At 38.0% G+C, this 57,671-nt stretch carries 51 protein-coding genes (2 of these 51 cut by a window edge); 13 read left to right on the top strand and 38 right to left on the bottom strand.

The genetic code is table 11. The annotated features are described in order from the left end of the window. From ade to CSEC_RS02315, 6 genes are all read right to left on the bottom strand, one after another. On the bottom strand, nt 1–1,376 hold the 5' portion of the coding sequence (ade, locus tag CSEC_RS02340) for an adenine deaminase (RefSeq protein ID WP_041016817.1). 241 nt of this gene lie to the left of the window's left edge; the window shows 1,376 of its 1,617 coding nt (coding positions 1–1,376); the start codon lies at nt 1,374–1,376; its stop codon lies beyond the left edge, outside the window. Further along, nucleotides 1,373–2,119, bottom strand: a complete 747-nt coding sequence (locus CSEC_RS02335) for a cysteine peptidase family C39 domain-containing protein (RefSeq protein ID WP_041016816.1) — start codon at nt 2,117–2,119, stop codon at nt 1,373–1,375. The genes ade and CSEC_RS02335 overlap by 4 nt, the downstream gene beginning before the upstream one ends. Next, nucleotides 2,056–2,814, bottom strand: coding sequence for an N-formylglutamate amidohydrolase (locus CSEC_RS02330; RefSeq protein ID WP_053331702.1), 759 nt, complete (start codon nt 2,812–2,814; stop codon nt 2,056–2,058). The genes CSEC_RS02335 and CSEC_RS02330 overlap by 64 nt, the downstream gene beginning before the upstream one ends. Beyond that, complete coding sequence (locus tag CSEC_RS02325; protein WP_041016815.1) at nt 2,811–4,049, bottom strand: carboxylate-amine ligase; 1,239 nt, start codon at nt 4,047–4,049, stop codon at nt 2,811–2,813. The genes CSEC_RS02330 and CSEC_RS02325 overlap by 4 nt, the downstream gene beginning before the upstream one ends. Continuing rightward, nucleotides 4,042–5,523: a RimK family protein gene (locus CSEC_RS02320; RefSeq protein ID WP_041016814.1), complete on the bottom strand. Its 1,482-nt coding sequence runs from the start codon at nt 5,521–5,523 to the stop codon at nt 4,042–4,044. Before CSEC_RS02320 ends, CSEC_RS02325 begins: the two co-directional genes overlap by 8 nt. Before the next feature lie 523 nt (nt 5,524–6,046). After that, nucleotides 6,047–7,603 carry a U-box domain-containing protein gene (locus tag CSEC_RS02315; protein ID WP_041016813.1) on the bottom strand — a complete coding sequence of 519 codons (1,557 nt, stop codon included), beginning with the start codon at nt 7,601–7,603 and terminating at the stop codon, nt 6,047–6,049. Nucleotides 7,604–7,978: 375 nt separating this feature from the next. Between CSEC_RS02315 and CSEC_RS12525 the strand changes: the two genes are divergently transcribed. Both CSEC_RS12525 and CSEC_RS12520 read left to right on the top strand, forming a co-directional pair. Next, nucleotides 7,979–8,710 carry a class I SAM-dependent methyltransferase gene (locus tag CSEC_RS12525; RefSeq protein WP_053331701.1) on the top strand — a complete coding sequence of 244 codons (732 nt, stop codon included), beginning with the start codon at nt 7,979–7,981 and terminating at the stop codon, nt 8,708–8,710. Nucleotides 8,711–8,852: 142 nt separating this feature from the next. After that, nucleotides 8,853–9,341, top strand: coding sequence for a hypothetical protein (locus tag CSEC_RS12520; protein WP_053331700.1), 489 nt, complete (start codon nt 8,853–8,855; stop codon nt 9,339–9,341). 36 nt (nt 9,342–9,377) lie between these two features. Here the strand turns inward: CSEC_RS12520 and rlmN are convergent, their stop codons facing one another. The 3 genes from rlmN to CSEC_RS02290 form a co-directional block, all read right to left on the bottom strand. Further along, nucleotides 9,378–10,508, bottom strand: a complete 1,131-nt coding sequence (gene rlmN / locus CSEC_RS02300) for a dual-specificity RNA methyltransferase RlmN (protein WP_053331699.1) — start codon at nt 10,506–10,508, stop codon at nt 9,378–9,380. Between the two features lie 196 nt (nt 10,509–10,704). Further along, nucleotides 10,705–12,969 carry a Tex family protein gene (locus tag CSEC_RS02295; protein ID WP_237559197.1) on the bottom strand — a complete coding sequence of 755 codons (2,265 nt, stop codon included), beginning with the start codon at nt 12,967–12,969 and terminating at the stop codon, nt 10,705–10,707. Between the two features lie 172 nt (nt 12,970–13,141). Next, the gene (locus tag CSEC_RS02290; protein WP_041016811.1) at nt 13,142–13,597 is read right to left on the bottom strand and encodes a hypothetical protein; all 456 of its coding nucleotides are present in this window, start codon (nt 13,595–13,597) and stop codon (nt 13,142–13,144) included. Between the two features lie 84 nt (nt 13,598–13,681). Between CSEC_RS02290 and CSEC_RS02285 the strand changes: the two genes are divergently transcribed. Further along, nucleotides 13,682–14,056 carry a DUF4383 domain-containing protein gene (locus CSEC_RS02285; protein WP_154017601.1) on the top strand — a complete coding sequence of 125 codons (375 nt, stop codon included), beginning with the start codon at nt 13,682–13,684 and terminating at the stop codon, nt 14,054–14,056. On the opposite strand, the gene CSEC_RS02280 is transcribed toward CSEC_RS02285, so the two are convergent. The 4 genes from CSEC_RS02280 to CSEC_RS02265 all read right to left on the bottom strand — a co-directional run bounded on the left by CSEC_RS02280 (nt 14,049) and on the right by CSEC_RS02265 (nt 18,137). Next, nucleotides 14,049–14,726, bottom strand: a complete 678-nt coding sequence (locus tag CSEC_RS02280; protein ID WP_041016809.1) for a uracil-DNA glycosylase — start codon at nt 14,724–14,726, stop codon at nt 14,049–14,051. The genes CSEC_RS02285 and CSEC_RS02280 overlap by 8 nt on opposite strands. Nucleotides 14,727–14,740: 14 nt before the next feature. Beyond that, complete coding sequence (gene mscL / locus CSEC_RS02275; protein ID WP_041017215.1) at nt 14,741–15,175, bottom strand: large-conductance mechanosensitive channel protein MscL; 435 nt, start codon at nt 15,173–15,175, stop codon at nt 14,741–14,743. 433 nt (nt 15,176–15,608) lie between these two features. Next, entirely contained in the window at nt 15,609–16,838 is a 1,230-nt protein-coding gene (locus tag CSEC_RS02270) for a DNA-directed RNA polymerase subunit alpha C-terminal domain-containing protein (protein ID WP_041016808.1), read from the bottom strand. 120 nt (nt 16,839–16,958) lie between these two features. Continuing rightward, nucleotides 16,959–18,137 (bottom strand): hypothetical protein, encoded by a 1,179-nt coding sequence (locus CSEC_RS02265; protein ID WP_041016807.1) that lies wholly within the window; start codon nt 18,135–18,137, stop codon nt 16,959–16,961. A 116-nt stretch (nt 18,138–18,253) separates the two neighbouring features. Between CSEC_RS02265 and CSEC_RS02260 the strand changes: the two genes are divergently transcribed. Beyond that, nucleotides 18,254–19,279: a hypothetical protein gene (locus CSEC_RS02260; RefSeq protein ID WP_041016806.1), complete on the top strand. Its 1,026-nt coding sequence runs from the start codon at nt 18,254–18,256 to the stop codon at nt 19,277–19,279. A 757-nt stretch (nt 19,280–20,036) separates the two neighbouring features. Continuing rightward, the gene (locus CSEC_RS02255; protein ID WP_041016805.1) at nt 20,037–21,110 is read left to right on the top strand and encodes a calcium/sodium antiporter; all 1,074 of its coding nucleotides are present in this window, start codon (nt 20,037–20,039) and stop codon (nt 21,108–21,110) included. A 455-nt stretch (nt 21,111–21,565) separates the two neighbouring features. Here the strand turns inward: CSEC_RS02255 and CSEC_RS02250 are convergent, their stop codons facing one another. The 12 genes from CSEC_RS02250 to CSEC_RS02195 form a co-directional block, all read right to left on the bottom strand. Further along, entirely contained in the window at nt 21,566–22,291 is a 726-nt protein-coding gene (locus CSEC_RS02250; protein ID WP_079977949.1) for an adenylate kinase, read from the bottom strand. Between the two features lie 135 nt (nt 22,292–22,426). Next, nucleotides 22,427–24,373, bottom strand: coding sequence for a hypothetical protein (locus CSEC_RS02245; RefSeq protein ID WP_041016804.1), 1,947 nt, complete (start codon nt 24,371–24,373; stop codon nt 22,427–22,429). Between the two features lie 86 nt (nt 24,374–24,459). After that, entirely contained in the window at nt 24,460–25,743 is a 1,284-nt protein-coding gene (locus CSEC_RS02240; RefSeq protein ID WP_041016803.1) for a hypothetical protein, read from the bottom strand. Beyond that, nucleotides 25,744–26,640 carry a hypothetical protein gene (locus CSEC_RS02235; protein WP_041016802.1) on the bottom strand — a complete coding sequence of 299 codons (897 nt, stop codon included), beginning with the start codon at nt 26,638–26,640 and terminating at the stop codon, nt 25,744–25,746. Next, complete coding sequence (locus CSEC_RS02230) at nt 26,630–26,998, bottom strand: DUF488 domain-containing protein (RefSeq protein WP_041016801.1); 369 nt, start codon at nt 26,996–26,998, stop codon at nt 26,630–26,632. Before CSEC_RS02230 ends, CSEC_RS02235 begins: the two co-directional genes overlap by 11 nt. Next, nucleotides 26,999–27,577 carry a 2-C-methyl-D-erythritol 2,4-cyclodiphosphate synthase gene (locus CSEC_RS02225; RefSeq protein WP_041016800.1) on the bottom strand — a complete coding sequence of 193 codons (579 nt, stop codon included), beginning with the start codon at nt 27,575–27,577 and terminating at the stop codon, nt 26,999–27,001. It lies immediately after the preceding gene. 40 nt (nt 27,578–27,617) lie between these two features. Beyond that, nucleotides 27,618–28,019: a hypothetical protein gene (locus tag CSEC_RS02220; RefSeq protein WP_041016799.1), complete on the bottom strand. Its 402-nt coding sequence runs from the start codon at nt 28,017–28,019 to the stop codon at nt 27,618–27,620. Nucleotides 28,020–28,101: 82 nt separating this feature from the next. Then, nucleotides 28,102–30,018, bottom strand: coding sequence for a 1,4-alpha-glucan branching protein GlgB (glgB, locus tag CSEC_RS02215; protein WP_041016798.1), 1,917 nt, complete (start codon nt 30,016–30,018; stop codon nt 28,102–28,104). Nucleotides 30,019–30,024: 6 nt separating this feature from the next. After that, nucleotides 30,025–33,330, bottom strand: a complete 3,306-nt coding sequence (treS, locus tag CSEC_RS02210; RefSeq protein WP_041016797.1) for a maltose alpha-D-glucosyltransferase — start codon at nt 33,328–33,330, stop codon at nt 30,025–30,027. A gap of 32 nt (nt 33,331–33,362) precedes the next feature. Next, a complete protein-coding gene (locus tag CSEC_RS02205; protein WP_041016796.1) occupies nt 33,363–35,342 on the bottom strand; it encodes an alpha-1,4-glucan--maltose-1-phosphate maltosyltransferase in 1,980 nt (659 codons plus the stop codon). Nucleotides 35,343–35,450: 108 nt separating this feature from the next. Next, entirely contained in the window at nt 35,451–36,932 is a 1,482-nt protein-coding gene (locus CSEC_RS02200; RefSeq protein WP_079977948.1) for a glycerol-3-phosphate dehydrogenase/oxidase, read from the bottom strand. After that, a complete protein-coding gene (locus CSEC_RS02195; RefSeq protein WP_041016795.1) occupies nt 36,881–37,486 on the bottom strand; it encodes a thymidine kinase in 606 nt (201 codons plus the stop codon). Before CSEC_RS02195 ends, CSEC_RS02200 begins: the two co-directional genes overlap by 52 nt. A gap of 149 nt (nt 37,487–37,635) precedes the next feature. On the opposite strand from CSEC_RS02195, the gene CSEC_RS02190 reads away from it, so the two are divergent. After that, nucleotides 37,636–37,896, top strand: a complete 261-nt coding sequence (locus CSEC_RS02190; protein WP_041016794.1) for a nicotinamide mononucleotide transporter — start codon at nt 37,636–37,638, stop codon at nt 37,894–37,896. Nucleotides 37,897–38,300: 404 nt separating this feature from the next. Here the strand turns inward: CSEC_RS02190 and CSEC_RS02185 are convergent, their stop codons facing one another. Next, nucleotides 38,301–39,503 carry a TerC family protein gene (locus tag CSEC_RS02185; RefSeq protein ID WP_041016793.1) on the bottom strand — a complete coding sequence of 401 codons (1,203 nt, stop codon included), beginning with the start codon at nt 39,501–39,503 and terminating at the stop codon, nt 38,301–38,303. 205 nt (nt 39,504–39,708) lie between these two features. Here CSEC_RS02185 and CSEC_RS02180 point away from each other — a divergent pair, with 205 nt between their 5' ends. Beyond that, nucleotides 39,709–39,951 (top strand): DUF378 domain-containing protein, encoded by a 243-nt coding sequence (locus tag CSEC_RS02180; protein ID WP_336884490.1) that lies wholly within the window; start codon nt 39,709–39,711, stop codon nt 39,949–39,951. A gap of 40 nt (nt 39,952–39,991) precedes the next feature. Here the strand turns inward: CSEC_RS02180 and CSEC_RS02175 are convergent, their stop codons facing one another. Further along, nucleotides 39,992–41,230, bottom strand: a complete 1,239-nt coding sequence (locus tag CSEC_RS02175) for a BaiN/RdsA family NAD(P)/FAD-dependent oxidoreductase (protein WP_041016791.1) — start codon at nt 41,228–41,230, stop codon at nt 39,992–39,994. 156 nt (nt 41,231–41,386) lie between these two features. Here CSEC_RS02175 and CSEC_RS02170 point away from each other — a divergent pair, with 156 nt between their 5' ends. Both CSEC_RS02170 and CSEC_RS02165 read left to right on the top strand, forming a co-directional pair. Then, the gene (locus CSEC_RS02170; protein ID WP_041016790.1) at nt 41,387–41,812 is read left to right on the top strand and encodes a rhodanese-like domain-containing protein; all 426 of its coding nucleotides are present in this window, start codon (nt 41,387–41,389) and stop codon (nt 41,810–41,812) included. A 5-nt stretch (nt 41,813–41,817) separates the two neighbouring features. Continuing rightward, nucleotides 41,818–42,393 (top strand): outer membrane protein, encoded by a 576-nt coding sequence (locus tag CSEC_RS02165; protein WP_041016789.1) that lies wholly within the window; start codon nt 41,818–41,820, stop codon nt 42,391–42,393. 20 nt (nt 42,394–42,413) lie between these two features. On the opposite strand, the gene CSEC_RS02160 is transcribed toward CSEC_RS02165, so the two are convergent. From CSEC_RS02160 to CSEC_RS02150, 3 genes are all read right to left on the bottom strand, one after another. Continuing rightward, complete coding sequence (locus tag CSEC_RS02160; protein ID WP_041016788.1) at nt 42,414–43,457, bottom strand: NAD(P)-binding domain-containing protein; 1,044 nt, start codon at nt 43,455–43,457, stop codon at nt 42,414–42,416. A gap of 38 nt (nt 43,458–43,495) precedes the next feature. Beyond that, nucleotides 43,496–44,620 carry an F-box-like domain-containing protein gene (locus tag CSEC_RS02155; RefSeq protein ID WP_041016787.1) on the bottom strand — a complete coding sequence of 375 codons (1,125 nt, stop codon included), beginning with the start codon at nt 44,618–44,620 and terminating at the stop codon, nt 43,496–43,498. A gap of 155 nt (nt 44,621–44,775) precedes the next feature. Continuing rightward, nucleotides 44,776–45,273, bottom strand: a complete 498-nt coding sequence (locus CSEC_RS02150; RefSeq protein ID WP_053331697.1) for a DUF6790 family protein — start codon at nt 45,271–45,273, stop codon at nt 44,776–44,778. 166 nt (nt 45,274–45,439) lie between these two features. Here CSEC_RS02150 and CSEC_RS02145 point away from each other — a divergent pair, with 166 nt between their 5' ends. From CSEC_RS02145 to CSEC_RS02130, 4 genes are all read left to right on the top strand, one after another. Further along, nucleotides 45,440–47,215, top strand: coding sequence for an ABC-F family ATP-binding cassette domain-containing protein (locus CSEC_RS02145; protein WP_237559196.1), 1,776 nt, complete (start codon nt 45,440–45,442; stop codon nt 47,213–47,215). 77 nt (nt 47,216–47,292) lie between these two features. After that, nucleotides 47,293–47,457: a DUF1328 domain-containing protein gene (locus tag CSEC_RS12940; RefSeq protein ID WP_041016785.1), complete on the top strand. Its 165-nt coding sequence runs from the start codon at nt 47,293–47,295 to the stop codon at nt 47,455–47,457. A 56-nt stretch (nt 47,458–47,513) separates the two neighbouring features. Further along, nucleotides 47,514–48,329: a helix-turn-helix transcriptional regulator gene (locus CSEC_RS02135; RefSeq protein ID WP_041016784.1), complete on the top strand. Its 816-nt coding sequence runs from the start codon at nt 47,514–47,516 to the stop codon at nt 48,327–48,329. 84 nt (nt 48,330–48,413) lie between these two features. Next, on the top strand, nt 48,414–49,184 hold the full coding sequence (locus tag CSEC_RS02130; RefSeq protein WP_041016783.1) for a GNAT family N-acetyltransferase: 771 nt from the start codon (nt 48,414–48,416) through the stop codon (nt 49,182–49,184). Nucleotides 49,185–49,231: 47 nt separating this feature from the next. On the opposite strand, the gene CSEC_RS13315 is transcribed toward CSEC_RS02130, so the two are convergent. The 8 genes from CSEC_RS13315 to ku form a co-directional block, all read right to left on the bottom strand. Further along, nucleotides 49,232–49,378 (bottom strand): hypothetical protein, encoded by a 147-nt coding sequence (locus tag CSEC_RS13315; RefSeq protein ID WP_202593678.1) that lies wholly within the window; start codon nt 49,376–49,378, stop codon nt 49,232–49,234. A 138-nt stretch (nt 49,379–49,516) separates the two neighbouring features. Next, nucleotides 49,517–50,938, bottom strand: coding sequence for an MATE family efflux transporter (locus CSEC_RS02125; RefSeq protein WP_041016782.1), 1,422 nt, complete (start codon nt 50,936–50,938; stop codon nt 49,517–49,519). Nucleotides 50,939–51,267: 329 nt separating this feature from the next. Continuing rightward, nucleotides 51,268–51,669 carry a hypothetical protein gene (locus CSEC_RS02120; RefSeq protein WP_041016781.1) on the bottom strand — a complete coding sequence of 134 codons (402 nt, stop codon included), beginning with the start codon at nt 51,667–51,669 and terminating at the stop codon, nt 51,268–51,270. A gap of 88 nt (nt 51,670–51,757) precedes the next feature. Further along, on the bottom strand, nt 51,758–52,144 hold the full coding sequence (locus tag CSEC_RS02115) for a hypothetical protein (protein WP_041016780.1): 387 nt from the start codon (nt 52,142–52,144) through the stop codon (nt 51,758–51,760). Nucleotides 52,145–52,527: 383 nt separating this feature from the next. Then, a complete protein-coding gene (locus CSEC_RS02110; RefSeq protein WP_079977947.1) occupies nt 52,528–53,082 on the bottom strand; it encodes a hypothetical protein in 555 nt (184 codons plus the stop codon). Between the two features lie 3 nt (nt 53,083–53,085). Continuing rightward, nucleotides 53,086–54,444, bottom strand: a complete 1,359-nt coding sequence (locus CSEC_RS02105) for an MBL fold metallo-hydrolase RNA specificity domain-containing protein (RefSeq protein ID WP_041016779.1) — start codon at nt 54,442–54,444, stop codon at nt 53,086–53,088. A gap of 78 nt (nt 54,445–54,522) precedes the next feature. Further along, complete coding sequence (ligD, locus tag CSEC_RS02100; RefSeq protein WP_041016778.1) at nt 54,523–56,982, bottom strand: DNA ligase D; 2,460 nt, start codon at nt 56,980–56,982, stop codon at nt 54,523–54,525. 10 nt (nt 56,983–56,992) lie between these two features. Further along, nucleotides 56,993–57,671 carry the 3' portion of a non-homologous end joining protein Ku gene (ku, locus tag CSEC_RS02095; protein WP_041016777.1) on the bottom strand. Its footprint extends 125 nt past the window's final position, so the window shows 679 of its 804 coding nt (coding positions 126–804); the start codon falls outside the window, past its right edge; the stop codon is at nt 56,993–56,995.

The following is a 57,671-nucleotide window of genomic DNA, read 5'->3' as shown; positions in this document are numbered from 1 at the left end:
ACACCTCCTTTCGATCGGATAACAGCATTCACAGCCTCTTTAAGGTCGCTATCATTAACCCCGACCGCTATAATATTATGGGAGTCATGAGCGACAGAAGATGCAATCGCCCCTTCTTTAAAACCAAAGCCTTGGATAAACGCAATCGCAGGCTTTGCATTTTTATAGCGATTGACAACTGCAAGCTTAAGGAGATCTTTTTTCGTATCGGAAACAAAGCATCCTTCTTCAATTAAAGGCGTTTCAAGAAAAGAATCTGTTATAAGCTCCCCGTCAAAAGCCTTAATCACATTTATAGGCGTAGGTCCGGCTTTAATGGCAAAATCCTTTTCATCTTTGAGCTCCGCATCAAAGTTGTTGAGCTGGGAAATGGCAGGCCTTGGCATAAGCGTCACGCCTTTATCAAATACAACGATCCCCTTGATCACAGTTGTCTTGACATCAAAAGAGGTTAAGTTATCCACCACAATAAAATCCGCCGAATCGCCTGCTTGCAAAAGACCGACCTTAAGCCCATAATGCCGGATAGGGTTTAAGGAAGCGATTCTTAAAACATCCATTAAATTATATCCTTTCCTAAGGGCTCTTTTAACAATTTCATTGATATGACCTTTAAGAAGGTCATCCGGGTGCTTATCATCGGAGCAAAACATAATTTTTTCAGGGTGGGATCGAATGAGAGGATGGAGCGCTTCGAAATTTTTTGCAGCAGACCCTTCCCTAATAAGAATATTAACCCCAAGATTGGCTTTTTCCAACCCTTCTTCAAGTTGACTGCATTCATGATCGGTTGTAATCCCATTTGAAAAATACTCTTTAGCATTCTTTCCTCTTACAAGCGGAGCATGGCCATCTATTTGAAGATTTAGTTGTTTAGCTAAATTAATTTTGGCTAACACAGCTTCATCTTTTGCAAGAACCCCGGGATAGTTCATCATTTCGCTTAAATAGGAAAGATGATCTTCTTCAAATAGGGTTTTAAGATCGGTTACATCAAGTTTAGCGCCTGCGGTTTCAAAAGGGGTTGCCGGTACGCAAGAAGGGGCTCCAAAGCAAAAATTAAAGAGAACCTCCTTCCCGTTTTGAACCATATAGCGAACTCCCGGAATGCCGAGAACATTTGCTATTTCATGGGGATCTGAAACGGTAGCTACAGTTCCATGCTTTACTGCGAGCCTTGCAAATTCGCTTGGCACGAGCATGGAACTTTCAATATGCACATGAGCATCTACAAATCCGGGAAGTATAAAGGGACCTAGGAGTTCTTTATCTAAAGGAAGGATAGCTGCGATAATTCCGTTTTCAACTTTAATCTCTGCCGGAAAAATCTTAAGGTTTACAATGTCGACAACATTTCCTTGGATTTTGAAAGTCAAGCTTCTTCCTCTTTTGCCATCTCATCTAGCGTTTCTTTTCTTGTTATAATCATTAAATTGGCATCATAAGTCAATACCCCTAGCATGATAGAGGTCATTAGATGATTCTTCGAAAGGTCGTAGCGTTGATTTTCAGAATAAGGGTTTAAAGGCCAAGGGTCCATCACACTGACAAGATGGGTGTCGGGATCATAATTTTCTAAAACGACAAAATGTCCTTCGGGGTAGCCTCTCACATCATCTATCACTTGCCTATTTTGATCGACATACTCTCTTGCGGATTTATAAAGATAAGTGCTGCTCAATCCGGTCAAGATAGGCACTCCTCTCTTTAAGTACTTAAGTATCAAGGTGTGAGAGAGATCTTCCATAAAGATTTCACCCCCTCTTTTCAAGTATTCAATATAGGCAAAACAAGCAATCTCAAGTTTTTTGCTTTTTTTAATTTGAACCTGTTTTTGCAATTTTTCAATTAGGACCTCGTGAGGCAAAGGTTCCGGAAAAAACCAGGTAGGGTCAAAGACTTTAAGGTTATAGGTATACATTCTCGCGGCAAATCCGCGATCTAAAGCGTGCATCCCGAGGAACGCTTCAAGAGTACCCCCTGTTTCAAGGCTTGGGATTTCCCGAATCAGCTGAGGTAAAATTACCGCCTCCTCGTAAAAGTCGTAAATTGCTTTTAAGCAGGTAGGTCCGCAGGTGGTATCTGTTGGCTGCGTTTCAATACTAAGTTTTTTTCCCATGTCTTTAGGCTCTCCTTTAAAGCTTCAGCCACTAGGATAGAAAGATCAAAAAAGGCTTGTCTTTTAGAGAATAACGCCTGATTTACCTCAAGCTCTAGGCCCACATATTCGGATGGTTTATAAATTTTACGGAAATAGGAGGTCAAACCATCGGCCTTCCCGAGGTAGGGGTAGTTCAATTTAACATTATAACCGATATCCAAATTTTTTTTTAAATTCTCTTTCCAAGAGAGGGCTAACTCGCGCTCTCTTTTCCTACGGGAGTCGTAGAGGAGCCCAATCATAGCGTTTCTTTTTATTCCCTTAAAAATCGGGGTAAAAGTGTGGAGGGAAAGATGAACGACACTCCCCTCTTGTTTAATTTTACGGCTAATTAAAGATTGAACGGCATCCCTATAGGGAAAATAATATTGATCGATTAAAGATTTTTTTTCTTCTTTTGTTAAACCCTTCGTGTAGGAAGAAAAAAGGAACGGATGGTTTAAGGAGCGGTTCATCTCGATTACAAGCCGTGAGAGGCTTTGACTAAAAAAGCCCGTTTTGAACACCTTTTCAAAAGCCTCCCCTATTTCAAAAGCCCCCTTGTCATACCCTCTATGGCTTGTAAGGATCTTTTCGGGGATAGAAATTTCGAATCCATAAGGGAGTTCAAAGCCTGCATGCTCAACGCTTAACACTACCTTTTTAATTTTCACGGTATAAACGGCGTCCCTTTGTCTAAGGAATTTCCAAGTAAAGAGTATACCTTTCGTAAAGTATCTTTTGAGGGGGAATTTCCGGCTTTTTTCAAAAGTCTTGTAGCTAAAGTCCCTTCCTTTATTATGATTTCCAGTTGGTTTCGAGAGACAGGGTCGAGGTCGATAAAATTATCAAAGAGATGCTTCCATAGCTCTTTTGCTGGGATTGTGGCCCCTTGCCAATCAAAAACTTTTAAATAGTCTAAATCATCTATCCAGGCTTCTTCTCCTTTTTGGATGCCTTCTTCCAAAATTTTTTTAAGGCGAACCTCGTCGAATTTTTCAAGATCTCCCTTTTTTATCAAATTCCCGATCAAACTCGCGAGCGCTTTTACGATGGCTAAATCCATTAATGGAGCTTCTTGAATATCTATAAGCCGTATCTCAATACTTTGTCGGCTAAAACGAGTGATCGCCCCCCTTGCATTGACCCATTCGTTTTGAAGCACCCCTTGAGGATCATAAGGCTTAAGGTCTTTATAAATGGGTTGGAGAATTTTTTGATGATACTCTTCAATAGACCCGCAATATTCAGGGATGATATGGCCTGTCACAGAAAAAATCTTTTTGCAATTAGACTGATAAACCTTAAGCCTTGTGTCTTTAAAACCTGTGGCTGCCCCATCTGCAAAAGGCGAGCTTGCGGCAAGGGTTGGGATAAGAGGGAGTATCAGCCGGATGGCGCTATGGAGCTTGACAAATTCTTCTTCCTGAGAGAAGGGGAGGTTTAAATGAACGCTTTGCAAATTCCCCCAACCATGCCCTCTGCAGTCAAAAATTTTATGAAAAGCATTATAGATCGTGGCATCACCATGGGGCCAAAGTTTTGTTTCCTTATAGGAATCCATCCATGGGTGCATGGCGCTTGGCAACAGTCTTGCATGGTGTTTTTTTAGGTACTTTTGGAGAGATCTTATTTCTTTTTCAAATAACTCCGGAAGAGAAGAGAGATCTTTTTCAGGCTTGGTTGTTTTTAGCTCGACAACATGTAGAGCAAGCTCATTATTTAAAGTGATCTGACCTCTTTCAATCTCATCTGTAATTTCACCAGAAATATCTTGAAAAAGACGATCCGTGATAGGAAGAATCTCTAATGTTTCTTGGTCCACTATCATGTATTCAAGCTCAACTCCAAAAACCTCAAAAAGAGAATAGGTTTTTTTATTGGAATTGGGTGCCGCTAAATTAGACATAGGTGAAGTGCCGCCTTTTTTGCTGGATTCTATTATAAATCACTCTCATGACAGCAAGGTAAAGCTCATCGCCTAAAATCTCATCTTCTACACCTGCATCGATGTTGGGGTTGTCATTCACTTCAATAATATAAAAGTTGCCTTCGACTTCTTTCATATCGACCCCATAAAGACCTTTGCCTATTAGGTTCGAGGCTTTAACAGCAAGCTGCAACGCTTTTTTAGGGACTTCTTTAATTGGGACTGCTTCAAAATCCCCTTCCTCTAATTTCCCGGAACTTTTTTTCTTATAAATTTGCCAGTGGTCCTTTGCCATAAAATATTTGCAAGCGTAGATCGGCTGACCGTCTAAAACCCCGATGCGCCAATCATAATCTGAGGGCATAAACTGCTGCACTAAAATAAGCTCTGATTTTTCCACCATTTTTTTGGTGATCTGTTCAAATTCAGCAGCGTTGGAAGCTTTATAAACCCCTTGCGAGAAAGAGCCATCCGGCTCTTTTAAGACAACAGGATAAGTAATTCCTTCTGCGTACTCTTTAATCGCGCTGCTGTCGCAAAGTTTCGTTTCAGGCATAGGGAGCTGGTGCTTGCCAAGCAGTTCATAAAGATAGATTTTATTACAGCAGCGTAAGATAGAAAGAGGGTCGTCAATCACTTCAATGCCGTTTGCATAAGCTCTTCTTGAAAATCGATAAGTGTAGTGGTTGACGCTTGTCGTTTGTCTGATGAAAAGAGCGTCAAATTCAGCTACCCTCCCAAAATCGGATTTTTGAATTAACTCAACAGAAAAACCAAGAATTTCCGCAGCTTTACAAAATTTACGAATCGCTTTTTTATTCGACGGGGGGTGTTCTTCCTCAGGGTCCACAAGGATGGCTAAATCAAAAATTGTGCTTTTTCTTTTGATTGTGCCGCTCACTTTCTTCTGGCTTAAGTATCGCTTTACTTGCTCCAAGACAAAATTTTGGTGAAAATCGGGAATTTGATGCATTCCAAGAGGTGTCAGGCCGGAAAGCACCCATTTATCTTTTAATTTTAAAAACTTCACCTGTAAAAATGGAACCGGGAACTGTTTAAAGATATAGGTGGCTAAGCGGTCATAACACTTAGCCAAGTTTTTTCCAAAATAGATGCTTAAAACAAAGCTGCTTGACTGAATATGGCTCAAGCTATGTTGAATCAACTCCTCAAATTCGCTTGAAACAAGCCTTCTAACCATGGCATGGGAATTAAAGTCCGCTATGCAGTGTAAACTCGGCTGAGGCTTATGGCCTCTTGCAGAAGCGACAAGGGAAACATAATACCCTAATTTTTGATAAGAGAAGGACCTGCAAAAATTTAAAAGATGAACGTTTCCTAATTTTTCATATTGTCCTTCTTTCAAATATTTATCGGCTGTCACGATTTCGACATCTAAATCAGAAAGCTTCCAATCGCTTTCTTTGTCGACAACTACAATTGTTTTTACCATCTTAAGCAATCCAGGCTAAAATCTCTTACGAAAGAAGTCATATAAATTTGTAAATATCCATGCAAGTCTTCATAAAAGAAAACAGAAGACGAAAAGGAAGGTATTCAATTTGAAGAGTTAAAGATGCCATTCAAAATTAACAAATCAAAAATTAAGATATTTTAAGCTAAAATTAAAATTTCAACTCAAAAAAACAAAGTCTTTTCTCACCTTTCTCAATAAAAATTTGATGAATCATAAAGGATCAATAATTAATAAATTTACACCAAATACTTTATAAGTAATTGCTATAATAGTAAATGCGAATGAATATATTTGTCTTCCTTAAAGGAAAACCGGGCTGAAAGGGAAAATTCTCTAAAATAAAGGCAACATGCTTAGGAGGAGCTGCTCTTTTTAACATCGGAATAATCCTCTTGAAAAGCGATTTGAAGAGGCTCTCTATATTCTACCGGGCGTTTTGATACTGATGAGAGGATATAAAAAAAATCCTCTTCTCTTTTAGAGAAGAGGATCGTGGAATTTATAACCCGTACGGACTATCCCTTAAGTTATCCAGTTCATAGCCGCCTCTATCAAGTTCAGAATATAAATACAGATTCTCAGCTTTCATTTGGTCAGTAAATAAAATTGGGTCTTCCTTAATAAAAAAACCCTGTCCCATGTTTGCGAGCAAATTATTATCTTTTAGAAAGTTAAATTCGTTTAAGATCAATTTTTCGATAGGATCTTCCGGATTTAGCTCTTTTGGTACACACATTTTTTCCTGTCCATTTTTGCTAAATTTAACTAAATAATCACCCTGTTGTGTCCGGCCATAGGCAAAACCACTCGCTATATAAAGATTGCCATTTAAGAAACCGAGCTTTAGTTTTTTTCTGGAGTTTCCATTATTAAATTCATAATAAGCAGTAAGCGATGGAAAACTTGTCGGATTGATGCTCGCTCTAAAAAGCACCATTTTGTCATGGCCCATAGCTAGCTGACGCACCTTTTCTTCGGTAAAACGATGCTCTAACTGCTTAATAAGATTGAGCAAGCAATCTTTTTGAGGGGAATCAGGGCTTGATAAACTAATATTTGCAAGGAAGACCTCTTTATTTACAGTAGACTCAAGAGCGTGTTTTTCTTTAGGAGATAAAGGCATATACCCTTCGCAACCAAAATTCGTTAACAAATCCTCCATCGTCTCAAAAATTTGAGTCGGGTTATTGATAAGTTGGAATTTTCCTCCCTTATCGACACAAAAGCTTACTTTTAAAAGACTATAAGGAGTAGAAGAATTACCTCCTTCTGAAATCGGCAATCTTGCTTCAAGTACAAAGTGGTTCCTTCCTTTTTTACGAATAAAGAAAGTTTTAGGCTGCATGATGATAGCAAGAGCTCTACACCAAAGGGGTGATTCATTTACAAAGAATGGACTTTTAATTACCTGTCTATACGTTTTTTTGGCCTCTGTTGTTCTAGGTGCGCCCTCAGAAAACTTGGCATCTAACGCATAAAGCAACTTTTGAATAAGAGGATCTTTCGTATAACTAAGGGGTGCTCTTGTAAAGGGATTATTATTTTGGCCTGACTTAACCCATTTTTCGATAGATTCCCTATCCACTATCTGCCCTGAGTCAAGCAAAACAGGCTCTCTGATCAAAGAGTGATAAATTGGACAGCTTAAGAGCTCAAGTAGCGAATCTAAGCCTACTTCATCTTGGAAACAACTGCGAATAGCGCGGGTTAGGTTCCTTGAATCATAATTCGCCAAAAGAGCTCTAATTTGCTTATAAATTAAGTGAGTCGGCTTAGGGGTCATTTTTTCGAAGGCTTTGGCTTCCTTAACAAACTCTTCTACCCAAAATTGTAATCTGCCGGCTTTGCTCGACTTTGCAACTTCAGGCGTTAGAAAAAATTTGTCCTGTTCAGAGTTATAGACGAGCCCGGTAGACTCAAGCCCGAGCCAAAAATCTCCGGCCTCGGGGAATGGATTATTGCTGTCTAATTCCTTTTCCTTTTCTTTCTCTTTTGGGTTAAAAGAAAGGGACTTTCCCTGGGCATTACAATTATTAAAGCTAGTATCACAATTCACAAACTACCTCATAAAAAAACTATTATTAAATTATTTATTTTATCAAAAGTAAAAGTAAAAAACAATAAAATATTAATAATTAGTTAATAATAACTTAAATTTATTAATAATAGTTAAACTAAATAAGATCAATTTTATTTAATCAACAAAGCATTCAAATTTTCTTGAGTTAAATTAACTAGCAGTAAAAACCTCATTCTTCGTCAACCCTGGGTAAATGCCGAATAAAAACAGTCCTATTGAACCGGGGCTTCATTTGATATTACGAACTGAATATCAGGGACTTTTGACATTTGATTGACTTAATAAGCTAAAAAGAGCAAGTTCAACTCTCAAAAAAACGGTACTGGTTCAAATAATGGGAGTAAAATCGAAATGTCATTAAAAATGAGTGGTTTAAAAAAAGCAGTTCATCGTTTTAATCATAGAATTGAAAAACAGGTGGTGAAACCGGTTAAGGATATGGCCTCCTTTTTCCATCACTTTATCCATTACCCGAAGACAATAGGAGCTGCAACGCCAAGTTCACCTTTTGTTGGAAAAGCGATAGCTAAAAAAATTGATGAGATTCCTTTCAAAAATAAAAGAATTCTCGAGATTGGCGCCGGTACAGGAGTGATTACCGAGCACCTGCTGCAACACCTTGAAGATGGAGATCACCTGGATGTCATCGAATGTGTCCCGGAACTTGTAAAAGAGCTAAGGATCCTGGTTAATAATTCGCCTAAAAGAAATCAAGTCACCATCCACGAGAAAAAAGTCGAAGATTATTTTCCCGAGAAACCTTATCACTTTATCATTTCAGGTTTGCCTTTAACTGTTTTTCATCCCGAACAGGTCAAATTTTTCTATCAAAAACTGGAAACGGAGCTTTTGGCAAAAGAGGGTCTTTTTACCTACTATGAATATTTGGCTTTGCCGGAACTTAGACTATGTGCTTATTCGCTTTGCAAAAAGCTAAAGCCTGAACTCTATAATCACTTCAGACGCATTCTAAAAACTAAAAATGATTACTTAAAACATAAGCCCGTAGAGCATAATACAATATGGCTAAACTTCACGCCAATGAAAGTTATCCACGTTAAAAATCCTTTAAACGTTCGTTAAATAATCCTAATTTTATTCAAAGTTTAGGAATGCTTGACATAAACATTTTGATTCCTCATGGTCAATTTGAAAGTAAACTTGTATTTAAAGGCCTCTCTTTCTTTGATGTGAGGGCAAATTTTTTTGAATCTAAGGAGCTTATATGAAAAAATTGACTTCTTTGGCTTTACTTGCCATGGCTTTAAGTTTTGTATCTTGCGAACAAAGAACTGAACTTAAAGATCATAAAACAACCACTGTACTTCCTGAAAATACAGTCCCCGGAGAGGCTAGAAAAGCCCCTCAAGTGATCGAGATTGAAACAGAAGAAGAAACTCCGGATGAAATTGACGTTGAAGAAGAAGAATTCGAGGTGGATGACGAAGATGATGGTGATCAAGGTTACGAAAATGAGAAACCGGCTGTCACACCAAAAACCCAAATAAATGTAAGAACGGCTCCTATCAATAGAGATGAGCTTCGTCAATCCTGGAGAGAAGCAAGAGATCAACTCCATGAAAGCGGCCGTTTAAATGGCTACGGACCTAATTCCGGATCTAATATGAACCAAAATAGCGGCACGAATCAGATGAATTCGAGCGGCAATTTTAGACAAATGCCTAACCAGCAAAGATCTAATACCAACTGGTAGAATTTACCTCGCTTGAATAGCCCTTCGTTAAAATTCCTATTCAAGCGATTTTTTTTGCCCAAAAGTTGTCTTGGCAAATTTATCTTCGATTCTTCTCTCTTTTGCCAAAACCCTTGGGTCCATATCTAGTTCATTTTGTTTTTTAGCGGCAAGCTGGCCGCAAGCTCCGCTGACATCTTGCGCTCTGCTATAGCGAACAGGCGCAGGGATGGACCTTTCGCTAAGGTACCTTTGAAATTGTTCTACCGCCTCTTCTTCGGCAGTTGTCATTGAGCTTCCCGGGAATCGATTCATCGGGATCAGATTGACCTTTGCCTTTATGCCATGGAGAAAATGAACGAGCCTTTTCGCATCGAGAAGGGAGTCATTGACTCCCTTAATCATCACATATTCAAAAGTAATTCCTAAACGATCAGGCGCTGGGTAATTCAGGAGGGCTTCTTTTAAAACAGGCAGCGGGTAGCGTCTATTTATCGGCATGATCTCGGATCGTTTTTCATCATTTGTTTGATGAAGGGAAATAGCAAGCCTGACAGGCAAATCTTTGCCTAAACGCTCAATTTCAGGAACAAGTCCCGAAGTGGAGATGGTCACTTTTGATTTTGAAAGATGAAATGCGTCTTTCGCAATTAAAGTTTTACAAGCAGCGACCACTTCTTCATAATTGTCTAAAGGCTCTCCCATACCCATAAAAACTACATTCGTAACTTTTCGCTCAAGCCCTTTCTCTTTAAGCCTTCGATTTGCCAAGATAATTTGGGATAAAATCTCGCCCCGGGTTAAATTTCGCTTAAAGCCCAATTTTCCAGTCTGGCAGAAAGTGCATCCCATTCTACACCCTACTTGACTACTGACGCAAAGGGTGATGCGATGGTCTGAAGGCATGATCACCATTTCAAAAAGCTGATTGTCTTTCGAAAGTAAAAGAAATTTTTCAGAGCCGTCCTTTGACTCCAGACGAGCGTCAACAACAGGCAGATCAAAATCAAAATCAGCTTTGAGAGCTTCCCTTAAAGGCAAATGAAGATTTGTAAAAAGAAGAGGGTCATTCTCATCTTTTTGAAAAAGCCATTCTCTAATTTGTTTTGACCTGAAAGGCTTTTCCCCTCTTTGCAAAAGCCAATCCATCCACTCTTTTTCTTCTAAATCAAAAGCAAGACGCTTCATTTTATTCCTTTAATAAAATCACAATCCTAAAAACATTAGACTTCTTTCGAAAACTCCATTCAAGGGTTAAAAAAGCTGTTATTGGCATCTGCCCATTTTTCCAATCAAAGACGAGTTTAGAAAGAAGAAGTTTACTAGTATAATACATAAAAGTAATTAACTAAAGTTAATTTTTAAAATAATTTATATATTAACTTTACAAACTATCAAAAGGGGACTTAAAAAAGGGTTTTCCTCCCGGTTTTGCAGCTTTTGCATCCTTAGTGTTTTTTGGGGTAGCAGGAGCTTCCCTCTCATTTAACCTGCAAGTTAAAGAGATTCTTTTTCTTGGAATATCGACCTCGAGGACTTTTACTTTTACTTTTTGACCCGGAGTAACCACCTCCCTTGGATTTTTGATAAATCGGTCCGAAAGATGAGAGACGTGGACTAAACCGTCTTGGTGAACGCCAATATCCACAAAAGCCCCAAACTCAGTCACGTTTGTAACGATACCTTCAAGAATCATTCCGGGTTTTAAATCTTTCATTTCTAAAATATCATCTCTAAAAATTGGTCTTTCAAAAGCGTTTCTTGGGTCGCGTCCCGGCTTTTTTAATTCTTCGATGATATCTAAAAGGGTGAGCTCACCAAGATCTTTATTAATAAATTTCTTTAAATTAATTTGGGTTAAAAGCTTGTCATTGCCAATTAAGTTTGTTAAAGGGACATTTAAGTCTTTTGCAATGGCTTCCACAACGTCATATCTTTCAGGATGAACTTGAGAAGCATCAAGGGGGTTATTGCCGCCATGAATCCTTAAGAACCCGGCTGCCTGCTCAAAAGTTTTTTGCCCGAATCCGGAAATTTTCAATAAGTCGGTTCTAGATTTAAATGCCCCTTGAGCCGTTCTGTGGCTGACTATTTTTTTTGCCATGGAAGGGCCTATTCCCGAGACGTAAGACAATAACTCGACACTTGCAGTATTTAACTCGACACCAACTTTATTCACGCATGATTCAACGACATGGGAAAGTTGTTCTTGAAGCAACGGTTGAAAAACATCATGCTGGTATTGACCGACACCAATCGCTTTCGGATCGATTTTAACAAGTTCAGCAAGCGGGTCTTGAAGCCTTCTTCCAATGGATATGCTTCCCCTGACTGTCAAATCAAGATCAGGAAACTCTTCTCTAGCATTTTCAGAGGCGCTATAAACACTTGCCCCGGATTCATTAACCGAAACCACAATAATGTCTTTAAGATTGTTTTGTGCTAAGACCTCTTTGACAAAAGTTTCGGTCTCCCTTCCGGCAGTTCCATTGCCTATGGCAATCGCTTCAGGTTCATATTGTTTTATAAATTTAAGAAGAGTTAGCTTGGCTCTTTTTTTAGCTTCTTCGCCTTGGGTCAAATAAAGCGTCTCATTCTCTAAAAAAGCGCCCGTCGCATCGATTGCAACCAATTTACAGCCAGTCCTTAGTCCCGGATCAATCCCAAGCACTTTTTTGCTACCAAAAGGCGAAGACATAAGCAAATGCTTCAAATTCTCGGCAAAAACATCAACCGCTGCCCTATCTGATTTTTGTTTTAATTCAACTCTTACATCCGTTTCAATACCCGGCATCATTAACCGCTTAAAGCCATCCTTAGCAGCTTGCCGATATTCTTCAGAAAACGGGGATTTTAAATGCCACTTTTGAAGATTAAGCATTTTATTAAAAATTTCTTCCTCTTCTATAAGAATGTTATAATCCAAGATATTTTCTTTTTCTCCCCTTCGAATAGCTAAAAAGCGGTGAGAGGGAATTTTGGAAACTTTTTCTTTAAAGTCATAATAATCTTTAAATTTGATTCCTTCCTGTTCTTTTCCTTCGATAATTTTAGAAGAAACCACTCCTGTGTCAAAAAAGAACTGCCTCAGCTCCTCTCTTAAGAGTGGAAGTTCAGAAAAAAGCTCTGCAACAATGTCTCTTGCAAGAGAAAGTGCTTTTTCAGCGCTATCCACTTCATTTTCTACCGAAATATAGCTTTCCGCTTCCTTTAAAGGATGGCCTTCATTAGGAAGCTCCCAAATTCTCATCGCAAGACCAAGCAGCCCCTTTTCCCTTGCAATCATGGCCCTTGTTCTTCTCTTGGGTTTATAAGGCAAGTAAAGGTCCTCAAGGCCATTTTTAGTTTTACATTCCAGGATGGCTTTTTTTAACTCTTCTGTTAGTTTTCCTTGCCCTTCAATAGACTCAAGGATAGTTTTTCTTCTTTCCTCGACTTCCATAAAATAGCGGCTTTTCTCGTCAATTGCCCGTATGACGACCTCGTCTAAATTTCCGGTCGCTTCCTTCCTATAACGTGCGATAAAAGGAATGGTGTTGCCTTCCTTAAGCAGTTTAAGAACCGATGCGAAAGAAATTTTCGAGATTTTAAGTTCAGAAGAGAGTTCTTCTATCATTTTTTTTTCAACAGTCTCTAATTCAAAAGCCATTTTGCAAACCCAAGTTTTGAGAAAAAATATCGATAATTTTAACAAGAATTAAAAAAAAACAAAACCTTTTCCAAACACTTATTGAAAAAGGTTTTGTTTGCGCAGGAAGGCTTTAAACCTTCCTTGGCCTAACCTAAACTGTCAGATGTTCAGTCTTTCAGCTTAAGGTTAGTTAACCGGTCGGGCTATCAGGGGTGCAAGGCCTTGGGATGGCAGGCAAAGAGTACCCATAAGCCATCTTAATCGATCTTGGAGGAGCATCTCCCGGAAGTGTATAAATATCCATATTACCTGCTACCGGAACTCTTCTTATGCTGCGGTAGAGCTTGGTTGAGCCATCATCTTTTAGAACGCAAATATTAATATTGACCCTCTCTGCGCAAGAGTTAAAAAAACGCATAGCGTAACGGTCAAGGCCAATCGGGCGATACCCCATGTATTTGACGCAATCGGCAAATCCAAGCTGCGGGTCAAACGATTGATTAACAGATGTTGCGGCAGGCTCCCCTCTTTTTTTGATCTTTACCGGTTCAATTGTGAAAGCGTTAAGATCAAATCCATGTATCGGTAAGAAAAATAATGCCAAGGGGAGGAACATCTTTAAGATAAAAGAAGGTAAACCATTCATGGCGGCCTCCTTGATTACTTGATATTATATCATGGTTATAGTTTTCTTAAAAAAGAACCTTCAACCCAAAACAAGTCAAAGCTTATGTCATTTACACTAAGGATTTTATCTCTTGTCACTGCTATTTCCTTTCTCTTTCTTGCCCTTTTTAGCTTTGTTCCTTACGCAGTAATAGACGGTCGGCTTTTTGGATGGATGGCCGTGAATCCCCCTCTAAATTTTTTCCATCTTTTTACAGCTTTAGCCGCCGCCGCCGCAAGTTATAGCGGTGATAAGGTCCCTTTTGCTTTTTTTCGAATTTTTGGTTTTGTCTATTTGTTTATGGGAGTGCTTGGCCTTCTTCACTTCGGCTACCCCTTGCTTGGATTTATGGCCAACAGCTTTCAGGGAAACTTCTTTCACACACTCATCGGGTGTTTATTTATATTAGTTAGTTTTCTTGAGCCCGCTTCTAAATGAGCGTTTTACGATCGCTTTTGATTCTTTCCAAGAGGTGAATAAAATCTTCTGATTTTAACTTGCCCGTATTTGTATTTTGAGGGCTTGGGTGGTAGGAGGCATAAAGCTTCGGATAAGCATCAAAGGAAACTTTTAAGCCGAATTTAAAAGGGACTTTTTTAAACTCCCCTATTGTTCTCATGTAGGAGAAGTAAGCATCATAAGCCAAATGGCCAAGACACAAGACGGCTTTTAAGTTTTTTAATAAAGAGATTTCTTTGTGAAGATAAGTCGAGCTGCAGACCAAGACTTCTTTTGGCAAAGGTTTGTTATTCGGAGGCACACATTTAACCACAGCTGTCATAAAACAGCCTGTCAAAATAAGACCATCGTTTCTATATTCAGACGTTCTTTGATTGGCAAAACCGGTTTCATAAAGAGCGTTTATTAAAAACTTTGCTGAGAGATCGCCTGTAAAAAGACGGCCCGTCCTATTTCCGCCGTGAGGGGCAGGCGCAAGACCCAAAATCAGAAGCCACCCTTTTGTATCACCAAACCCAGGAACCGGTTTTCTCCAATACGTTTCATCTTCAAATTTAGGTTTTGGGACGACTTTCTCTCGAAAAGTTACAAGCCTTGGGCAAAGCCTGCAACTTGGAATAGTTTCTTCAAATTGGGAAAGCTTATCCAAAAGATACCCTTCGATTAAAAGGCGGCCTTCTTGAATTCAGACCAGCAATGACCGCATTTTTTGGCGTTGCCAGGAATCTCCATCTGACACTCGGGGCATTTTATTGTTTTTCGGTTTTCTTTTTCTCTCCGTCTCCACGAATTCATCCCTTTTACAAGAATGAAAACTGCCCAGGAGATAATTAAAAAGTTGATGACATGATTCAAAAAGACCCCATATCTGATGGAAACAGAGGGTTCTGCATTTCCCCCTTCCTTGATTGTCAGGGCAAGGCTTGAAAAATCAACACCTCCTAGCATAAGGCCGATCGGAGGAGTTAGGATATCTGTAACTAGTGAGTCTGCTATTTGACTAAACGCAGCACCAATAATGATACCGACCGCAAGATCAACAACGCTTCCACGCATCGCAAATTCCTTAAATTCTTTTAAAACGCTGACAAATGACATTTCTTCCTCAAAAATCATGGTATCATGTATCAAGAAAAGTTTTTTTTTTATAATTTAATCATGTTGAAATCAAGGTATAATTGAGGAATTCTTGTAAAAAACTTTATCTCTTTAATTATAAAGTAAAAATAAAAAATATTTTTTTTGTTTTTCACAAATCCCCAAAGCAGACAATCCTCTTACTTTTTTTCAAACAATTTCAAAATTGATCTACTTTTGAGAAAAAAGTATTAGTTATTGCTATTAATTATTCAAGTTGCGATTTCAAAATTTTGAAATTTTCTTAAAATACTTCAAAGCAAGTGGTTATATTGAACTTCTGCTTCTTGATTTTTTTTTGAAAGTGAAGAGGTTACCCAAGATGGGATTTGTAAAATATTTATTTTATAACATATTGCTGATTGGTTTTTAAGGATAAAAAAGTAAGAAGCATTTATTTGAGATAAGATAAAAGGATGCCTTTTTCCTTTTTGAATTCAAGACTTGGTGAAGATCGAACAGCTTTTGCGACAAAACCCTCTTTAAAGCCCTGCCATCTGCAAGCAAACTCTTTTAAAATATAATCCACAAGCTGATTGAAGGGATATTCAGCTTCTTGACTATAAAAATATGAAAGCGCTTTTTGATTTACAAGCTCAAAATTTTCATGAATTTTCCGATCAGCAAAATATAATCCTTTGCTATTGGGTAAAAAGGAATCGATAAGGTTTCCTTTCTCCTGATAAATTTTTTGAAAAAAGGCCCATGCTTTTTTAAAAGAGCTACGATTTAAAGAGAGCTTCTCAAAACGCTCTTCAAGCTCATAGCCATAAACCATTCCTTGCCTTTGTCGCATCCATGGCACAATGAGCGACTCTAAAACATGTTTAAATGTGTCTTCGAAATATCTTTTTTTCTCATCAGTTCTAAAACCATCAAGGCCGTCTTCTAGCCACTCTTGCTTTTTTTCAACGGTTAACTTTCTTAATTCTACGCTTTCAAAAGGCGAAAGGGAAATCAAATGGCTCAAATCAAAATAATCAAGAACGATAAAAACCTTTTTCTTTTCGTTTTCAGGAAGCAGGGTCTTGACCCAAGATTCGAAATCGATAAACTTGCATCCATATAGAGGTTTGCCAGCTATATATTGATTTAAACGCTCCCGTATCTCATCGATATGGCCTTGTCCCATGCCTTTAACATGGGTCAAAGACCTTAAATCAATTTTAAGAAGGTCTTGAATTCGATTTTTTTCAAGGCGTCTAAGATTATTTTCAGTGTGCTTTGAAAAACCAAGAACGCTTAAAGGCTCGTTTAGAAGAAAAGAATCAAGAGAGCTTTGGCCTTCCTTAAAAGGAAATTCCAACTGATTTTCAAGATCGAAATCTGAATACTCAACTAAAGGTTCTATCTGCAGATTTTCTTTTTCTGAAGAGCTTCCAAGAACTCGAATAGATTTGACATCGACCGTCTCAAGGGCGTAGATCTGCTCTAATCCATGAGAATAGGAAGTCTTATACGTTTCCTCAAATGAGGATCTGTCTGAGCTATTTTTTTCTAGGCCTTGAGGTCTTAAATGAGCATACGGATGAACTCCCGGCTTAAGTCCTTGATCGGACAAAGGCGTGAGTTCGCTTGAAACAAATTCTTCCAAATGGCGTTTTAATTTCTTGATAATAGGCACGGTCTTCTTAATTTGTTTAAATACGGTTTTTTTACAAGGTTTTGAGAAAAATCAACTCAATACTTATTAGAAATTGTTTAAGAATTTATTTAAAGCTTCTTTTAATGATTTTTGCTTTTTTTAGTAAAAATGGCTCAGGAGGCTATAAGCCTGTTCTTCATTTTCCTTATTTATAAGATAAGAAAACTCGGGATCTAATAACTCCAAAGTTTTATTTTCATGAGTGGGATAGTAGTTTAAAGACTCTCTTAAAGCGGTAAAGAAATGTAATTGTAAAATAGCTTTTATTTTCCTCAGAGATTCAGTTTCTTTGCCATTTATTGAAAATACAAAAGCTGCAAGCTCGTCTATAGAAAATAAATCCTTAAGGCTAATAAATGAAATATCTAGAAGAAAAGCTAAAAAGCCTTCATTTTTTTGATTGAATTGACAGTCTAGGACAGTCATTTCTAAATCCTTAGCCCAAAAAAGCAAAATAAGATCGAAGGAAATCCACTTTAAGATTTTATCTTCGGAGATAAAATTTTTTTCTTCTAAAAGCATTAAAAGAAAATTCGCCGATCTCGCCAATTTTAATAAATTGGGATCTTTCTCATTTAATGCGGTTAAGGATTGAACTAAAAAGACAAGAGATGCTTTTATTTCTTTGAGTTTCTCAGCCAAAATGTTTCTCTGAAACAAAAGCTTTTTCTCATTCTCAATCAAATCTTTAGAATAAGCGTCTAAATCAGAGTAAGCAAACACAAGCTTTTTTTCTTCTTTTAAGGAGGCTTTTAATAAAGCTGATGAAGTTTCATGATAAACGTCTTTTAAACGCCATTCAAATTCATATTTCTCAAAGGATTCAGGCTTAATTTCTTTTGAATAAGTTTCTAGATAATTTCCGTAGTATTCCGCGATCTCAAGAAGCGCTGACACCTGTTCATAATGCATTATTTTATTTAAATCATGGTGAGAAACTCCCCGTAGGTTGTCTGAAAGGGAGGAACCCTTGAGGTCATTTTGAAAAATCGGCAAAATAAGAGAGGATTCTTCTTGAGAATAAGCTTTTGAATGACGAATAAGGTCAAGATCAATATCGGGGCTTGCAAATACTTTTAATAGTTTTTTTTTCCCCTCTACGAGAGATTTAATTTCCTGGAAGGCGGTTTTTTCATTTTCATCTTTTATAAAGAAAACCTGCCCGTATTTGGAATTGGCCTCTATGGCCAGGGCTCCTTTCTTATCTTTGTTTAAAGCGCGCACCGTCCAGGAGGTTGACCCTAATAAAAAATGATGCTCTAATTCTTTCTCCCCCATAAATTTACAACACTCTGATGGTAAAATTCATTCCGGATGCACATACTTACTTGTCCTCTATCTTTATCTTTAGCCATAATAAAAAAAAAGAAGAGAACTTGTAGGCGACGAAAGAAATGAAGGATAAAAAAAGAGAAAAAAAAACTCCCCCCTCTAATGTTTTAAATAAGTTTTCAACTCTTGATATCTCCTCTTTTAAACAAGAGAAAGAAAATCTTAGCGATGGAGATCTTCAAAAAGTTCTTCTTTTTCTATTAAAAGAGCTTTCCGAAAAAGACCTTGAGGTCCTAGGGGAAGCGTTAACTCAAGGGGACTTCAGTCTCATTTTTAGAAGTAAGAACTTTTTTTCCTCTCCCTTATTTTTAAAATCAAATTCTTTACTTATCCGTTTGCCCTTAACTACTTTCAAAGATCTTTTAAAGGATGATGAGTCTTTCTTTTTATTGCTTAAAAAAGGGGCTGAGGGTGAACCGGTCCAACATTTGATTTCAAGATTTTCAAAAGAGCAGTCCCTTGAGCTTGATTCTTATTTTTTGAAGCTGAAAGAGTTGGAAAACAGCATTCAAAATATAGAACTCAAAAGCTTAACTCGCGAGTACTTGCAAAATATTAAGCAAAATTTGCAAGAGGCCGGTTTTCCGGCCAAAAAAAATCTTTTTCTTATTGAAAAATCCTTACAAATTGCCTGGCTTAGTTTACGAAGCGATCTTGTCAACGAACTCAGTTTCTTTAAAGAAAGCTGGATCAAATTTCTTAACCTTGCCCTTGGCGCCCCAAAAAGTAAAAATGAGAAATCTACAGGACTCTTTCTTCAGCTTGATTTAAGGCTTGCTTCTGTTTTTACAAAAATAGATGACTCCACTATTGAATCTCTAAGTGATGACGCCCCAATACAAGAGGGTCTTGCCAAGTTATCTATTTGGCATTTGAATGACTTTAAAGAGATTGGATTGATAGAGGAAGGAAAAGATTACGCATCACAAGAAGAACTCACTGAAGATACTTTAAGAAGCTCTCTTTTTGCTAAAATACGTAAAAAACTTGAAAAATTCGGCTTAAATACTGTTAAAGACCTGCGCTATAACGAAATCTACTCTAAGCCTATGTTAAAAGAATACATTGCGTCGTTTAAAAAAGAATAGCTTCTAAAATGAATGAACTTTAACCCGCGATTGGTCACGGATTAGGGGCGCAATCACAAGTTTAATAAAAGTGACAATTTAATTCATTTTGCAAGTCTGGCATTTTAAAAATCCGCATGTATTGATTGTCAATTTTGTGGATATAAGAGGGATCTCGATTTAAAAAACTATTGATAAAATTTAAAAAATCAATAAACAAGGAGTAAGCTCTACCAAAATTAACGTCCTAGAGAAAGCTTTCTACCTATTCATAAGATCAGCAAAATATTAAACAAGCTCTCAGTTTGCAAAGATATGACAAAAATTCTTTAGCCTCGGGCTAAGGTTCCATGCAACTTTGATTACCGGTTAAAGTGAAGCTTATATTTAATTAGTAAGGAAATAGATGATATTGTAGCATTGCATTTGAAAGCCCTTTTGCCACTTTCCTATTTAAGTTGCATGTTCAAAATAGCATTAAGACACGATTCTTGTTTTGACCATTCGAAATAAGATCCTTTACTTTGTTTGAAAGACCCGATAGAACAATGTTTAGCAATCCTTGCAACTCGATATTTCATTGCAATGCTATATTTATGACGCGAGTCGGTCTATCAAGCCACTTATAACTTACCTGAATGGCAAATTGGCTATTCTTGGGGGTGTATCCATGGCTTGGATTGAACGACAATAACTGTGTCTGTATTGTCGTTGGCACTCGATTTATTATGATAGGGTTCTTAATTGCAGTAGTTCAAAAACTCCTTGAGACAAAACCATGCTATTGATTTTAGCTTTGATGTTTATGGCTTTGGCAGCGATGGTGATCGGGGCAGAATTGCTAGTGCTGGGAGCATCGCGATTAGCTGCTATGGTTGGAGTGTCCCCTCTAGTAATTGGCTTGACGATCGTATCCTTTGGAACGAGTGCCCCTGAATTTGTAGTTAGCATAAAGGGAGCTTTGACTAATCATTCGGATTTAGTTGTGGGCAATTGCATAGGCAGCAATATATTCAATGTGCTTTTTATCCTCGGCGCATGTGCCGTTGTGGCTCCTTTGGTAGTCACAAAACAGCTGATTAGACTAGATGTGCCAATTATGATCGGAAGTAATCTGATTTTTTTATGGCTTAGTATTGATGGTATAATCGACCGATATGAGGGGTTATTATTATTAACAGGCTTTACTTTGTATAATTGGTTTATTATTCGTAAAAGCCTGCAAGAGAATTCTTCTAAGAGTGGCATGAGCGAGAGTCCTTCTTGCAACGTGAAATCTAGTTCCACCTTGGCAATCATAAAACAACTAGGGCTCATTACGATCGGTTTGATTTTTTGCATTAGTGGTGCGGAATTAATGGTGGATAATGCAGTGACTCTGGCAAGAATTTTAGGTGTTAGCGAATTAATAATTGGATTGACTATTGTATCTATTGGCACATCTCTTCCGGAAGTTGCAACTTCGATTGTAGCCACAATTCGCGGACAGAGAGATATAGCGATTGGAAATGTGGTTGGAAGTTGCATTTTTAACATCTTGGGAGTAATTGGGCTAGCCGGCTTGATTGCGCCCGCGGGGATAACGGTTGCGCCCTCAGTTTTGAGATTTGATTTGCCGGTTGCGATTGCAGCAAGTATAGCTTGCCTGCCGATTTTTTTTACCGATTACAAAATCTCAAAATGGGAAGGATTCCTGTTTCTATTTTATTATGTAGCTTACATTACCTACCTGATTTTAGATGCGAAACAACATGAGGTATTACCAATGGTTGGTATAGCAATGTTGTTTACGATCCCCCTGACAATTCTTACTCTCTTAGTGATAGTTTACCGATCCATTCGCTCAAACTAATCTGTGAATTGCTTTGGCTCTTTCAACCTATTTTGATAAAATTGACCCTCCGGACTGGTCAAAGATCCCCAATAAAAATTTTTTCTTCACTCTGAAATTTATCATTTGAATCGAGTTTCGTAAGAAGTCTAATATTTAATTACCTCATTAGATGAAGTTTCCCTTTAATTCCAGGAAAGCATCTTTTTTTTAAAATTTAAATTTCAATTAAGAAGAGTGGATCAAAAGTCTTTTAAATAATCCAAATTAAAAATTTATTATTTCAAAGTTATAACTTTCCGAAAGTAGCTAAACTTGCTTCCAAAGCTTCCTTGAAACACTTTTGAAAAGACATATGAGGATCTTTAATAGACTTCTTTCGAATGTCGCTTTGATTGGAGTTTCAAAAGAATTCTAATGGATTGGACAGGTATTTAGTAAACCCGTGAGTGCCATCACGGGTTTTAGGAAAAAAACTAGCGGTTTCTGATTTTATTCATGATCTCTTTATAAATAACTTCAGGGTCCCTTTCTCCAGGTATTGAAAATAAAATTTTATCTTTTGAGTAAAAGTCGATCAAGGGTTCGGTTTGATTATGGTATTGCTTTAAGCGTTCTACGACTACTTCATATCGGTCATCGGATCTTTGATTAAGCTCCCCTTGGCAACTTTCACATAATTTTCCGGATTTACTGGGAGAGAAGTATTTATTATAAATGGCTCCGCAATTAGGACAGGAAAGTCTGCCCTCAATCCTTTTAATGACCGTCTCATCACTAACTTCAAGATTAATGACAATAGGGGTCAGTCTGCCTAAATGTTTTTTTAAAGCTTCCGCTTGAGGGATCGACCTTGGAAAACCATCTAATAAAAACCCTCTTTTAGCATCCGGCTTATGGACACGATCCATTAACATGTCTAAAACGAGCTCGTCCGGAACTAGTTTCCCGGACTCCATATAACCTTTTGCTTTGACGCCAAGCGGTGTTCCGGCTTTTAAGTTTTCGCGAAATAAATCCCCTGTTGAGATATGGGGAATTTTTAAAGACTCTGCTATCCGTTTAGCTTGAGTCCCTTTTCCTGAACCCGGCGGTCCAAGAAGGATAATCACTTGAGGCTCTTCCGCCTCTTCATCAACGGCGAGTAAAAAAGCAGAACAAAAAACAAAGGCTAATGTGAGCCCGCTTAATAAAAGGTGCATAGCAGCTTCCAAGTCACGTAAAGTTAATATTAGACTTCTTTCGAAAAATAAAGGATATCAGATTGAAGAATTTGCTTTAAGAAGAAAGCACTCTTTAGCCGATACTTATCGGCTAGTGAACTTTTAGAAATTTTTTTACCAACCCAAGTAGGACCAGATGCCGGAAGATTTCTTCTCGTGCTTGATTCTAAATTCCATGTGATCGGCAAAAGAAAAATAGAAAGACATGAGTCCTTCAAGATTTTCATTAAGAACTTTTAAGCTGTCTAACGCTTCTTGGCTGCCTTTTCCAAGTTCGAACGATTTTGGGGTAAAATTTTCTTTGATAAAGCCTTCATAATTGCTTTGAGCTTCTTTTTGGCTCTCAATAGTTTTATCAAGCGTTTCTTTCATAGAAGCACCTTTGTCATTTACTTTATCGCCCTTATTTTTAAGCGTACTTTCTGCTAGCGTGAAAGCTTCTTTTTTTGCAGCCTCTAGATTTTCAATCGCTTCTTTTAGTTCCGCATCTTTTTCACGGCATTCCGCGGTTCTTGAATTAAAAGCGCTTAATTCTTTAGATTTAGTTTCTACTTCTTCTGCAAGAGCTGCTAATTTTTTAGTATGCTTTTCTCTTTTTTCCGCTTGAGCTTTTTCTGTTTCTGCAAGGCTTGCATCAGCAGATAATCTAGCGGCATTAAGTTCATCCATTTTAACAAGGCTTTCAACTTTTGCAATTAAAGCTTCAAAAGCTTCTTTAAAAGCGCTTATTTCCTGTTCATTAAACTCTTCTCTTTCTTCTTCTACTCTTAAAGTAATTCCAAGAAGATAAAGTTGTGTCTGGTCATAGCACTGTTCTAAAGTTAAATTCTTCATATCAGGAAGAGCTTTTGCAGCAAGGGCGGCGGCTTTTCCTTTGCTGTTGGCAGCTTTCTCATTAAAAAGATTAGCGATATTAGCTTGAAAAGCAGCTCTAAAACCTTCTTCGAATTCTTCCAAGTCTTTTTGATATTGGAAAGTATCAAGAGAGGTCACAAATTGCTTGCTCAATTGGATAAAATAAGGAACGTTGTTTGCAAGGAAACTTGTTTTTTCTCTAAAAGCTTTATCTTCTTCAGATTCTGCTATGCCGTAATAAGCATCCAATTCCGATAGAGCTTGTGTGATGTCGCTGATTTCTTTTTCGTTAAGCTCTCTTTGTTCTTTTTGAGCTTTAAACATCTTTAAATGGCAAATAGTAGTCACTTTCTCTAATTGTTGAAGAGCTTCTGGGTCGGATTCGATAATTGATCGCACTTTAGCTTTTAGAGGAAGAGCTCTTTTTGGCTCTTCTGTCATCGCCATGTCGGCAAAATCTTTATAGGTTTCTGTTTCGGTTAGGGAGGAAGGAAATAATTGCTCCCTATGGGTTTCAAAGAAATTTATAATTTTTTTAAATTCAGCAAGTTTTATTTCTTCAAAATTAGGTTCCTTTAGTTCCTGAGCTTTTTGGTCCACTTCGCCGACAATTTCGGCAGAAGGGTTGAAGGCAGAGTATTGAGCCTGAAGAGCTTTGGCCACATCGAAAGTTGAAGTCATCATTTTTTCTCCCTTTTTTAAAGCGCTGTTATCCTCAAAAGAAACAGTCGCTAAATCTTCATCTTTTTTACCCGTTGCATTAAATGATGGCAAGAGAGTTGATTTACGATTTCTAAATTTTTCTATATCGTCTAGGGTAACCAAAGGACGTCCCCTTGAACCCAGAGGAAGGCTTTTAGCCCTTTCTGGGCCCGGTTCTTTAACCTCTTGTCTTTCCGCTACTTGCGCTATAGGAAGAACACCTTTAGAGAGGACTCGATTAAGGGATTCCTTAAACCTTTTAGGGTCTGTTTTTGGAGCTTCTTGAGGTTCTTGTTTAAGAATCGGAGTGATGGAGCTTGCGATAGTTTCGCATGTCTCATCGGATTCGTTTTTCTTTCGAAACCGTGAACAATTGCGAGCGGACTCTCCCCTTTTTAGCTTCCTTCTCATTTTACTTTGCAGAGTATTAACAGGGGGGTTATGAGAATTTTGTTCCTCTCCGCCGGGGATAAAGGGCACTTGTGTTGGATTATAAACTGTCATAGCGAAAGCCTCCTTTTAAAAAAGGTCTAACGAAGAATGGCAATTTTGTAAACTAGACTTCTTTTGAATGGACCTTAGGAAGAAGTCTAAAATTGGTTTAGATACTTGGCACTTAGCAAGAAACGATCTATCCTAGATTCATGGCTTGGCCTATTATGAATAATAATAGGCGAGGCTAAAAGAAGTGCGATAAGTTCCTGTTTATCAATTAGTTTTTTTTGATATGCAAAGAGCAGCATCAAAGACGGACCTCTATCCATTCCTTGCCGGCAAGTAATATTCATAGAAGCCGGGTTTGAAAGTTCCAATAAATAGTCTATCAGGTTTAGATAGGTAAGCTCGATAAGGGCTTGTCTTTCTTCTCGGTTTAAATGAGGTCGGGCCGAAAAAAAGGTTTTATGGGCTTTATTGATGAGGCTTTCAAGCTGATCTCGTTTTTCTTCAATTCTAAATTGGCTCGAAAAAAAGAAATTGCCTTCTTTTGCCAGCATCTCATCTAAAAATAGATTTTTAAAATTTTTAAAATCCATTTTTTCGGGAAACTGTTTTGCCTTTTGCCAATAAAAGGAAGAATCCTTATCCAGGGTCGCCATAAAAAAATTGGGACTTTCCTGAGATAATTTTTCAAGCGGCAGAGCAAGAAATTTTTCAGTCTTTACCCGTTTCATCAGATTGATATAAAGGTGATTTTGACCAAAAGCTATAAAGGCTCTAAATTCAGGAAGCACCGAATACGTTGTTCCAAAAAAGGAAGGATCGTTATGTGATGGGTTTCCTAAGCGGAAAAGCTTTGTTTTAGAGGAATTTGAAAGCTCCGCTACAAAAAAAGGAAGGTTGCCATAAAAAAATTGGTCTTCGATTTTGGAATTATGGCCCAATTTTTTAAAATTGGAATGCGCTTTAATTTTATTATAAGTGATTTTTATCGCTTCTAAAAGATTAGGGTGATCAACAAGATAGCTTGCTATAAACTCATGAAACTCTTTTTTAAGATCAGCCTTTAGATAAATCCATCTCAAAAGATCCTGAAAGAAAGAATAAGAAAGAGCATTTTCTTGAAACTCCAAGCTCGCAAGGTTTCGAAGCGATCTGACAAAACTTTCATGAAATTGGCGTTTAGGATCTGTTAAAGGCCCATCTATTAGTTGTATCAGTTTTAGGGCCTCTTGATTAAAAGGAGTTTTTTCAAGGGGTTCTAAAGATTCATAAAAGGGGTGGGATCTCACAAATTGCTTTAGCTGACTTGCATACTCAGAATAAGCTTTGGAGAAAAAAATATTGTCGCACTCTCGTGTTTCGCCAAATAAAGGATCCGCGATATAACAAGCGCCTAAAAAAATTAAGCTTAAAATCAGTTTTTTATAGAGCATTTACGGGACTTCTTTTAGTGAAACGGGTTCATTTAAGTGCTGCTGTAATTTTTCTTCCAATTTTAAAACAAGCTCATCCTTATAACTTGGATAGTATTTATTGAGCCACTGATAGACTTTACGAGTCACTTTAATTAAATCGTTTTTATGGTATTCCGGGGCTTTCATTTTCTCATCTTTGATAAAACTTCCAACGTCCAGGTGGATGATATCATGGTTCACACAGCCAATATTATGCATAATGCCATGATCGAGATCATAAATTCCCTTTTGGTATTCAGATAGATAGAGGGTAAAAAGTTTATCAATCCAAGTTTTAGCTTCACTCATTTTACCTTGCTTTAAAAGATTTTCCATCACGGAGCTAAAAACTTCCGCCTTCTTTTGCAAAATGAAGGCATATTGATTTACATCGATCGTTCGTTTTATTCCCCTTTTATCATGCACCTCGATCTGTTTAAATTGATTCGAGGGTTTAAGCTGCACATGGATGAGACCGCTTTCCAATCGATGCTCTTCAAAAGCTATTTGATGCCCAAGAAGAACGCTTTGAAGCCTTTCCTGTCTTTTTTTTATATGATTGGCTTTAAAATTTTTAAAAAGAAAATCGGGTAAGATTTTTATAAGGTTGGAGGGGTTGAAATTTTTATATTTTAACAGCTTTAAAATCGTTTGGTTATCTTTACTTACAAAAACAATCGACTGGCCCCCTTCTGAAAAATAGTAGAACGGCTGACTTAAGGTTTGATTGATTTTATCAGCCTCAAAAGAAGATATACGATTAAGATCTCCTTTAATAGGCCTTAAGCTTGAAAAATCATCATTTAAAATGAAAAAATAAGAAAGGGTTATAGCTAAGAAAAGCCCTAAGAAAAAAAGGATTTTTTTAGAAAACATTCTTTTTACCTTTTTTTTCTAAATATTTTTTCAAAAAGACAGCATTATTATAGAGCGGCTCTTTTGAGCCATAAACTAAAGTGACAGTCCCTTTATTTTGAATTTCCTTATCAATCTCTTCTACAGCGTGCTTTTTTTCTTTGAGCTCCTCATCATACCTTTTTTGAAACTCTTTCCATTTGCCTTTGTCATGGGCAAACCACCTTCTAAGCTCATTTGAGGGAGCGATCTCTTTAATCCAAAAGTCAATTTTTAAGTCTTCTTTTTTGATGCCTCTTGGCCAAAGCCTATCCACTAAAATTCTAAAGCCATCTTCTTTCGAAGGAGGATCGTAAGCTCTTTTCAATTTGATATTCATTTATGCTAGGAATTTACTCTGATCTAAAGTTTTTAGCTGAAGAAGGCAAACAGCAAAGACTTCAACCCCAAGGCCTTTTCCGGCCCCATCCATTTCTTCCCCGCTTGTGGCTTGAACATGGATGTCAGGCGTTAATTTTTGAGATTTAAAATAATTTAATAAATTTTTTTCAACCAACTGCCAATCAAGGCGAGGTTTTCCTTTCACCATCACTTTAAGGTCGGCAAGCTCATAGTTTGAAGCTTGAATAAGCTCTGATGCCGCTTTTAAAAAATCTGAGCTATTACGATTGGAATTGGCTTTATCGGTATTTGGAAAAAGAGTTCCAATATCCCTTGCTTTTTTGTCTCCTAAAGCAGAAAGGAGAGCATTGACAACTGAATGATAAAGGACATCGCCATCGCTTCTAGCCTTAAAAGGGCCATATTTTTTTTGTTCGCTTTCTTCTAAAGTGACACCGCCGATCACAAGCTTTTTATCTTTGGAATAAAACTCTGTTTCCTCTTCATGAACGTCTTTACTTTCTACTATTTTTTTTTCTTCGGCTGTTAAAAAACGGTGGCTGTCTGTCGTAGCCATAGCCAATTTTATAGGGGCGACTCATTTTTATTTCCTGTTGTTAATCGACCTCAAAGCTGCCCAAGATCGTTGCCATAGGCCCTTGGCCTAGCATTAAAAATTTAACTTTGCTTCCTGTTTCCACATAAGATTTTATCGGGATGGATACTATCGTTGGAAGTCTTGCTTCGCTTATTTCAAGCAAGTCTTTAATTAAAAGGGTATAATCAAAAGTCGCGTCTTGATCTTCTTTAAAAAGAAAGGCTTTATAGGGCTTTGCAAACCCTCCTCCACTTTTTAGATAAAGATTGAGAGTCCCATTTTTCATGTAAAAGTTTGTTTTATAATCACTAGATCTTTCGTTCACCCAATTTTTTTTAGAGAGATCTCTCATCTCTAAAGAAAGCACATGTTGATCTAATCCTTGTAAACTTGTCGTAGTATCCCCGATCAATGACGTCATTTTGCTAAGCCTTATATTTACTATTTTAAAACTTAAGGATCTTAGGCTTTTTCAAATTTAATTTCAATTAGGTTAATAAGCCTCAAGTTTCAGGCTTTAAACAAAGGAAACCAAGAGGAGGCAAGGTAAGGCCTATACTATGATCCCTTCCATGGCAAGAGATCGGCCTTGTCTCAATCTTACCAAAATTACCTTTATCCGATCCCCCATAAAACGTCGAATCGCTATTTAGAATTTCACTATAAGTGCCTTTCCGCTTAACTCCAAGCCTATAGTTTTCATGGGTCGAGGGTGTAAAATTAAAGACAAATAAAAGCTCGTCTTGCGGCGAGGTTCCTTTACGATAAAAACTGATCACACTCTTATCGCTATCACTGAAATCCAACCATTCAAATCCATCAGGGGTAAAATCTAGCTCATGCATGGCCTTCTCCCTAATGTAAAGATGATTGATATCTTTTACAAATTTCTGAAGCTTTTCGTGTCTTTCATAGGATAAAAGGTGCCAATCCAAACTATGATCATGATTCCACTCGGACCATTGCCCGATTTCAGCGCCCATGAAAAGCAATTTTTTTCCGGGATGCGCATACATATACCCAATAAGTAAACGGACATTAGCAAATTTTTGCCAGTCATCGCCCGGCATTTTACTTAAAAGAGATTGTTTGCCGTGCACCACTTCATCGTGAGATATGGAAAGCATGAAATTTTCATTATAAGCATAAAGCATGCTGAACAAAAGATCCCCTTGATGAAACTTACGGTAGACCGGGTCTTTTGAAAAGTAAACAAGGGTGTCATGCATCCAACCCATATTCCATTTCATGCCAAACCCTAAACCACCAAGGTAAACAGGCCTTGACACCATGGGCCAAGCGGTAGATTCTTCCGCAATCATCTGTAGGGATGAATTGAAACCATAAACTGCACTATTAAGGTCTTTCAAAAAATGAATCGCCTCCAGGTTCTCATTTCCGCCAAAAGCATTAGGAATCCACTCCCCTCTTTTTCTTGAGTAATCAAGATAGAGCATGGAAGCTACCGCATCGACTCGAAGACCATCGATATGATATTTGTCACACCAAAAAAGAGCGCTTGAGATTAAAAAACTCTTAACCTCATTTCTTCCATAATTAAAAATATAGCTTTGCCAATCGGGATGAAAACCTTGTCTTTTGTCGGCGTGTTCAAAAAGATGCGTCCCATCAAAAAAAGCAAGCCCGTGCCCATCGGATGGAAAATGAGAGGGAACCCAATCTAAAATCACACCAATATTTTTTTGATGAAGCGTTTCGATGAGAAACATAAAATCTTGAGGTGTGCCATATCGACTGCTAGGCGCAAAATATCCGACTTTCTGATAGCCCCAAGAGCCTAAAAAAGGATGCTCCATTAAAGGCATAAACTCGACATGGGTAAATCCCATCTCATGAAGGTATTCCGGGAGTTTTTCAGCCATTTCCCTGTAGGTTAAGGGTCTATTATGATCTTCAACCACGCGAGCCCAAGAGCCGTAGTGCATTTCATACACAGAAAAAGGGGCCGATAGATTGTTTTTAGCTTTTCTTTCAGCTTCCCAATCCTTTTCATCCCATTCATATTTTAAATCCCAAACAATAGAGGCGGTTCTTGGAGGGACTTCCCATCTGAAACCAAAAGGGTCTCCCTTTTCTAAAATGATCCCGTTCGCTTTTGAGATAATAAAATATTTATAGAGAGCCCCATTGCCAACTTCCGGAATGAATCCCTCAAAAATTCCTGAGCTATCCCATCTTGGAAATAAATGATGGCGGGTCGGATCCCAGCCGTTGAAATCCCCGACCACAGAAACTGTTTCAGCATTAGGCGCCCAAACAGCAAAATATGTTCCCAAAACGCCTCCAAAACGCATTTGATGGGCCCCTAATTTTTCATAGAGCCTAAAATGCTTTCCCTCTTTAAATAAATAAATGTCATCTTCTGTAAAAAGAGACGCGGCAAGGGTTCTTTGACTCATTTTTATTTAAGACTCCTTAAGAAGCATTTGTAACCCTTTGACAGGTATTGAAACCCAATCAGGCCTATTTTGGAGCTCGTAAACAACCTCGTAAAGAGCTTTATTTAATATATAAGTTTCCAAAAGAGTAATGAACTCTTCCTTATTTTTAGGGACAAGGTTGATAGAATGCTTTTGCATTTCATTTAGATAGGCTTTGAGATAAATATTGCTGACGTGTCTATACCAAAGATTGGCAAAAGGCTCTAAATTAGCTTTTAGTTCTTTTCTAACGGCTTTATATCGGCAGAGCGCAGTTAAGCTCGCGTAATGAAAAGACCTTACCATTCCCGCAATATCTTGCAAGGGAGATCTCTTTAATCTTCTTTCGCCAAGAGGCAGCTGAGGCTCCCCTTCAAAATCGATAAAGAGGAGATCTTTACCGGTAAACAAAACCTGTCCCAAGTGAAGATCGCCATGAATTCTAATTTTGCAAGCACTTACTTTTTTGTTTTGCAAATAGCTGTAACGGTTCAAAATTTTAGATTCAGACCCAATAACCTCTTGTGTGATCTTCTGAAGATCAGGGGGAAGCCTGTTAAGCTTCTCTTTAAGGAGGGCTAATGATTTCTTAGCTTGTGTACGAAGAGCTTGATAAAGAGACTTTTGATAAAGCATGGTAAAAGGTTCAACCGCCATATCTTTACTCTGGCAATTTGAAATCAAAGCTAGATGCATGTCTGCCGTTTTTTTTCCAAGAAGCTCGGCTGTGTTTCTAAAAATACCTATGGCATCTCCGATTTGCTGGGGAACTGCTTCTTCGCTTAAAAATTCAGGGTTTTTCTCGGTTTCAAGCCATTTTTCCCATTGGCTTTGCTGAGCTAGGACCTCATCAAAAAAACGGCCTAACGCATCAACAGAATAACCCCAAACATCCTGACTATTTGGAATGTACTCTTGCAACATTGCTACAGTGACAGGATTTTGTAAATCTCCTTGCCATTCAATTTTTCCCAAATACCTGGGAATAGAAGAAAAATTGGAATTTTCACTTAAGTGCCCTTGCAGTTCAACATCCGGATTTGTACCTTCTTCAATTCTTCGATAAATTTTTAAAAAGTATCGATCGGCAAAGCTTAAAGAACTATTGGTTTGGTCCGCCCCTAAAATTCTAGACTGCAAGGCATCTTTTTGATCATCTTTTACCCCATTAACTTTAAAGTGTTTGCTAATTGTAGCTTGCAACTTTCCATATTTTCCTTTTGACTTTCTTTTTTCCTTTAAAGTTGAGAAAAGAGCCCCTTGGAATAAAGGGTCGTAAGTGCTGTCAATTAAATGTCCTGAGGTATGGCTAAGCTTGACTGTTGCAATCACAGCTTCAGGGTAATGAGCTAAAAGAGAATGCGAGACATCATCTGAAACAAATGAAATGGGCAAAAGATAAGTTTCAGCACTATCGTCTTGATAACTTACCTGAATAAATAGAAGGCGGGCATTTTCAATAGGCAGCTCTTCAATAATTTGGATATTTTTTATAACTCTCGCTTTAGACCTAAACCAACGGCACCCGGCTATATATCCCGGTAATACTTCTTGTAATAGTTTGGCTTTATGATTTCCTTTTAAGATGTCTTGCCATTTATCTCCAAATTGAAAGGAAACAAGATGCTTTTGATCGATAGGAAGGTTTTTAGCTTCCTTCATGACAAGATTCAGCCAGAAATAACCATAGCGGCCAAGAGTCAAACCATAAAGGTCGTTTCTTAGCGGAAAAAATTCATTTTGACTGAAGAGATCAACCGGCGTATAGCCGTTATATTCAGCTAAATTAAGCTCCACATACTGTGAGAAACGAGATAAATTAACTACCACCAAGATTTTTTCGTTCTTGTATTCACGAATAAAAGCTAAGACCTTATTATTACTCGAATTTAAAAAAGTAATAGTTCCAAGCCCAAAAGCTTTATACCTTTGTCTCACCGAAACCGCCATTCGCATCCACCAAAGCAAAGAAGAGACGGAATGCTCCTGATTTTCGACGGTTAGATGCTCGTAGTGATATTGCGGGTCAATAATGAGAGGAAGATAGAGCTTTTGCGGATTGCAGGATGAAAATCCGGCGTTCCGGTCGTTATTCCACTGCATTGGAGTTCTCACTCCATTTCTATCTCCGAGATAGTAATTATCTCCCATTCCGATTTCATCCCCGTAATAAATCACGGGAGAGCCCGGCAAAGAAAAGAGCAAAATATTCATCAGCTCAATTTTGCTTCTGTCGTTTTCAAGAAGAGGGGCAAGTCTTCTTCGAATGCCAAGATTGATTCTTGCCCTAGGATCTTTCGCGTAGACCCGCCACATGTAATCACGCTCTTCATCTGTAACCATTTCAAGGGTTAGTTCATCATGGTTTCTTAAAAACATGGCCCATTGACAAGATTCAGGAGGGGTTGGAGTTTGATCGAGAATGTCCATAATGGGAAAACGATCTTCCATGCGAATCGCCATAAACAATCTTGGCATCACAGGGAAATGAAAGGCCATATTGCATTCATCGCCTTTTCCAAAATAAGCGCAAGCCTGCTCCGGCCATTGGTTAGCTTCGGCAAGCAGCATTCGACCTTTGTATTTGCTATCAATATGAGCTCTTAATTTTTTTAAAAAAGCATGGGTTTCGGGCAGGTTTTCGCAGTCAGTCCCGTCTCTTTTGTAAAGATACGGAATCGCGTCAAGACGCATGCCGTCAACCCCCATATCAAACCAAAAGTCAGCTACTTTAAAAATTTCTTTATGCACATGCGGATTATCATAATTCAGATCCGGCTGGTGGGAATAAAATCTATGGAAATAATAGGCTTCGGCAACGGGGTCCCAGGCCCAGTTGGAAGTTTCAAAATCCTTAAAGATAATCCGCGCGTCTGAATACTTTTCAGGCTTGTCTTCCCAAATATAATAATCTCTATAAATCGATCCCTTAGGGGATTTTCTCGCTCTTTGAAACCAATGGTGTTGATCTGAAGTATGATTGATCACAAGCTCTGAGATAACTTTGATTCCGCGGCTATGGGCTTCTTTTAAAAATATTTTAAAGTCTTTAAGCGTGCCGTAATCTTTATTGATGTTGGTATAGTCTGCTATATCATAACCGTCGTCTCTAAGAGGCGATGGATAGAAGGGTTGAAGCCAAATCGCATTGCAGCCTAAATTTTGAATATGATTTAGCTTTTCGGTAAGTCCTTTAAAATCCCCGATGCCATCTGAATTCGAGTCTCGATAACATTTAATGTGGATTTGATAAAAAACGGCCGTCTTATACCAATACTCTGTTTCTTCCATATTTTTACCAGTTTTCAAAAACACTCATTTATTTAAGTATAATAGTCGAAATTTTCTTCTCGGTGCATGGCAGGCAATACTTTAAAAATATGGCCCGGAACTTCATAAGGTCTAAGTTCAATATACTGACGCCTTCCTTGCCAAATATAACGATGGTTTGTTAGTAGATCATGAACCATAAAAGGCCTATCTTCACTTATTCCAAGCCTATCTAATGGAATCTCAAGCATCCCGCTTTGCACATTTTCATTATCCAAATTGATAACGACAATAAGATAATTTTTATGGTTTCTATCGTATTTCCCAAAGGCCAATAAAAAATCGTTAGGAATGAAAAAAAACTCCAGGTTGTAGGTGTCTTGAAGAGCCCGGTTATCTTTTCTTATTTGATTGACGAGTGAAATAAAGTCATCGAGCCGGTTTCGTTCGACGGCAGACCAATTTTTAATCTCATATTTTTCAGAATCTCTATATTCCTCTTTCCCCTCAATTGCATCAGAGAGCATCAATTCAAAAGCCGGCCCGTACATGCCGTAATTGGAAGATAAGGTAGCCGCTAAGAGAAGCCTTGATTGGAAAGAAGCCTTGATGCCGACCTGTAAATGTTCAGGCAGAATGTCCGGGGTGTTGACCCAAAAATTAGGCCTGAAATAGTGACGCATCAAAGGCCCGGTCAATTGCTTTAAATACTCTGTTAGCTCAAACTTAGTCGTTCTCCACGTGAAATAGGTATAAGATTGATCAAAGCCAATTTTGGCAAGCCTTTCTCTTACTTTCGGTCTTGTAAATGCCTCGGATAGAAAAAGCACATCATTAGACTCTGCTTTTACCTCTCTTATAAGCCACTCCCATAAAGCAAAGGGTTTTGTGTGGGGGTTGTCCACCCGAAATATTTTAATCCCTTGAGACACCCAAAATAAGACAATGCTCAAAAGTTCCTGAAAGAGCTCTTCTTTATTTTCTAAGGTAAAATGAAAGGGAACAATATCTTCGTATTTCTTAGGAGGGTTTTCAGCATATTGAATCGTTCCATCAGGGCGCCATTCAAACCAACCGGGGTGCTCCTTAATGTAGGGGTGATCGGGTGAGCATTGAAAAGCTAGATCAAGCGCTATTTCAATCCCATGCTTTTTAGCTTCCTTTATAAGTTTTTTGAAGTCTTCCAAAGTCCCAAGATCTTTATGAATGGCTTTATGAGCTCCATCTTTACCGCCAATCGCCCATGGCGATCCCGGATCGTGAGCTTCTGCTGTAAGCGAATTATTTTTCCCTTTTCTTTTGGTTTTTCCTATCGGATGAATAGGCGGAAAATAAAGAACATCAAATCCCATCTTGGCAAGCCTTGGGATTTCTTTTAAGACATTTAAAAAAGTGCCATGTTTTTTGGAATCATTTGTACATGACCTCGGAAAAAGCTCATACCAAGTGGAGAAAAGAGCTTTTTTACGTGCTGTTTCAACCCTCAAGACCCCCGATTTTGTGACCAAAGATTTATCTAGAGGAAGTAAGTCGAGATTTCTTTGCAAGTCTTCTGAAAAAACAAGAGCTATTTTTTCTGCTTCTCTTGTTTTACCCTCTAAAGCCTTAACGATCTTTTGGAAGAAGTCTTTTTTAGAAGATTTTTTACCCAATCTTAGAAGAATATTAGCTCCGATACGAAACTCTTCTTCAAGATCTAATCCAGCTTCTCTTTTTTTCTTAAAATCTTTTTGCCAGGAGCCGAATTCATCAACCCAGCCTTCTATAAAAAATTGATAGTTTCCTAACTTTCTTGGAAAAAAAGAGCCTTGCCAACGATCATTTGAGAGGGGTTTTAAACTTGTTTGCTGCCATTTACCTTCTTCCTCATGCTTATAATAAAGCCGCGAGGCAACCCTTAAATGGCCATCTGTAAAGATATCCGCTTCGACAAAGCACTCCTCATCAATCACCCCTTTAGCCGGAAAATCACCATGATTGACTTCAGGCGTAACGTTTTCAATGATGACGCGTTTAAATTCTTTTGCTTTCATTTTCGAATTCTTTCGTTAGAATAAGGAGGTCAAAAAAACAAATTAAAAAATATAATTGATATATAACGCACTCTCTTTAAAAACTCAAAAGGATAGAAAGAAATAAGTCTAAAGGCGGCTTGTTTGGGTATGGGATAATTCATTTTTTAGAAGAGCTATCTCATTTTTTTTTCGCTCTTCAGTCCAATGGAAGTTTTTGGCGAAAATACCGGCTGCATGCTCTATTGTTTTATCTGAAATAGGTGTTAAATAAGCTTGAGGGGTACGCCTATAAAACCAATCGCAAAGAGTTTTAGCATGTTCTTTTTGAATGCTATAGATAAGTTCTCTCTCAGAATAGGAAGAATCCCCTATAAGTGGAGAAGTTTCCCTTTCAGTTGCAGTCTCATAATTGACTCCAGCAAAATCTTTTTCCTCTATTTTCCTATCCGGGAATAAAGATTTTAAAACATCTTTTGCTATGAGATGGTGCGTTGTGTATTTACCTCCCACGACAGAAAAAAAAGCCGGTTCTATTTCCTCAATCTTATGATCGCGGCTTGCTCTATAGGTATCTTTGTTCGTTGGTATAAGAGGTCTTAAACCTGCAAATTTCGAGACAATCTCAGATGTCTTAATCGGATTTTGTTTTAAAAGAGAATTAGCTGATTCCAAAAGGTATTTTTCTTCTTCCTCATTGACTCTAAAATCCTTAGTATTTCCAGATGCTTCCGTGTCTGTTGTGCCAAGCAAAGTATGATTCTTCCAAGGGATCAAAAAAATGACTCGGCTATCGATGTTGGAATGAAAGAGGATGGCTTCATTGGATAGCGTTCTATTAATGACAAGATGCGATCCCTTTGAGGGTTTAACAAGAAAGAGAGAGCTTTTAGCAAGATGTGCAAGCTCATTTGCAAAAGACCCTGTAGCATTAAGGATAATTTCTCCAAAAGCCTCGCCTTTCTCTCCTGTTAAAGAATTTTGAAACCGGACTCCCTTTATAAAACCTTCTTTTCGAATGAACCCAATAACCGCGCTATAATTAAGAAGGGTTGCCCCGCATTTTTCAGCCTGAAAAAGGAGGTCAAAAACAAGACGGGCATCCTCCATTTGGGCATCATAATAAAGGCATCCTCCCTTTAGACCCTTTTCATCTAAAAAAGGAAATCTTCTTAAAGCTTCTTCTCTTGATAAAAACCGGTGCTTTGGAAGGTCGCTTCCTGCAAAAAAGTCATAAATTTTGAAGCCTAATCTTATTAAAAAAGACGGCCATTTATTAGATGTATAAATTGGGTAAAAAAAAGGAAGAGGCTTTACAAAACGGGGGTGGATTTTTAATAAACGGTTTCTTTCACGAAGAGATTCTCTAACTAGTTTAAAGTTTCCAGTTTCAAGATACCTAAGCCCTCCATGCGCAAGCTTCGATGTCTTTGAGCTTGCGCCGGATGCAAAGTCCTCTTTTTCAAGCAGTAATACTTTTAAAGAGGAAGAAGCCGCCATCTCGGCAATGGCAGCCCCTAAAATGCCGCCCCCAATAATAATAAGGTTGTAATTTTCTTTTAACTTAGTGAACAAGCTAAATACTTTTCCATCTTGTAGCAATTGCGGCATCTTGGCTCATAGCACTCTTCTCCCCCAACTAAAACTATCGGGTCGTCATAGCCGGCGGGCTCTCCATCAATAAGCCGCTGCGTAAAATTAGCTTCATTGCCGCAAACCATGCAAATAGCCCGTAATTTTATAACTTCATCGGCATGAGCCATTAATGTCGGGACAATTCCAAAAGGCTCTCCCCTAAAATCTAAATCGAGGCCGGCTACAATTACCCTTTTTCCATTTTCTACAAGAAAATCAATAATTTGAACGGTTTCAGGCGGAAAAAACTGAATTTCATCAATCCCGACCACATCCACACTTTCAGAGGTTAGACGGATGAGGGTGTCAAGCCCCTCCTCGCAAGAGCTTATCGGGTGTGCCTCACGAAGCGCCCCGTCGTGACTAAAAATACACTTATACGATTTTCTATTGTCGATTTCATGCTTGATCGTGATGACCTTTTTTTTAGCGTATTCCGCTCGTCTTAGGCGATAAAGAAGCTCTTCTGTTTTGCCAGAAAACATAGACCCTGCAATAACTTCCAATTTTCCTTTAGATTTCTGAATCATTTCCGCAACTTTAATTTAAATTTTTTTTATCTAATCTACGATTATTTCTCTCGAATTTTGATACCAGTCCACTTTTATCTTTGTCAATCTAAACTCAAAAAAGTTATAATTGGGACAAATAAAAAATTTTGATTTAACCGGAGTAAAAAATGCCAGATAATTGGATTGAAATGTCTTCATGGATTTTAGTGAGCATGTCCCTGCTCGGCAATTTTTTTGTCATTCAAAAAAATGTTATGGGTCAATGGCTTTGGACCATTGCAAATGTGGGCTGGGTCGCATACAACCTTTATAACGGTATGACCTCCCAAGCTTTCCTTTTCGGAATTTATTTTATCATGAGCGTTTGGGGTATTCTCTCCTGGACAAGAGAAATAAGGGCATTGCAAAAAGCGAAAGCACAAGGTTAAATTTTTCTTTATACCCGATTGCACCTAATCCACGGCCAAGTGCCGCAAGGTGTCAATAGATTTTTTAGATTGAAGGCAATGCGGGGGCATTGCCGAAAGACAAAGATGAAAAAAATATGTACTAATTGTGAGCAAAATGCCTCTTAAGTATAAAAGCACGCACGGAAAAAGGGGTTTGTAATCAAAACAATGTCTTTATTTAACCTTCTAAATAGGGCGATCGATTAGTCGCTTGAGAATTCATTTTAAATTGCATCTCGCTATTTTTCCTGACTCGCCAAACTCTCGAGTTTGGCTTAAGTCATGAAAATTAAGCATCTACAACTTTAAAATGAATCCTCAAGCGAGATTTAGGAGCAATCAAGGGTTAAAAATATTTAAAATAGCGTTTTTCTAAAGAAACGCTATTTTTTTGAATCCCTTTCTTTCTTTCTCTCCTCTCTTATGCTTCGAAAAATCTTTAACGCATAAAGCACTTCCCTAAAAATTATCAAAATTCCAATCGGGATTAAAATCCAACCTATGCCCCTAATGGCAAGCTGCATAATTCCAAGGATCAAAAGAGTTATTCCTATCGCTAACAGGATAACCCCTGTTTGCTCAGCCAAGGTAACTTGTCCTAGTTTTTTTAAATCATTAAAAACAGGAGAACTCCAAATATCGAGGATTTTTTCCCAATTAAAGTAAGAGGCAAGTACACCCATAGCTAAGATAAAGAGGATGACATAAAGAGAAATTGAAAGCGGGATGGGGTAAAGATCTATTAAAAGCATTTTTAAGCCGACAAAAGCTAAAAGGAAAATAAGGCTGTAGCGTAAATAATAAAACTTGTTTAAGGCATGGGCTAAAACAAAATAAAGCGATCTTAAACCTAAGATGGCAAAGACATTTGAGGTGAAAACAATAAAAGGATCTTTTGTAATGGCAAATATTGCCGGAATTGAGTCAATTGCAAAAAGGATGTCGGTTGTTTCAACCACAAGCAACGCAAGAAAGACAGGTGTCATGTGAAGCACCCCATCTATCCTTACAAAAAAATGATCCTCATGTAATTTCTGAGTCACCGGCATGACTTTCTTCATTAATTTGGTAAAATAGTTCTTATCGGGATCGATTTCCTCTTTATGCATAAAAAGCATTTTGAAAGCTGTGATCAGGAGTAAGACTCCGAAAATATAATACATGAAGTGGAAGGCATTTAAAAGGGCGAGGCCAAGCAAAATCATAATCAAGCGAAAGACAATAGCCCCAATAATTCCATAAAAAAGAACTTCATGCTGATATTTAAGAGGGATTTGAAAGTAGCTGAAAATGAAAGCTATGACAAATATGTTGTCAAGGCTTAAAGATTTTTCAACAATATAGCCTGTAAAGTATTGTAGAGCAGGTGTTGCGCCTCCTAATCCCCCAGATACAAAACCAAATAAACCATATTCATATAAGAAATAGATGAACACATTAAAGAGAAGCGCAACAAAAATCCAAATAAGCGTCCAAAGCAAGGAGTGGCCAAGGGTCGGCTCTTTTTTATTCCTAGTCATGAGAAGATCAATTGAAATTAACCCAATGATCCCGGCAATAAAGCCGATCCAAAACAGTACTTGCATATTCTAAAATCTCAAAAATTTTCTACAGCTTAGCTTTTCTTATCAAAAAAAGAGGAAGAAAAACAGACTTTCTTTAGAAACCAAGTTACTTAATTATAAGGGTTTTAGGCTAATCCCCCTTTACAAACTCTTAATTTTAAAAAAGTTAAGAATAAATATAAAAAAAAATTTGATATAATTAAATTAAATGGGTGTACAAGGATGAATGCATCTTTGTTTATCACCCGTATGTGGAGGAATGATTATGAAATACGTGGATCTCATCGCAGCAGTTTTGCTGATCATCGGAGGTCTTAACTGGGGTCTTGTTGGACTCTTTGATTTCAACTTGGTGTCGTTCCTGTTCCATAGTTTCCCCGAAGTTGTAAGAGTCGTCTATGTCCTTGTGGGCTTAGCCGGTCTTTGGGGACTTTGGAAGCTTTTTAGCTGCAATAAATGCTGCACCTAAGATGAAATAGAAGCATCCTGACGTTAGTTAGGGTGCTTCCTTAAGTTAGGACTTGAGAATCTTGGATAGCTTTTCCGGCTATCCACCCCGTTGTCCAAGCGGCTTGAAAGTTAAATCCGCCTGTGACCCCATCTATATTTAAAATTTCCCCGGCAAAATAGAGATTCTTAGCAAGCTTGCTCTCCATTTTTTTAAAATTTACTTCGGAAAGCTTTACTCCCCCGCACGTTACAAACTCGCTTTTATAAGGAGTCTTTCCTTTCATGCGATACACGTCCATCTTTAGAGTGAAAAGAATTTTCTCCAATAAGCTCTTGGACACATGATTCCATGTGGTATCGTAAGAAATGCCCGCCTTTAAGATAAGCTCCTTCCAAAGGCTCTTAGGCAAATGAAAAAAAGAATCTAAAATGACTGTTTTTTTTCCATGATTCGTCTTTCTATCCTCAAGCTCTTCTCGAATTTTTCTTTCCTCGCATCCGGGGAGCCAATCGATAAAAAAATCGGTTTCATAATCTTTTAAAGCTAAGGTCATGGCTTCAAAGCTTGATAATTTGAGTATGGAAGGTCCGCTAAAACCTCCGTGGGTGATTAGTAAAGGCGCATCAAAACGGTGCTTGCCGTTTTTTAAAGAAGAACCTGCAAGCTCAACTGAAACTCCGGCTAGTTTTTCCAAAGGAAAATCAGGAACATTAAAGGAAAAAAGAGAGGGGCAAAGAGGGTCTATCGTATGTCCGAACTCTTTGGCAAGTTGATACCCTTCTTTAGAAGACCCTGTAGCTAAAAGAAGAGCTTTTGTCTTTATAAAAGACCCGTCAATAAATTCTAATAAAAAACCCTCGTCTATCCGATCAGCTTTTTTAAGGCGTTTTTCTAAAAGAATTTCAACACCTGCATCATTAGCCGCTTTTTTAAGGGCCTCTACGATAGTGCTGGAATCATCTGTAACCGGAAACATCCGCCCATCTTCTTCCACCTTTAATTCAACCCCTCTTACTTTAAACCAATCGATGGTGTCTTTTGGCTGGAATCGGTGAAAAGGGCCTAAAAGTTCAAGACCCCCTCTTGGATAGTTTTGAATCAGAACTTTCGGATCAAAGCAATAATGGGTCACATTGCATCTGCCGCCGCCGGATACTTTAAGCTTGGCTAGGGGGGCTCTTGTTTTCTCAATCAAAAGGACACGGCCTTCGGCTAAGCCCTCTTTGCAAGCAATGCTTGCAAAGAAACCGGCAGCCCCGGCTCCAAGGATTACGGCGCTTACAAATTCATCATTCATTTTGCATCTCTAAAAAAAATAAAAAAAAAGTATACGCATTTTAGAGGTTAAAAAAAAGAGCGGATTTAGTATGAAGGGAGAGACTCTCAACAACTGCCTAATACTTTTATTTAAACAAAAAGCCAACGACACCTCGCCAAAGAAAAAGAGTTCCTTATGTTTAAATTATTACCATTTACTTTTGCCGCAAGCCTTTTAATGGTCCAAGACGCTAACTCCCATGAAGGGCATAGTGAAAAAGGTCATTATGTTGAAATAAGCACTGATAAATTAAAAACAGTTATCGAAAATGAAAAAAGCTTATTGCTAATTGATGCCAGGCCTTCCCGCTATGATGACGGTTTTCGCATTCCCGGAACCCTTTCTCTTTCATTTGATGCAAGCGAGGAAGAAATTCAAGAGAAGCTCCCTCATAAAAATAGTTTAATTGTCCTCTATTGCGGAACGAAGAAATGCCCGACAAGCAGGTTTCTTGCCGATCGCCTTGTGATGATGGGATACGATAATGTTTACAGATACTCAGGCGGTCTTGAAGAGTGGCGAAAAGCTAAGCTTCCTCTTGTCTCAAGCAATGAGAATTAGACAAGATGGAGAGAACTTTAGCAGCTCTACTTTTAACCCTTAGCCCTTGTTTTGCTTTTTCGGAATCAAATTGGTATGGCTCTCTTTTCGGAGGGGCTAATTTCCTTGATTTTAGCTCTCGGGACTATCAGGTGGATTTAAGGACGGGCTTTGCTTTTTCAATAAGCGCAGGCTATGTCTTTCCTTCCTGTCTTATTTTAGAAGTTGAAGGTTCGCAAAGATACAATTCTATTAGGGAAGCAAGATTTAGCGAAGAGCCCTTGACAATTGATGGGCACGTAAGCTCGACTGCTCTTCTTGGCAACTGTCTATATACCTGTAAATTTTTCAAGCCTTATTTATTAAGCTTAACCCCGTATTTTGGTTTTGGCCTTGGATTTGTAAATAACCAAGTGAAGCTTAAGAATGAGATTTTTCATAAAAAAGCGACCCAAAACTCTTTTGCTGCCCAAGTAATTTTAGGCCTTTTCAAAAAAATAAATCCTTATTGGGATGTCAGCTTGGAATACCGATTCTTCGATTCAAGACTTAATGCAAAAGAGCATACACTTGGTATTAAAACCATCTTTTATAAATCCTGATTGCTATAGAAAGCCTGAAATTATTCTTCAAGCATAGAAAAGTTATCTTCAATCCGGGTCTTCTCTTTTTTTAATTGAGGATGGTTAAGATACCTTCCAAGACCTGCTAAAACCTTATCTACATGAGGGTGCGAGTTCTCAATAAAAATTTCAAACTTATTTTGGGTTCCGCCGATAACAGTTCCCATGACAAAGGCTCCTTTAACCTTAGTTTCCATGGTTTCTTTTGAGAAAATGGGCGTGTTTTTATTTGAAAATGGGATTTTAAGCTGGTGCATAAGAGAGAGATCTGCTTCAAAGCCTATAGATTTTACCACAAAATCATTAGGAAGGATAAGCCGTTTCTTTTTTTGCAAAACGGTCGCTTCCCCTTCCCTAATCTCTTCTAAAACAGCACTGCAAAAACAATTGATCTGCCCATTTTTTATTCTTCCCATTAACTCGGAAAGAATCCAATATTTAATAGCTTTTTTATCAAAAGAGGCTTTTCGATGAACCAGGGTGACAAAAGCGCCCGCATGAAAGAGTCTTAAAGAAGCTTCTGCAGCGGAGTTTTTTCCGCCAACTACAAGAACCTTTGACTTAAAAAAAGTGTGAGGATCGATAAGCGTGTCATAAACAAAGGCAAGATTCTCACCCGGAATTTTTAATTTGCGGGGAAATGTTAGACCCCCTTGCGCAAACACAAGGGCTTTAGATGAGTAGGATCCTTTAGTCGTTTGAATATCAAAATGCCCGTTTTGCCTTTTTAACCCCGTCACTGCCTCAAAAGTATGGACATCGAGCTTATTGTCTAAGCAATAGTTTCTAAGATACGCTAAATACTCTTCCCTTGTAGCTTTCTCTTGAGAGGGAGTCTCAAAGGCCTTACCGTAAAGACTGATCTTTTCCGGGGAGCTAAAAAATCTTGTTTGCGGAGGATATTTATAAACCGACTCGCCAATCTGACCCTTATCAAATTGAATGAAATCAACGCCCTTTTTTTTTAAACACCCCGCAAGCTCAAGCCCTATCGGCCCGGCTCCAATAATGGCAACGGAAAAGCTATTTTTTATATTTCTCATAAAGCGGTCTCTTTATCCCTAGATAAAGCAACCTTTGACTATTTTTCAAGACTCTCAATAATTTGTGTCTTCTTTTTTCCAATGCAGCACGTTTTAAAAAATTCTACTTTTAATGAACCGTCAAGCAAGACCTTCCAACCCTCGTTTGTTCTTGAAATCACAAGCCCCCCTCTTAAACATCTATTGAAAACATTTTTTAAATCGCGCGTCACAACATAAACAGGTTCATTTTCCTTAAAAGTATGATTGGAGTCTAAAAAAAATAAGTCTTTTTGGAAGATGAGATCCTTTGTATCTTTTTTAATATTGATTTTCTTAAGTTCTGCCTCTAATTCCAAAAAAAGAGACTCAAGAGGCTTAAAGAATGCACAAACACTAAGAAGGGTAAGCCTATATAGCGCCGGGCATTCGGGATGAGTAAATATTTGTAAAACAAGTTCGCTTGATTCTGTGTAATTAGATTCACTTTGAGGTCTTGAAGGTTTTCGAAAAAGCTTGGAAAGATTCTTATTTTCAAGGGATGTCAGACTTTTAGTATAAGGCTCTTTCTCATCATAGGTTCTTGCAAGGGCAAGAGAACCCATAAGATTTATATTTTCATAGTCTGTTAATTTAGTCATTGTTTTGAAAAGATCTAAGATAATGTCTCTTTCAGCAAGCCAAGCCGGTAAAGAGGTGCTTTTTTTTCCTCTTGGTGTAATGACTTTTTTTATCTTGGAGGCCACAGAAATAGTGTTCCCGACGATTTTGAAATTTTCCTTTATAAAAGAATCTACAAAAGAGTGTTTTATCAATATTTCCCGAACTTCTTTTGCGACAAGGTTCAAAGAGAGAAGCTCTTCTTTCCCTAAAAAGCTGAAAATATAAGTGATTATTTCTGTTGGAAGATCCTGGAACTTTAAAGGCAGCTCAAGAATTAGTTTTTTCGCAAGAGTTCTTGTTTTCTTATAGGGTTTGTCTTTAGAAACCTCCATAAAAACTGTCAGGACCTGAGAGGCTTTCTTACTAATTGAGGATTGCTTCTCTCTTAAAAGTAAAGAAACTTCAACTCCTTTCCAAGACTTAAGCGTTCTTTTAATTTGATGCCGAAATCTTTTTTTGTCCCTTTCATTATTACCAGGCAAAGAAATTAAACTTAATTTACTTAAATTTGTTTCAAACATTATTAAACCAATCTAAATAACATTGTTTATTTTGTTTTAAATTTATTTTTTTTAATAAATTTTTACAAGAAAAATATAATTTTAAAGTAAAAACATGACGTAAATAAAAAAATTAAATTTTTATTTAGCATAATATTTGAATTTTAAGAGGGAATTTAAGAAAGTTTTTCCATTTGATCTTTTTTTCTATAAGTTAGGAAAAAGATTCCGATCATTAAAAGAGGAATAAACAAATCCATGACCCATATAAAGGGTCCTATGTTGTAGGGGGCATAATTCCCCTTGGCATATTGGATTAAATGGACAATAAGACAACCTAGTAAAAACGAAGCATTTCCGATGAGGGTTGCAAACCAAAAGGATAAAGTTCTTATCCATACGGATAGAAACCCAAGAACTCCAAAGGCGAGATTGGCAGCCGCCACCTCCAATTGAAAAGGGTTGGAAGCAGGCCATCCAATAAGTTCAGCCGTTTTATCCCTAAGAGCTGTATGGGAATAAAAGGCGAGAAAACCCATAATTCCCACATTGCAAAAAAGAAGGTACATAAGAAAAAGGGCTTCAGGAAAAATTCTTCTTCCCTTGAAGTAAAGGTAAAGACCGTGAAGAAAGGCTAAGAAGACAGCAAGTCCGATTAAATAAATTGGGAGCATAACTTTTCCTTCCTGAATTTACCTTAAAAATCTTACTTTTTTTCAACTTATCAAGTAGTATTTGCTTTACATCTTTTTTTAGTGTAAAATTAATTTTTATTAATAAACTTTTTTCTTCTTTTTCACATTTTTTTTATTCATGACAACATTTTTAAGTATCCATTCATTGACCAAGTTTTACGGGAGCCAACCCCTTTTTAAAAATATTTCTTTTACAATTTCTCAAGGAGATCGTATTGGACTTATTGGACCGAATGGCGCCGGCAAATCGACTTTGCTTAAGATTTTGATGGACCTTGAGTATCCAGATGAGGGTCATATCACAAAAAAGCAGCAATTAAAAGTGGCTTACGCAAGCCAATTCCCTGAATTTCCCTCTATTCCGCTTGAAGATCTCTTGGTTTCTGAAATTAAAGAGAAGCGCTCTGAAGAAGAAGATTTAATTCTTAGAACGAGAGCCAAAAAGCTTCTTGGCAAAGCGCAATTTAATGATTTTTACACGCTTGCCAATCTTTTATCGGGAGGATGGAAAAAACGCTTTGATATTGTTCGCGCTTTAATGCAAGAGCCCGACCTTCTACTTTTAGATGAACCGACAAACCACTTGGACTTAGATGGCATCCTTTGGCTTGAAGAGTTCCTGTCTAAGGAGAAATTATCCTATCTTGTCGTAAGCCACGACCGGACCTTTTTAAACTCGATTGCCAATAAGATCATAGAACTAAATTATTTATACCCTCAAGGGGTCTTTGTTAGCGAAGGGGACTTAAACCTCTACCAAGATAGGAAAGAAGCTTATATTGAGGGGGAAGAAGCTAGAAAAAAAGGCCTTTCATCTCAACTGAGAAAGGAAGTTGATTGGCTAAGACGATCTCCGAAAGCTCGAACCACTAAATCAGAAGCCCGGGTTCAAAAAGCCTATCAACTAATGGATGAGCTTGCAGATGTAAAAAATCGTACTAAAGTTAAAAAAGTAGATATTGAATTTTCTGCATCAGAAAGAGAAACAAGAAAGCTGCTTGTGGCTAAAAACCTATCTAAATCCTATGAAGGAAAGACTCTTTTTGAGCAGGCCGATGTCACTTTGTCACCCGGAACAAGACTTGGCATCGTCGGGTCCAACGGAACGGGAAAAACGACTCTATTAAAAATGCTTGCAGGCATGATTGAGCCTGATCTTGGAACGATTAAAAAAGCGCTCGATCTTCAGATCGTCTATTTCGACCAGCATCGCGATGAAGTGGATGGCGATCTCTCCTTAAAGGAAGCTCTTTCTCCCGCAAATGAAATGGTGAACTACCGAGGCCAATTTATCCATGTGAATGGCTGGGCAAAAAAATTTCTCTTCCCGGAAGAAAGGTTGAAAATGCCGGTAAGGTGTCTTTCAGGTGGTGAAAGAGCCCGTATCTTGATTGCAAAATTAATGCTGAAGCCAGCTGATATTTTGTTTTTGGATGAACCGACTAACGATCTAGACATACAAACTCTGGAAGTGATTGAATCAAGTTTGAATGAATTTCCGGGGGCCATCGTTTTAATTTCGCACGACCGAATGCTTATGGATCGGGTATGCAATCAAATTTTGGGGCTTGGTTTGACAAAAGCTCCTGAACTTTTTGCAAGCTATAGCCAGTGGGAAAAGGCGGCCCAAGCTTTTTCAAAACCCTCGCAACCTTCTATCAAACCTAAAGAAGAAATCAAACCTTCTTCACTAAAAAAATTCCCAAAATTAAGCTATAAAGAAGAAAAAGAGCTTGAAGGAATTGAGGGTCAAATTGCAGCAATCGAAAAGAAAATGGCTCTTCTTCAAGAAAAAGTAAATGGCTCGCTTGGAAAAGATGCGGCTCAACTTTATAATGAGCTTGCCGATCTTCAAAAGAACCATGAATCGCTTTTTGAAAGATGGGAATTATTAGAACTAAAAAAGCAAGCCGCTTCATAAAAAATTAAAATTTCTTGTTTACATAAATGATTTTCGTCGTTTAGAAGAAAGTCAAAGAATTTAACGAGGTTAATTTTATGCTAAATTGGGCCCTTATTTTTCTAGTCATCGCAATAATTGCGGCGGTGTTAGGTTTTGGCGGCATCGCAGGAGCGGCTGTTGACATTGCAAAAATTTTATTTTTTGTATTCTTAGTTCTTTTCCTTGTGGCTTTAATCCGGGGCTTAATGGTACGGGGTTAAACTAATCGCTTTTTATTACCCAAAAAAGATATGTTTTTTCTTTTTTGGGTAATTTTATGTTGTCTTGGGAAGAAACAGTTTCGCTATATATTGAGAAATATCAAGACCTTATAAGAAAAACGACTGAACCCCTTCGGCATCATTTTGGTGTCACCTACTTTACCTATCATCATGTACAGCAAAACGGTCATTACTCTGTTTTACTGGACCGCCCCGATTTTGCCGCGCACTACGTTCAAAACGAACTTTTCAAACTCGATCCTTTTTTAAGACACCCCCGCTTTTTTAAATCCGGTTTTTTCCCAATGAGCGAGTTTTTTCCGGGCTCGACAAGGTATCTTCTAGATCAAGAGTATGCGGATTTTTTTAACACCGAACCCGGCTTTATCTATATAGATAAACAAACTGACGGCGTTGATTTCTTTGGATTCGTCGGAGCTTTTACAAAAGAAGAAGTCTTTAATCTCTATGTCAAAAATGCAGGAGTTTTAAAGCGATTCTGTCATTTTTTTAAAAAAGAAATGGCCGGAATTCTAAAAAAAATGAAACTAGACCCCATATTTCTAAGCTATTTAAATTCCAATTTTGATAATGAAGTCCTTTCAATCAAAGATCTTCAAAATAAGGATTTTTTAAAAAAAATTGGCTATGAAAGAGAGCTTCTTTCCTTTTCATCTTTATCTAAAAGAGAAGTTGAATGCCTTCGGTTATTACTTCTTAATAAAACAGCTAAGGAAATAGGGATTTCCCTAGACCTTTCAAGGAGAACTGTAGAGGCTTATCTAGAAAGCGCTAAAGATAAATTGGATTGCTTTTCAAAATCTACGCTTACTCAAAAAGCCCTTCTTTTCTCAGATCTCGGTTTATTTTGATGAAAAACCGTATTTTTTACGGTATTATTATTTTTTTTCGTTTTGCTAGACTAGGAAGCCTATCTTAAAACTTAAAGGTCTCTTATGCAAAATCTATCCGAAACCTCCTTAATCAATTATGTCCTCGAAAGTAATCTCTGTTTATATAAGAAAGCAAATCTTCCCATCCACTCTTTTGGCGACTGCCTATACTCAGAAACCGGGCTTCCCCATCCCCTTCTCAACGGAATCATTTACGGAATGCCAAAACCTAATGAAATAGAACCTTTTCTTTCTAAAGTCATCGAGCATTACGGTCGACAAAAACTTCCTTTTTGCTTTTGGTCGGAATCAAATCTTGAAACGGAAGACTTATCGAATGCCTTACAAAATCACGGGTTTATGCTTTTGGGGAAAATTGCCGGAATGGCCTTAAGCTTTGCTCATTATAAAAAACCTCAAACTCCCCCTTCTAGCAACTTTAAGATTCTTATTGCGAAAGAAAAAAAAGACCAAGAGGCCTGGAACCATGTTGTCACAGAAGTTTTTAGCATTCCCTTTCCTGAAGCTTATGGAAATCTTTTGCATAATAAAGACTCTGTCATCAATGTGATTGGCATAGAAAATGAAACGCCTGTAGCTACAGGAACATTAATCATAGAAAATCAGAAGGCAAATATTTATAACATTGCGACTTTAGAGGCTTTTCGAGGGAAGGGAATGGCTGAATCGATCTTACACTATTTATTTGATCTGGGAATAAAAGAAGGCTTAGACGCTTCGATTTTAACTTCAATGCCTCTTGCAGAGCCTTTATATAGACGAATAGGCTTTGAGCCGTCTCTCTATTATAATCTTTATCTTAAGTCTCTATGAATTGAAAAGGGCCTCCCTAGAGGGGAGGCCTTTTTAAAACCTAAAACTTATTTTCCAAGGAGAATGAAAATCCCTGCGATAAGCGCTAGAAGTCCAAGCACGATTCCTGGAATGGCTATCCCTGCTAATTGAACGATCCCGAGCAAAATAAGATAGATGGCAAGTAAAAGCATTCCAATATTTCGAGTAATCATGAGATAAGTCCCCTTTCAAAGAAAATTTATGAATGTAGACATCAGAAGGTCTCCGATTGTCAATTTTCTTTGAACCTAGCTAAATAAAAACTCTAAGTCAAATAAAATCTTTACCTGCAATTGTTTTTTTGAGCCCTTTTAGCTTGCGGCTGCAATCTGCTCGTTTGCGGCGGCTATTTGCTCGCTCGAATTACTGCTTGCAAAGCGCAAGGCCCATTTCCCTGAGTTATAGCGCCAGAAATAAAGCATAAAGTTTGTCATACTCATAAAGACGATAATCGCCCAAGCAACGCTTGCTCCCTGCTTATGAACGCCAACAAGCCAATAGGCCGGTAAAACATAAGCGATCCAAGGAACAAATAAGCTTGTATAGAAGACAAATTTTGTATCTCCGGCTGCCGTAATAAACCCAAGCAATATCCAAGAAAGCCCGTCAAACAAGAAAAAGAGAGACATTAACAGAAGAGAGATAAAAAACTGCTGCTTAAAAGCATCATCAACTAAAAACTCGGCATGTTCGCTCATGAAGATGTTCAAAAAACCATCTTGGAAGAGGATGGTGCTTATAGCAAAGCAAAAGAAGAAGAAAAAGTGGATGGTAAAGGCACTTTTTAAAACCTTGGGGATGGGTCCAAACCGTCTCGCTCCTAGCAAATTCGAAATAATCGCGCTTGCCGATTTGGATTGAGCCTCGACAACAAAAGAGGAGAGAAGGTAAAAACTTTGAACCATCGCGACAAGCGTCATTTCCTTAACGCCTGTCATATTAACAATCCTAAAGAATATAAAGTGGGCAGTGATTTCTAAGGCATTGCCAAAACCGGATGGACCGCCAATACGTAAGCCCTCCAGGAAATAGGATAAATTAAACTTCAACTTTCCGGTTCTATAAAAGTGACGGTTCTTTGACGACCAGTAGCAAATAAATAAAATGATAAGCTGAATGACTTGAGCAATACCGGTTGCAATGGCAGCGCCCTTAATTCCAAGCGCCGGAAAGTGCCAGTGGCCTTCTATTAAAAGCCAATCAAAGGAGATGTTAAAGAGGTTTCCGACAAGGGCTGCAATTGTGACAATCCTGACTTTTCCAATCCCGATAAAAAAGCCGTTTAAGGCAATCGCCATGCATTGAATGGAACCAAAAAACATTAAGGTTTCAAAATAGGCCGTTTCAAGGAAAATATTATCGCTTCCCCAAAATAATAAAGGGGGCGCAAAAAAAGCTGCGAGAAGGAAAAATGGAGTTAGAAACAAACAAAAGAGAACCATTTGCCAGCTTGCGGATCCAACTTCAGAGAAATTTTTCTCCCCGTTTAGCCTGCCGACCAATACTTCCGAGATCGCAGCAATCCCCATGGGCACTGTTAAAAAAACATAATAAGCAACGGAGCTGCTGGCCGCTGCATTTAAGGCCATGGGATGATGTTGAGATAAGAAGAGGCGGTCTACAAAAATCATGAATGTAGACGAAATTAGACCAATCATGAGAGGCCAGGCAAGAGCCCAGAATTCTCGTTTGGTGCCGACCGGATGCTTAGTTAGTTGGTATGAATGTGCCATTGCCCCGAATAATTTATGATTTTAAAAGAAAAATTATAACAAACACACACTTAAAAAGTCAATTTATTATTTTAAAATAAACTTTCTAAAGCAACTTTTATTAATCTCGAGTTTTTTAGCCTTATTACCCCCAAAATTCACCTAAGTTCCTAGGGAAAAAAAGCCGATTCGGCTCTGATCAATCTCCTTTATTTCATTGAAGAACATAAAAATTAGATATATTTTATATATTTATTATTTTAAGGCAAACAAATTCATTAAGAAATCTTCTTTTCTATAAAATTAGTCAGTTTAGATAACGTTAAATAAGAGGTTTATCAACCTGCTGATTAATTAATCACTTCCCTCGTGGCCATGGTATAAATCTGATCAAAGTTAGATTTATTTCCGGTGCTGTAAGGCAAAATTCGCTCAGCTAATTTTTCTGCCGTCCAGTAATGGAGATCAGTACACCATTTGTATGAATGGTATGGGGCAAAAAAAGCTAATAGGCCAAAGCAAAAAGACCCTCCGGCATTAATCGTTCGAGTCCAGCATCCATCCAATTGGTACCTAAACCCTAACGCTTGCCTTGAAGTAAAAGCGGTTAATAGGGCGTAAAAAATCGTCTTTACAAAATTGACGATGGTCATAATCAAGCGCTCCGGAACTTCGCTTATTAACTGAACCCCGAATTGAACCCTGGTCCCATATGGAGCCTCACTAAAAGGGATAAAATCACAAGCAAACATCAAATAACCTTTTGCAAACGTAACTTAAGAAAAAAACCGTATCATCAACGTTTGATTATACGGTATTGATTTTGATAATAAGCTTGGTTTAAAGTTCTATGGCAATTTCCATTTTATTTGCATCTAATAGGTTTCTTGCCATCATTGCACTAGCATTTTTGCGCAATTGGTGAACGTTGTTTTGCCAAGTGCATTGTAAGTTAAGAGTTTTTAAAGGGATAAATAGATTAAGCGGCGTTAATAGAATACTGCCTGCCTCATAAATTGAAGACAGGGCCGAATCAACAAATTGAATATTAAACATTCTAGATTGACCGCATGCAAGAAGAGCTATTAAGCCATTAAAGAAGGCTTTAGCTAAATTTACAATAATTGTAACGATTCGTTCCGGAATTTTTGAAATTTGGAAAAATCCTATTTCTACTCGATCAATATAGGGCGTTTTTTGCCAGGGCACAGAAAAATCTAAAAACATACAATATTCCTTTTACAATTATTAATTAACGATCATTCCATTTAGGATAAGAGATCAAGAGAGCTTTTCATCAATCAAGCACATTTTCTAAAGTAGTTTAAGTCAGGGCGGCTATTTTAGTTTGCCATTCTATTGGACGAATGGATGCTAAAATAACAGAAAAAACAAGATAGCAGAGGACCTGTTATTAGTAAATCTTAACCAATTTGTTATACATTTGTGTTCTCAAGAATGAATAACAAAGAAAAGAGAATCATAAAAAAATCATCCGAACATGGCTCTTACAAGACCAATAACGGCTAAGACCTATTTCCTGAAATTTGCATTGAGGAGATAAAATCAGAAAGCATAACTTCTTTTGAGAAACTAAAGAAAGAATTGGCTTACTCCTCAGAATCTCCAAAAAGCAAACGCTCCGGCATATCTTCAAACTCGACTTCATGGCCTTTAAAAGTTAAAATCCAAACCCGGTCAAAGACCGATTTATACCACTTTTCAGGAGCTTGATTCGCCCCTAAAAGTCTTGCAATCGCAGGAATTCCATGATGGTCCCAACATATGAGAACCAATTTATTTTCATAGTCAGGGTTAGAGAGGATTTCTCTTGTCATTGGCACCAAGTCTTTGCCTCCATATCCGCTAAGAATGGAAATTCCAAGGCTTTTTGCAAGCGGAGCTACCGTTTCAATTGGACGTAATGAAGGGGTTTCTTTAGTGGCAGCTCTTGCATAAATTGCAACCGGCATACCGCTACGATTCAGCTTCTCAGTTCCAATAAAAAAGGGCGCTAGACAAGCTGCTCTTTCCTGCCCTTTTAAGTTAAGATGAGTTCCATGCTGGGGCTTCTCGGCATGTCTTATGATCATCACTTGGCTTGGCCTTGAAAACGCTTCCCCTTGGAGCAAGGCAAGCATCAAAAAAAGAAAATAATATTTCATATCTTAAATAGTGAATTCCTGTAAATGTTTAGGAATAACTACATTCCATCCAAAGGCGTCTTCAATTCTTGCCTTTAAAGCAAGCGCTGATTCAATATCGCCATGGGTTAAAAAAACAAGCTTTGGGGCTTTTACAAATTTTTTTAACCAGCCTAAGATTTCTTCATAATCCGCATGACTTGATAAACTATCCACGTATTCTACTCGAGCTCGAATGGGAATCATTTCTCCATGAATTTTTACTTCTTTAGCCCCATCTAAAATCTTTTCTCCCCGGGTCATGGGCGCTTGAAAACCAACAAAGACGATGGTATTTTCAGGCTTAGGTCCATGATATTTGATATGATGAAGAACTCTTCCACCCTCTGCCATTCCGCTCGCCGAAATAATGATTTTTGGCTTCGTGTTAAAATTTAGCTGCTTGGATCTGTCTGATGTTTGCACATATTCCGCAATTTTACAGACTTCAGCTGCGGTTTCCCGGCTTAGTTTATGCTCTGAAAGGTGCTTAAGAAGAATATCTGTGGCATCTTGGGCCATTGGGCTATCTAAATAGATCGGGATATCGGGAATTGCACCCTCTTTCCTTAAAAGGTAGAGGATGTAAAGGATAGTTTGCGTTCTGCCGACAGCAAAAGAGGGAATAAGAACAGTTCCTCCCTGCTTCGCAGTTTTTCTTATGATGGCGCCCAATTTTTGAATAGGATCTTCTTTTGTATGCTTTTTATTTCCATAGGTAGACTCTAGAACAAGAACGTCCGCGACTTGAATCTCAGCCGGCTTTTTCATGATAAGGTCTTCAGGCCTTCCTAAATCGCCGCTAAAAACAACAACTTCAGAGTCAACATTAAACGTAATGATGGCGGAGCCTAAAATATGGCCTGCACGACTCGCATGAAAAGAGAGCTCATCTCCCAATTGATATTGAGTGCCGTAATCGATCGTTTTAAATTGTGTTAAAGCTTGCATGGCATCTTTTTCTGTGTAGAGCGGCAAAGCCGGCTTATGCTTTGAAAAGTCATACAAGTTAGCAAGGTTGGCATCTTCTTCTTGAAGCCTCCCGGAGTCTTTTAATAAAATTTCCGCTAAATCAACGGTCGCTCTTGTGGCATAAATCGGACCTCTAAAACCTTGCGCCACAAGCCTCGGGATATAGCCGCTGTGGTCTATATGAGCGTGTGTTAAAACCACGGCGTCGAGGGTTGTAACATCGGCAGGAAAAGGAGCCCAATTCTGCTCTCGCAATTCCTTTTCTCCCTGGAAAAGACCGCAATCGATCAGAATTTTCCTATTAAAGGTTTTAAGAAGATATTTAGAGCCGGTAACGGTTTCCGCCGCCCCTAAAAATTGTAATTTTGCCATACCGCGATAACCTTTTACTACTGCTAGAATTTCAAATGGTATAAACAAAATCTCGATTAAATCTAAGAAGAATTCAATCTAAACAGAAAATTCTTTTTCTATGTTTTTTAAAAGCTTTTCAAGTGAAAGGCTTGTCCTTAAAAGAGGCTTAAATAAGTCTCCTTTCTTTTTCAATCTTGGAATCATAGTTTCTATCGTAAAAAGAGAAGGTTCTAAACCTTTCCTGACTTCTTTCCATTCAAGAGGCGCTGCCACTTGTGCTCCCTCTACAGGCCTTACGGAATAAGCAGCCACAACTGTTTTGGTCCGCCCATTTTGCAAATAATCAATGTATACCTTTTTCTTACGTTTCTTCGGGTCTCGAAGTAAGCTTGTCTCATCAGGAAGTTTATCATTGATAAGATGGGCTAAAAGTTTTGCTATGTTTTCTACATCATCGTAAGAGTATTTTGCCTGGAGCGGCAAATAGACGTGAAGCCCTCTTTTCCCTGAAATTTTAGGATAGCTTTTCACTTTTAAACGATCCAAAATTTTCTTAACTTCTTGCGCAACCGGGATTACAGCTTCAAAAGGAAGATCTGCCGGGTCTAGATCGATCACTAAATAATCCGGTTCATCAATATGCTCAAAGCGGCTTAAGAAGGGGTGGATTTCAATGGAACCTAAATTTACTATGTAGAGAAGGCTTTTTAAATCATTGGCAAGTAAATAACGAATGGTCTTTTCAGAATGTTCAACTTCAACAGTCGGCATCCAGGCGGGTGTAAATTCAGGTGCTTCTTTTTGATAGAAACTATGCCCTTTGATCCCGTTTGGAAAGCGTTGTAGAACAATTGGTCGGTCTTTTAAATGCGGAAGCATGTAAGATGAGACTTTTTCGTAATACTTTAGAAGATCTTCTTTAGTATATCCCTCTTTTGGCCAGTATACTTTTTGGGGGTTTGTGGCTATTTCTTCAATAACGTTATTTTTTTCGTTTTTTTTTTCGAGTTTATCTGTTTCAGTTTTGGACAACGGCTCTTCGCGTGTAATTTTTTTTGGCGCTTTATCGACTCGGACCCCATGAAAAATGGGTTGTCTCATAATCCCCTCCTTGGTCCATTCCTGAAAAGAAACTTCCACTACAATTTTAGGTTTAACCCAAAGGACAGAAGCATTAGCTTTAGGTTTTATTTCAAAAGGACATTTTTCCTGAATGATGGGAGCTAAAAGCTCTTCCATCTCTTTTAAGGATTTTTCGTTAAAGCCGCCCCCGACATGTCCGGCATAGACAAATTTATCTTTTTTATAGTAGCCGACAAGAAGCGCTCCTAAATGTTTACGGCTTCCCTTTGGGGAGGTGAACCCCCCGACAATCACTTCTTGCATTTGATGGGTTTTAATCTTAAGCCAGTTTTTAGATCTCTTTTCTATGTAGGTGCTTGAGCTAAGTTTTGCGATGATGCCTTCAAGATCCTTTTTTTTAGCTTCTTTAAAAAAAGGGACTCCTTTCTCTTCAATATGATCGCTATAAATAATTCTGCTCTTCTTAAAAACCTTATCTTCCAAAACTTCTTTTAGAAGCGTTTTTCTTTGGATCAAAGGAAGCTCTTTCAGGTCATATCCATCATAATACAAGATATCGAAGACATAGTAGCATAAAAAACCCGTGGTGTCTTTGGCATTTAAATAATTTTGAAGCATTTGAAAATTAGGCAGGCCTTCTTTATCAAGGACAACGACTTCTCCATCAAGAATCATTTCTTTTTTGAATTTTTTTAGATCATCGACTATCGGGGCAAATTGATGATTAAAAGAAAGGTGATTTCTCGAGTAGAGCTCAACTGTCTTTTTATAGATTTCAGCAATAGCCCGATAACCATCCCACTTAACTTCAAAAATCCATCCTTTTTTATTAAAAGGTTCTTCGACAAGAGTGCCAAGCATGGGGTTTATCAAATGAGGCATCTTGGCTTTTTTGCCTTCAATTAGGGGGGGGTCAATGGTTCTATCAGATATGACTGATTGGTCTTGTTTTGTAATGTCTTCTTTTGATTCATAAGAGTCGCTTTTTTTTATGAGAAGCCATTCATTCTTTTTTTCAGAAGAAGCCAGTCTAACAAGTGAAAACTCCCCTTTTAACTTATGCCCGTGAAGAATAAAGGTAAGTTTTCCTTTTTTTAAAGCTTCCAACACCCCTTTATCTTTATTTGGACCCGTCACATTTTCAGGTTCATAAGTCCCGTTATCCCAAACGATGACTTTTCCGGCTCCATAATTTCCTTCAGGAATCGTCCCTTCAAATGAACCGTAGTCAAGCGGATGGTCTTCAACCTCGATGGCAAGTCTTTTTACTCCCGGGTCAAGCGACGGTCCCTTAGGTACTGCCCAACTCTTTAAAACCCCGTCCGCTTCAAGCCTTAAATCATAGTGAAGCCTTCTTGCATCATGCTTTTGAATTACAAATGATAAAGGGCTTGAAGTCTTTTCCTTTTTTTTAGGCTTAGGTTCTTTTGTCTTGGTAAAATCCCGTTTTGCTTTATAAGCTCTTAAGCCCATTGATATCTCCTTAACGCTTTCTTGCGCTTACGGCTTTTTTTACCGGATGGGGATAACTCTTTAAACTCTCTTTTAATTTTCCCATTAAATCATGAACACCCCTCAGCGGAGCTTCTTTCTTTTTAGCTTTTACTTTCTTACCCTTTGTTTTTTCATCAATAATAGCTTGAATCATCTCGGCATAGGTGTCTTTAAATTTCTCAGGCTTAAATTTTTCCGTTAGCTGGTTGATTAGCTTCAAGGCCATTTCCATCTCTTTCGAATCAATTTTGGCTATCGGTAATTCAATTTCATTAAAATTTCTAAGCTCGCTTTCATACCGAAGCTGATTTAAAATAATTCCTCTTCCGTAGGGTTTTACAATTCCAATATGTTCTCTTGTATGCATTACATAAGTCACAACGCCGACTTTTTTTGATTTCTTAAGAGCATCGGCTAGTAAAAAGTAAGCTTTGGGGGTGCCTTTCCCGGGTTCAAGAAAATAAGGTTTTTCAAAGTAAACGCTATTGACCTCTTCTTCTTTGATAAAATAATGAATCTCAATTGTCTTTGTTCTTTTGGGGTAGATTTTTGCAAAATCTTCGTCGGTAATAACGACATATTCCCCCTCTTGCACCTCATAACCTTTTACGACTTCCTCGTAGGGGATCTCCTTTTCTTCTGCTTTACAGATTTTGGCATACCGTATA

Source organism: Criblamydia sequanensis CRIB-18 (assembly GCF_000750955.1).
Classification (GTDB): Bacteria; Chlamydiota; Chlamydiia; order Chlamydiales; family Criblamydiaceae; genus Criblamydia; species Criblamydia sequanensis.
Note: the sequence above shows the minus strand (reverse complement) of the source record. Positions and strands in the feature narration are given on the sequence as shown.

Excerpts from the sequence above, each read along its gene's own strand:
- CSEC_RS02155 (WP_041016787.1), bottom strand. The coding sequence starts at position 44,620 with ATGTTTGAAACAAATTTAAGTAAATTAAGTTTAATTTCTTTGCCTGGT.
- CSEC_RS02225 (WP_041016800.1), bottom strand. The coding sequence starts at position 27,577 with ATGGCTACGACAGACAGCCACCGTTTTTTAACAGCCGAAGAAAAAAAA.
- CSEC_RS02285 (WP_154017601.1), top strand. The coding sequence starts at position 13,682 with ATGTCATTTACACTAAGGATTTTATCTCTTGTCACTGCTATTTCCTTT.
- CSEC_RS02115 (WP_041016780.1), bottom strand. The coding sequence starts at position 52,144 with ATGTTTTTAGATTTTTCTGTGCCCTGGCAAAAAACGCCCTATATTGAT.
- ligD (WP_041016778.1), bottom strand. The coding sequence starts at position 56,982 with ATGGGCTTAAGAGCTTATAAAGCAAAACGGGATTTTACCAAGACAAAA.
- CSEC_RS02295 (WP_237559197.1), bottom strand. The coding sequence starts at position 12,969 with ATGGCTTTTGAATTAGAGACTGTTGAAAAAAAAATGATAGAAGAACTC.
- CSEC_RS02265 (WP_041016807.1), bottom strand. The coding sequence starts at position 18,137 with ATGGGGGAGAAAGAATTAGAGCATCATTTTTTATTAGGGTCAACCTCC.
- CSEC_RS02240 (WP_041016803.1), bottom strand. The coding sequence starts at position 25,743 with ATGCTCTATAAAAAACTGATTTTAAGCTTAATTTTTTTAGGCGCTTGT.
- CSEC_RS02250 (WP_079977949.1), bottom strand. The coding sequence starts at position 22,291 with ATGCACCTTTTATTAAGCGGGCTCACATTAGCCTTTGTTTTTTGTTCT.
- CSEC_RS02150 (WP_053331697.1), bottom strand. The coding sequence starts at position 45,273 with ATGCTCCCAATTTATTTAATCGGACTTGCTGTCTTCTTAGCCTTTCTT.
- CSEC_RS02290 (WP_041016811.1), bottom strand. The coding sequence starts at position 13,597 with ATGAATGGTTTACCTTCTTTTATCTTAAAGATGTTCCTCCCCTTGGCA.
- CSEC_RS02245 (WP_041016804.1), bottom strand. The coding sequence starts at position 24,373 with ATGACAGTTTATAATCCAACACAAGTGCCCTTTATCCCCGGCGGAGAG.
- CSEC_RS02260 (WP_041016806.1), top strand. The coding sequence starts at position 18,254 with ATGAAGGATAAAAAAAGAGAAAAAAAAACTCCCCCCTCTAATGTTTTA.
- CSEC_RS02335 (WP_041016816.1), bottom strand. The coding sequence starts at position 2,119 with ATGGGAAAAAAACTTAGTATTGAAACGCAGCCAACAGATACCACCTGC.
- CSEC_RS02170 (WP_041016790.1), top strand. The coding sequence starts at position 41,387 with ATGTTTAAATTATTACCATTTACTTTTGCCGCAAGCCTTTTAATGGTC.
- CSEC_RS02195 (WP_041016795.1), bottom strand. The coding sequence starts at position 37,486 with ATGATTCAGAAATCTAAAGGAAAATTGGAAGTTATTGCAGGGTCTATG.
- rlmN (WP_053331699.1), bottom strand. The coding sequence starts at position 10,508 with ATGAAGCGTCTTGCTTTTGATTTAGAAGAAAAAGAGTGGATGGATTGG.
- CSEC_RS02175 (WP_041016791.1), bottom strand. The coding sequence starts at position 41,230 with ATGAATGATGAATTTGTAAGCGCCGTAATCCTTGGAGCCGGGGCTGCC.
- treS (WP_041016797.1), bottom strand. The coding sequence starts at position 33,330 with ATGGAAGAAACAGAGTATTGGTATAAGACGGCCGTTTTTTATCAAATC.
- CSEC_RS02130 (WP_041016783.1), top strand. The coding sequence starts at position 48,414 with ATGCAAAATCTATCCGAAACCTCCTTAATCAATTATGTCCTCGAAAGT.
- CSEC_RS12525 (WP_053331701.1), top strand. The coding sequence starts at position 7,979 with ATGTCATTAAAAATGAGTGGTTTAAAAAAAGCAGTTCATCGTTTTAAT.
- CSEC_RS02230 (WP_041016801.1), bottom strand. The coding sequence starts at position 26,998 with ATGAATATCAAATTGAAAAGAGCTTACGATCCTCCTTCGAAAGAAGAT.
- mscL (WP_041017215.1), bottom strand. The coding sequence starts at position 15,175 with ATGTCATTTGTCAGCGTTTTAAAAGAATTTAAGGAATTTGCGATGCGT.
- CSEC_RS12940 (WP_041016785.1), top strand. The coding sequence starts at position 47,293 with ATGCTAAATTGGGCCCTTATTTTTCTAGTCATCGCAATAATTGCGGCG.
- CSEC_RS02205 (WP_041016796.1), bottom strand. The coding sequence starts at position 35,342 with ATGAAAGCAAAAGAATTTAAACGCGTCATCATTGAAAACGTTACGCCT.
- CSEC_RS02200 (WP_079977948.1), bottom strand. The coding sequence starts at position 36,932 with ATGCCGCAATTGCTACAAGATGGAAAAGTATTTAGCTTGTTCACTAAG.
- CSEC_RS02325 (WP_041016815.1), bottom strand. The coding sequence starts at position 4,049 with ATGTCTAATTTAGCGGCACCCAATTCCAATAAAAAAACCTATTCTCTT.
- CSEC_RS02180 (WP_336884490.1), top strand. The coding sequence starts at position 39,709 with ATGCATCTTTGTTTATCACCCGTATGTGGAGGAATGATTATGAAATAC.
- CSEC_RS02235 (WP_041016802.1), bottom strand. The coding sequence starts at position 26,640 with ATGTTTTCTAAAAAAATCCTTTTTTTCTTAGGGCTTTTCTTAGCTATA.
- CSEC_RS02220 (WP_041016799.1), bottom strand. The coding sequence starts at position 28,019 with ATGACGTCATTGATCGGGGATACTACGACAAGTTTACAAGGATTAGAT.
- CSEC_RS13315 (WP_202593678.1), bottom strand. The coding sequence starts at position 49,378 with ATGATTACTCGAAATATTGGAATGCTTTTACTTGCCATCTATCTTATT.
- CSEC_RS02165 (WP_041016789.1), top strand. The coding sequence starts at position 41,818 with ATGGAGAGAACTTTAGCAGCTCTACTTTTAACCCTTAGCCCTTGTTTT.
- CSEC_RS02160 (WP_041016788.1), bottom strand. The coding sequence starts at position 43,457 with ATGAGAAATATAAAAAATAGCTTTTCCGTTGCCATTATTGGAGCCGGG.
- CSEC_RS02105 (WP_041016779.1), bottom strand. The coding sequence starts at position 54,444 with ATGGCAAAATTACAATTTTTAGGGGCGGCGGAAACCGTTACCGGCTCT.
- CSEC_RS12520 (WP_053331700.1), top strand. The coding sequence starts at position 8,853 with ATGAAAAAATTGACTTCTTTGGCTTTACTTGCCATGGCTTTAAGTTTT.
- CSEC_RS02110 (WP_079977947.1), bottom strand. The coding sequence starts at position 53,082 with ATGAAATATTATTTTCTTTTTTTGATGCTTGCCTTGCTCCAAGGGGAA.
- glgB (WP_041016798.1), bottom strand. The coding sequence starts at position 30,018 with ATGAGTCAAAGAACCCTTGCCGCGTCTCTTTTTACAGAAGATGACATT.
- CSEC_RS02190 (WP_041016794.1), top strand. The coding sequence starts at position 37,636 with ATGCCAGATAATTGGATTGAAATGTCTTCATGGATTTTAGTGAGCATG.
- CSEC_RS02320 (WP_041016814.1), bottom strand. The coding sequence starts at position 5,523 with ATGGTAAAAACAATTGTAGTTGTCGACAAAGAAAGCGATTGGAAGCTT.
- CSEC_RS02185 (WP_041016793.1), bottom strand. The coding sequence starts at position 39,503 with ATGCAAGTACTGTTTTGGATCGGCTTTATTGCCGGGATCATTGGGTTA.
- CSEC_RS02125 (WP_041016782.1), bottom strand. The coding sequence starts at position 50,938 with ATGGCACATTCATACCAACTAACTAAGCATCCGGTCGGCACCAAACGA.
- CSEC_RS02255 (WP_041016805.1), top strand. The coding sequence starts at position 20,037 with ATGCTATTGATTTTAGCTTTGATGTTTATGGCTTTGGCAGCGATGGTG.
- CSEC_RS02120 (WP_041016781.1), bottom strand. The coding sequence starts at position 51,669 with ATGTTTGCTTGTGATTTTATCCCTTTTAGTGAGGCTCCATATGGGACC.
- CSEC_RS02135 (WP_041016784.1), top strand. The coding sequence starts at position 47,514 with ATGTTGTCTTGGGAAGAAACAGTTTCGCTATATATTGAGAAATATCAA.